At 59.1% G+C, this 41,214-nt stretch carries 38 protein-coding genes and 1 pseudogene; 20 read left to right on the forward strand and 19 right to left on the reverse strand.

The features are described 5' to 3' along the window. Positions 1–294 precede the first annotated feature (294 nt). From AC1DRN_RS23850 to AC1DRN_RS23870, 5 genes are all read left to right on the forward strand, one after another. On the forward strand, positions 295–1,260 hold the full coding sequence (locus AC1DRN_RS23850; protein ID WP_457266141.1) for a Bug family tripartite tricarboxylate transporter substrate binding protein: 966 nt from the start codon (positions 295–297) through the stop codon (positions 1,258–1,260). A gap of 1 nt (position 1,261) precedes the next feature. Beyond that, positions 1,262–1,744 (forward strand): tripartite tricarboxylate transporter TctB family protein, encoded by a 483-nt coding sequence (locus AC1DRN_RS23855; protein WP_223463343.1) that lies wholly within the window; start codon positions 1,262–1,264, stop codon positions 1,742–1,744. A gap of 15 nt (positions 1,745–1,759) precedes the next feature. Beyond that, a complete protein-coding gene (locus tag AC1DRN_RS23860; RefSeq protein WP_223463344.1) occupies positions 1,760–3,268 on the forward strand; it encodes a tripartite tricarboxylate transporter permease in 1,509 nt (502 codons plus the stop codon). A gap of 411 nt (positions 3,269–3,679) precedes the next feature. Further along, positions 3,680–3,928, forward strand: a complete 249-nt coding sequence (locus AC1DRN_RS23865) for a type II toxin-antitoxin system Phd/YefM family antitoxin (protein WP_046037234.1) — start codon at positions 3,680–3,682, stop codon at positions 3,926–3,928. Between the two features lie 14 nt (positions 3,929–3,942). After that, positions 3,943–4,299, forward strand: coding sequence for a type II toxin-antitoxin system RelE/ParE family toxin (locus tag AC1DRN_RS23870; protein ID WP_223463345.1), 357 nt, complete (start codon positions 3,943–3,945; stop codon positions 4,297–4,299). Positions 4,300–4,647: 348 nt separating this feature from the next. Here the strand turns inward: AC1DRN_RS23870 and grxC are convergent, their stop codons facing one another. Next, complete coding sequence (gene grxC / locus AC1DRN_RS23875; RefSeq protein ID WP_223463346.1) at positions 4,648–4,899, reverse strand: glutaredoxin 3; 252 nt, start codon at positions 4,897–4,899, stop codon at positions 4,648–4,650. Between the two features lie 26 nt (positions 4,900–4,925). Further along, positions 4,926–5,444, reverse strand: coding sequence for a carboxymuconolactone decarboxylase family protein (locus AC1DRN_RS23880; RefSeq protein ID WP_223463347.1), 519 nt, complete (start codon positions 5,442–5,444; stop codon positions 4,926–4,928). A gap of 134 nt (positions 5,445–5,578) precedes the next feature. Here AC1DRN_RS23880 and AC1DRN_RS23885 point away from each other — a divergent pair, with 134 nt between their 5' ends. Next, complete coding sequence (locus tag AC1DRN_RS23885) at positions 5,579–6,394, forward strand: AraC family transcriptional regulator (RefSeq protein WP_223463348.1); 816 nt, start codon at positions 5,579–5,581, stop codon at positions 6,392–6,394. A gap of 73 nt (positions 6,395–6,467) precedes the next feature. On the opposite strand, the gene AC1DRN_RS23890 is transcribed toward AC1DRN_RS23885, so the two are convergent. Then, positions 6,468–6,899: a nuclear transport factor 2 family protein gene (locus AC1DRN_RS23890; RefSeq protein ID WP_223463349.1), complete on the reverse strand. Its 432-nt coding sequence runs from the start codon at positions 6,897–6,899 to the stop codon at positions 6,468–6,470. Positions 6,900–7,055: 156 nt separating this feature from the next. Here AC1DRN_RS23890 and AC1DRN_RS23895 point away from each other — a divergent pair, with 156 nt between their 5' ends. After that, the gene (locus AC1DRN_RS23895) at positions 7,056–7,706 is read left to right on the forward strand and encodes a DUF2238 domain-containing protein (RefSeq protein ID WP_223463350.1); all 651 of its coding nucleotides are present in this window, start codon (positions 7,056–7,058) and stop codon (positions 7,704–7,706) included. A 194-nt stretch (positions 7,707–7,900) separates the two neighbouring features. On the opposite strand, the gene ilvD is transcribed toward AC1DRN_RS23895, so the two are convergent. Further along, positions 7,901–9,583, reverse strand: a complete 1,683-nt coding sequence (gene ilvD, locus AC1DRN_RS23900; protein ID WP_223463351.1) for a dihydroxy-acid dehydratase — start codon at positions 9,581–9,583, stop codon at positions 7,901–7,903. A gap of 429 nt (positions 9,584–10,012) precedes the next feature. On the opposite strand from ilvD, the gene mqo reads away from it, so the two are divergent. The 3 genes from mqo (at position 10,013) to sorB (ending at position 13,875) form a co-directional block, all read left to right on the forward strand. Then, the gene (gene mqo, locus AC1DRN_RS23905; RefSeq protein ID WP_223463352.1) at positions 10,013–11,659 is read left to right on the forward strand and encodes a malate dehydrogenase (quinone); all 1,647 of its coding nucleotides are present in this window, start codon (positions 10,013–10,015) and stop codon (positions 11,657–11,659) included. Positions 11,660–11,960: 301 nt separating this feature from the next. After that, positions 11,961–13,220 (forward strand): SorA family sulfite dehydrogenase catalytic subunit, encoded by a 1,260-nt coding sequence (gene sorA, locus AC1DRN_RS23910; protein ID WP_223463353.1) that lies wholly within the window; start codon positions 11,961–11,963, stop codon positions 13,218–13,220. A gap of 10 nt (positions 13,221–13,230) precedes the next feature. Next, the gene (gene sorB / locus AC1DRN_RS23915; RefSeq protein WP_223463354.1) at positions 13,231–13,875 is read left to right on the forward strand and encodes a SorB family sulfite dehydrogenase c-type cytochrome subunit; all 645 of its coding nucleotides are present in this window, start codon (positions 13,231–13,233) and stop codon (positions 13,873–13,875) included. Positions 13,876–13,952: 77 nt separating this feature from the next. Here the strand turns inward: sorB and AC1DRN_RS23920 are convergent, their stop codons facing one another. From AC1DRN_RS23920 to rsxC, 4 genes are all read right to left on the reverse strand, one after another. Further along, a complete protein-coding gene (locus AC1DRN_RS23920; protein ID WP_223463355.1) occupies positions 13,953–14,756 on the reverse strand; it encodes a glycosyltransferase family 2 protein in 804 nt (267 codons plus the stop codon). A gap of 76 nt (positions 14,757–14,832) precedes the next feature. Beyond that, complete coding sequence (locus AC1DRN_RS23925; RefSeq protein WP_223463356.1) at positions 14,833–15,453, reverse strand: dihydrofolate reductase family protein; 621 nt, start codon at positions 15,451–15,453, stop codon at positions 14,833–14,835. A 278-nt stretch (positions 15,454–15,731) separates the two neighbouring features. Further along, a complete protein-coding gene (locus AC1DRN_RS23930) occupies positions 15,732–16,706 on the reverse strand; it encodes an RnfABCDGE type electron transport complex subunit D (RefSeq protein ID WP_223463357.1) in 975 nt (324 codons plus the stop codon). Next, complete coding sequence (gene rsxC, locus AC1DRN_RS23935) at positions 16,703–18,103, reverse strand: electron transport complex subunit RsxC (protein ID WP_223463358.1); 1,401 nt, start codon at positions 18,101–18,103, stop codon at positions 16,703–16,705. The genes AC1DRN_RS23930 and rsxC overlap by 4 nt, the downstream gene beginning before the upstream one ends. Before the next feature lie 208 nt (positions 18,104–18,311). On the opposite strand from rsxC, the gene AC1DRN_RS23940 reads away from it, so the two are divergent. Further along, entirely contained in the window at positions 18,312–19,325 is a 1,014-nt protein-coding gene (locus tag AC1DRN_RS23940; RefSeq protein ID WP_223463359.1) for an FAD:protein FMN transferase, read from the forward strand. 65 nt (positions 19,326–19,390) lie between these two features. On the opposite strand, the gene AC1DRN_RS23945 is transcribed toward AC1DRN_RS23940, so the two are convergent. Continuing rightward, a complete protein-coding gene (locus AC1DRN_RS23945; protein ID WP_223463360.1) occupies positions 19,391–20,473 on the reverse strand; it encodes a 2OG-Fe(II) oxygenase in 1,083 nt (360 codons plus the stop codon). Between the two features lie 270 nt (positions 20,474–20,743). On the opposite strand from AC1DRN_RS23945, the gene AC1DRN_RS23950 reads away from it, so the two are divergent. Both AC1DRN_RS23950 and kynB read left to right on the forward strand, forming a co-directional pair. Continuing rightward, positions 20,744–20,905 carry a DUF2986 domain-containing protein gene (locus tag AC1DRN_RS23950; protein ID WP_223463361.1) on the forward strand — a complete coding sequence of 54 codons (162 nt, stop codon included), beginning with the start codon at positions 20,744–20,746 and terminating at the stop codon, positions 20,903–20,905. Between the two features lie 214 nt (positions 20,906–21,119). Further along, positions 21,120–21,773, forward strand: a complete 654-nt coding sequence (gene kynB / locus AC1DRN_RS23955) for an arylformamidase (protein ID WP_223463362.1) — start codon at positions 21,120–21,122, stop codon at positions 21,771–21,773. Between the two features lie 6 nt (positions 21,774–21,779). Here kynB and AC1DRN_RS23960 read toward each other — a convergent pair. Next, positions 21,780–21,872, reverse strand: a pseudogene (locus AC1DRN_RS23960) (hypothetical protein); the annotation flags it as partial. 409 nt (positions 21,873–22,281) lie between these two features. Here AC1DRN_RS23960 and AC1DRN_RS23965 point away from each other — a divergent pair. Beyond that, positions 22,282–23,295: an AraC family transcriptional regulator gene (locus AC1DRN_RS23965; RefSeq protein WP_223463363.1), complete on the forward strand. Its 1,014-nt coding sequence runs from the start codon at positions 22,282–22,284 to the stop codon at positions 23,293–23,295. A 12-nt stretch (positions 23,296–23,307) separates the two neighbouring features. On the opposite strand, the gene AC1DRN_RS23970 is transcribed toward AC1DRN_RS23965, so the two are convergent. Further along, a complete protein-coding gene (locus AC1DRN_RS23970; protein WP_223463364.1) occupies positions 23,308–23,781 on the reverse strand; it encodes an Lrp/AsnC family transcriptional regulator in 474 nt (157 codons plus the stop codon). A 376-nt stretch (positions 23,782–24,157) separates the two neighbouring features. Here AC1DRN_RS23970 and kynU point away from each other — a divergent pair, with 376 nt between their 5' ends. From kynU to AC1DRN_RS23985, 3 genes are all read left to right on the forward strand, one after another. Continuing rightward, a complete protein-coding gene (gene kynU, locus AC1DRN_RS23975; protein WP_477786820.1) occupies positions 24,158–25,408 on the forward strand; it encodes a kynureninase in 1,251 nt (416 codons plus the stop codon). A gap of 102 nt (positions 25,409–25,510) precedes the next feature. Further along, positions 25,511–26,824 carry an OprD family porin gene (locus tag AC1DRN_RS23980; RefSeq protein WP_223463366.1) on the forward strand — a complete coding sequence of 438 codons (1,314 nt, stop codon included), beginning with the start codon at positions 25,511–25,513 and terminating at the stop codon, positions 26,822–26,824. A gap of 85 nt (positions 26,825–26,909) precedes the next feature. Then, the gene (locus AC1DRN_RS23985) at positions 26,910–28,322 is read left to right on the forward strand and encodes an amino acid permease (RefSeq protein ID WP_223463367.1); all 1,413 of its coding nucleotides are present in this window, start codon (positions 26,910–26,912) and stop codon (positions 28,320–28,322) included. A gap of 124 nt (positions 28,323–28,446) precedes the next feature. Here AC1DRN_RS23985 and AC1DRN_RS23990 read toward each other — a convergent pair whose 3' ends face one another. The 5 genes from AC1DRN_RS23990 to AC1DRN_RS24010 form a co-directional block, all read right to left on the reverse strand. After that, entirely contained in the window at positions 28,447–28,653 is a 207-nt protein-coding gene (locus tag AC1DRN_RS23990) for a co-regulatory protein PtrA N-terminal domain-containing protein (RefSeq protein ID WP_223463368.1), read from the reverse strand. Between the two features lie 81 nt (positions 28,654–28,734). Next, positions 28,735–29,388 (reverse strand): hypothetical protein, encoded by a 654-nt coding sequence (locus AC1DRN_RS23995; RefSeq protein WP_223463369.1) that lies wholly within the window; start codon positions 29,386–29,388, stop codon positions 28,735–28,737. A 237-nt stretch (positions 29,389–29,625) separates the two neighbouring features. Next, entirely contained in the window at positions 29,626–29,904 is a 279-nt protein-coding gene (locus AC1DRN_RS24000) for a DUF2790 domain-containing protein (protein ID WP_223463370.1), read from the reverse strand. Positions 29,905–30,270: 366 nt separating this feature from the next. Continuing rightward, positions 30,271–31,122, reverse strand: coding sequence for an Nmad3 family putative nucleotide modification protein (locus tag AC1DRN_RS24005; protein WP_223463371.1), 852 nt, complete (start codon positions 31,120–31,122; stop codon positions 30,271–30,273). 662 nt (positions 31,123–31,784) lie between these two features. Continuing rightward, positions 31,785–32,354 (reverse strand): DJ-1/PfpI family protein, encoded by a 570-nt coding sequence (locus tag AC1DRN_RS24010; RefSeq protein WP_223463373.1) that lies wholly within the window; start codon positions 32,352–32,354, stop codon positions 31,785–31,787. 197 nt (positions 32,355–32,551) lie between these two features. On the opposite strand from AC1DRN_RS24010, the gene AC1DRN_RS24015 reads away from it, so the two are divergent. Beyond that, positions 32,552–33,583 (forward strand): IS110 family RNA-guided transposase, encoded by a 1,032-nt coding sequence (locus AC1DRN_RS24015; protein ID WP_223463374.1) that lies wholly within the window; start codon positions 32,552–32,554, stop codon positions 33,581–33,583. A 359-nt stretch (positions 33,584–33,942) separates the two neighbouring features. Here the strand turns inward: AC1DRN_RS24015 and AC1DRN_RS24020 are convergent, their stop codons facing one another. The 3 genes from AC1DRN_RS24020 to AC1DRN_RS24030 all read right to left on the reverse strand — a co-directional run bounded on the left by AC1DRN_RS24020 (position 33,943) and on the right by AC1DRN_RS24030 (position 36,232). Next, positions 33,943–34,683 carry an NAD-dependent epimerase/dehydratase family protein gene (locus AC1DRN_RS24020; protein WP_457266142.1) on the reverse strand — a complete coding sequence of 247 codons (741 nt, stop codon included), beginning with the start codon at positions 34,681–34,683 and terminating at the stop codon, positions 33,943–33,945. Between the two features lie 291 nt (positions 34,684–34,974). Continuing rightward, the gene (locus AC1DRN_RS24025; protein WP_223463376.1) at positions 34,975–35,427 is read right to left on the reverse strand and encodes a thiol-disulfide oxidoreductase DCC family protein; all 453 of its coding nucleotides are present in this window, start codon (positions 35,425–35,427) and stop codon (positions 34,975–34,977) included. 139 nt (positions 35,428–35,566) lie between these two features. Then, positions 35,567–36,232 carry a LuxR C-terminal-related transcriptional regulator gene (locus AC1DRN_RS24030; RefSeq protein WP_223463377.1) on the reverse strand — a complete coding sequence of 222 codons (666 nt, stop codon included), beginning with the start codon at positions 36,230–36,232 and terminating at the stop codon, positions 35,567–35,569. Between the two features lie 204 nt (positions 36,233–36,436). Here AC1DRN_RS24030 and AC1DRN_RS24035 point away from each other — a divergent pair, with 204 nt between their 5' ends. Then, positions 36,437–36,724: a PilZ domain-containing protein gene (locus tag AC1DRN_RS24035; RefSeq protein WP_223463378.1), complete on the forward strand. Its 288-nt coding sequence runs from the start codon at positions 36,437–36,439 to the stop codon at positions 36,722–36,724. Between the two features lie 89 nt (positions 36,725–36,813). Beyond that, positions 36,814–41,214, forward strand: a 4,401-nt coding sequence (locus AC1DRN_RS24040) for a beta strand repeat-containing protein (protein WP_477786821.1), incomplete at its 3' end; no start/stop codon positions are given.

The raw sequence follows: 41,214 nt of genomic DNA on the forward strand, positions 1-41,214 counted from the left end.
GATCCGTGGGTTGATCTGTTTTGCTGAAACCACCTGCCAAGGACGCTGCAAACCCCCTGTGGGAGCGAGCTTGCTCGCGATAGCGGAGTGTCAGTCGACATTTTCGGTGTCTGACACACAGCCATCGCGAGCAAGCTCGCTCCCACAGGGGGTTTGCAGCGTCCTTGGCAGGTGGTTTCAGCAAAACAGATCAACCCACGGATCCATGGCCTAAGCTTGTCCGCAGGCCCATGTTCATCGCACACCTCGATGGGCGAACGGCACCTATAAAAACAATGCAATCAGGAGATACCCATGTCCGCTTTGATCCGTCGTTTCAGTCGCTGCATGGCCGCTGGTTTGACCGCTGTCGTGCTGGTCGCCCCCGTCTTCGCGCTGGATACCGTGAAATTCATGGCCCCGGGTTCGGTGGGCGGTGGTTACGACCAGACCGCCAGGGTGCTGGGCAAGGCCATGGTCGAAGCCAATACCGCCAAGGCCGTGACCTTCGAGAACAAGGGCGGGGCGGGCGGGACCCTGGGGCTGGCGCAATTTGCCAACAGCACCAAGGGTGACCCGAACGCCTTGCTGGTGGTCGGCGCGATCATGGTCGCGGGCATCGAACAGAACAAACCGCAGATCAGCCTGAAGGATGTGACGCCGATTGCCCGGCTGTTTACCGAATACAACGTGATCGCCGTGCGCAAGGAGTCCGAATACAAGACCCTCGATGACCTGATCAAGGCCTTCAAGGCCAATCCGACGAGCATCACCTGGGGCGGCGGCTCCAAGGGCTCGGTGGATCACATCGGCATCGCCGAGCTGGCGGGCAAGCTGGACGTGCCGGTCAACAAGGTGAATTACGTGGCATTTGGTGGCGGTGGCGAGGTGGTTGCCCAGGCGCTGGGCGGCCAGCTCAAGGTGATCACCGGCGGTTACGCCGAGCTGGGCCAATACATCAAGACCGGTCAGTTCCGTGTCCTGGCCATCGGTGCGCCGGAGCGCGTTCCCGGCATTGAGGCACCGACCCTCAAGGAGAGCGGCTATGACGTGACGATCGGCAACTGGCGCGGCGTTTACGGTGCAGCGGGCCTCACCCCGCAGCAGCGTAAAGAGGTGATCGACGCGGTCGTGGCCGCCACCAACAGCAAGGTCTGGCAGGACAATATCCAGACCAACGCCTGGACGCCCAGCGTGCTGACCGGCGATGAGTTCGGTAAATTCGTCGAGGAAGAACACGTGAGGTTGCGCGCCATGCTGGTCAAGGTCGGGCTGATTTGAAATGGCCACACTACGTACAGTGGTGCCGACGCAATTGGCCGTCGGCATCGGCCTGATCGCCATCAGTGTCGTGTTGGCGATGGGTGCCTACCGTTTTCCGCCGGAAATGGGTTTCGTCATCCTGCCGGCGTACGTTTATCCCTATGTCGTGGCAGGGTTTCTGGGCGCCGTGGGGCTGCTGCTGGGGTATCAGGCCATCAGTGGCGGCTTTCGCGAACTGGATAACGACACCGCCACGGTGCCCGGTGGAAAAGCCGGTGCGGCCTGGGTGACCGCGGGGCTTGTCGGGGTGGCGCTGCTGATCAACCTCATCGGTTTTGTGCTGGCCGCCGGGTTGCTGTTTGCCTGTTCGGCGCGGGGTTTCGGCAGCCGTCATCCCCTGCGGGACCTGGCCATCGGCATTGCCTTGACCCTGCCGATCTACTGGCTGTTCAACGCCGGGCTGGGGGTTTCCCTGCCGTCGCTGATCAACATCTGGCTTTGAAAGGAGATCGACACTGTGGACATTCTTTCAAGCCTGGCGATGGGTTTTGCCGCGGCGCTGACGCCGATCAATCTGATGTGGGGGTTCATCGGCTGCCTGCTCGGCACCGCCATCGGCGTGTTGCCGGGGATCGGTCCGGCGCTGACGGTGGCCCTGCTGTTGCCGATCACCGCCAAGGTCGACCCCACTGGCGCCTTGATCATGTTCGCCGGTATCTATTACGGCGCGCAGTTCGGCGGCTCCACCACTTCGATTCTGCTCAACACTCCCGGCGAGTCGTCTTCCATGGTCACGGCCCTGGAAGGCAACCTGATGGCGCGCAACGGCCGGGCGGGACCTGCGCTGGCAACGGCGGCGATAGGCTCATTCGTCGCCGGCACCATCGCCACAATTTTGCTGACGTTGTTTGCGCCCATCGTGGCCAGGCTGGCCCTGAATTTCGGTCCGACCGAATACTTCGCGATCCTCGTGCTGTCGTTCACCACCGTGTCGGCGGTGCTCGGCGCTTCGATGCTGCGCGGGTTTGCCTCGCTGGGCGTCGGGCTGACCATCGGTTTGATCGGCCTGGACTCGACCTCGGGTATTGCCCGCTACACATTGGGCGTTCCCGAACTGGTGGACGGTATCGAGGTGGTGCTGGTGGCGGTCGGGTTGTTCGCTGTGGGCGAGGCCTTGTACAGCTTGCTCTATCAGACAGAAGCCAACGAGGGCCGGCATCGCCTCACCTCGTTGTGGATGACCCGCGCCGACTGGAAACGCTCAGTCCCCGCCTGGTTGCGCGGCACGCTGATCGGCTTTCCGTTCGGTTCGATTCCGGCCGGTGGCGCCGAGATTCCGACCTTTTTGTCCTATTCCACCGAACGCAAACTCAGCAAGTATCCCAAGGAGTTTTCCGCCAACAAGGGCGAGGGTGCCATCGAAGGCGTCGCCGGCCCGGAAGCGGCCAACAATGCCAGCGCGACCGGGTCCCTGGTGCCGTTGCTGACCCTGGGCATCCCGACGTCCGCCACCGCTGCGATCCTCTTGGCGGCGTTCCAGAACTACAACCTGCAACCAGGGCCGATGCTGTTCGAAACCTCCGCCGACCTGGTCTGGACACTGGTGGCCTCGCTGTACATCGGCAACGTGATTCTGCTGGTGTTGAACCTGCCGCTGGTGGGGCTGTGGGTCAAGCTGCTGCAAATCCCCCGGCCCTACCTGAATGCCGGCATCCTCGTATTCGCCACCATCGGCGTGTATGGCATGCGCCACTCATCCTTCGACTTGATCCTGATGTTGGCTATTGGCTGGGGCGGGGTGCTGATGCGCCGTTTCGACTTCCCCGTCGCCCCGGTGATTGTCGGTATGCTGCTGGGGCCAATGGCCGAGAAACAACTGCGTAACGCCTTGTCCATCAGCCAGGGCGACTGGACGGTGTTCGTCACGCAACCGATCTCGGCGTTCTTCCTGGCCCTGACGCTGCTGGTGCTGGTGGTGCCCCATGTGCTGCATAAACGCGGCATCAAGTTACATGAGGATGATTGAATCCTGCGATGCGCAACTCCTGCGGTAGCGAGCAGGGCGAGAAATCGATCTGACGCCGTAGGGAATCCCCTTTCTTTCCTCTGGGCGGCGACTAACAGGTCGGGGTGAGGGAGGATGTCAAAGCAAAAACGCCTGCAGTTGCCGGCGATCGATCGGCAGATTGAAAGCAAACCACGATTTTCGGTGTTCAACTTCACCGAAAGTCGGAAGTTTAAAAACAAACATTGACAAAAAATAAATAATAAAGTTCGTTATAGGTCTTGATTTGGTCTAAATATGGTGTATGGTGGCTGTGGATGGTCGATTCGTATTGGTCATCAATTAAGGTTCTGTTCGAGTTCAGTTCAGAGTCTTTCCGTTATCAGGCGCCCGTTACACATCAGGCGTCCCCCAGGATGGAGGTTTCCTCTCATGCGAGTAGAAACAATTAGCTTTTTGAAAAAACACGCATCTGACCTGCCTCTTGATGAGCCAATGGTCGTCACACAGAACGGTGTGCCTGCTTATGTTGTGGAGTCTTACGTTGAGCGTAAGCGCCGTGACGAAGCAATCGCCCTTGTGAAAATGCTCGCAATCAGTTCGCGCGAGTATGCCCAAGGTAAACACTGTTCGACTGATGAACTGAAAGCCCGTTTGAGCAGGAGATTTGCCCACAAATAAAAACAGGAGATTCAATGAATAAGTTCACAGTACGCATCTCCGCAATCGCTGAATACAGCATCGAAGACCAGATTGAACATCTGGCCGCCTATCACGGGTTTTCAACTGCCGAAACGCGGGTTTACTCCGTCATTGACGTCATCGAGCGCAAGCTCTCGGTCACACCCTATGGTTACCCTGTAAGCCCTCAACTTAGCGAACTGGGTGTCATGCAATACCGTGAACTCAACACAGATGGCTATCGCGTCTTCTACGAAATTTTCGAGGCGGATAAGGCTGTTGCCCTCGGTCTGGTTTTGAGAGACAAGCAGAGCGTTCCGGACGCACTCGTTCGTTACTGTTTGCTCAGCATGTACGAGCCTCCGGCATGATATCGCTGGCCAGTTCTGACGCATCACGTCATGAGCGGCCTGTATAAGTCGCTTCTATCCCGGCGCTTGAGTGCTGGGATCGGATCCTGGGGCAGTGCCCCAATTGACGTAATAAAAAAGTACATCGCACAGCAGGATCCCCCCCCCAAAAAAACTTGGGGCCGTCTATACCGGCTCGCTATCCTTCCCCCACCTGAAGGAAGGGGTTTGCCGCTAATTTTGATCAACTGACCCGACGCCTTCGCGAGCAGGCTGAACTGGCCTGATGACTTTGGACACTTGACCAGTTCAGGCTCGCTCCCGCAGGGTCTTGGAGTGGACCAGGTGGAAAACCAATACCTGACTGACTCAGGCCAGCATCGACATCAGCCCACCCTGACGCTCCAGCCTGGCCAAGTCGTCGAAGCCGCCGATGTGGGTGTCGCCGATGAAAATCTGCGGCACACTGCGTCGACCACTGCGGTTGAGCATTTCCTGCATCTTTCCAGGGTCGCGCTCGATATTGATCTCTTTCATCACCGCGCCTTTGCTCGCCAGCAAGGCCTTGGCATTGCGGCAGTAAGGGCAGGTGTCGGTGGTGTACAGGGTCACGGTGTTCATGGAGGGCACTCCGTCGTTCAAGTCATTCAGGCGTCGATGGCCGGGAAGTCGATGTCGGTCAGCGCAGCGTTATTGAGGTAGTTGGTCAGCGTCTGCGAAGCCACGTGGGCGATCACTTCGATGATCTTGCCGTCGTCGATGCCGGCAGCACGGGCCGCTGCGATCTGTTCGATCGTCAGGTGGCCACGGCTTTCGGTGACCTGGCGGGCGAGGGTGGCATAAGCGTTGAGTTCACCCTGACGCGCACTGAGAATGTCCTGACCTGATAGCCCGGCCTTGCCGGCAAACAGCGTGTGGGCCGCCAGGCAGTAGTCGCAGCCGTTGACCTGCGAGGTGGCGAGGAACACCGCTTCTTTTTCCGTGGCGCTCAAGGATGTCTTGCCCAGTGCGGCCGAGTTTTGCAGGTAGGAGGCCAGTACCGCCGGGGCGTGGGCCAATACTTTGAAGATGTTGGGCAGAAAGCCGATTTTCTTCTGCACGCCTTCCAGCAGTGGGCGGGTGGCGTCGGTGGCGTGTTCGATGCTGATCTGGGCAATGCGGGTCATGGTGATACTCCGTGGTGTGAAGCGCGGTATGCGCTGGGTACGGAGCTGATGTTAGGGGGAGTGCCTGGCTTATTGGGTGCAAATCGTCGAGGATATGCGACAGATCGTCCAGATCCGCCTTCGGGAGCCTTGTCATGGATCGCTTGTCCACGTTGCTCACGCACTTCGGCGTCAATGCCGGCACCTTTCACAGCGGCACGTTTTGCGGTACCGCCGCCTACGACGGCCAACAGGCCAGCGGCCACTTGCACCTGCTTCAGGCTGGCGAACTGTTGCTCAAGATGGGCGATCAGCCGGATCTGCAATTGACCGAACCGAGCCTGATCTTTTTCCCCCGGCCCTATCGTCATCGCCTGTTCGCGTCTGAAGCGTCCGGCACGCAACTGGTCTGCGCGACCCTGGATTTCGACGGCGGTGCGGGCAATGCCCTGGCGGCGGCGCTGCCGGATTTTCTGGTGCTCAAGCTCGATGAAATCCCGACCCTGGCCGGGACCCTGGAATGGCTGTTCAACGAGGCGTTTAACGGTACGTGCGGACGCGAAGCGGTGATGGATCGCCTGTTCGAGCTGCTGGTGATTCTGTTGCTGCGGCACATCTTGAGCACCACTGGCCAGCAACCGGGCATGATGGCCGGCCTTGCCGATGCGCGCCTGGCGCGGCCGCTGAGCCTGATGCATCAATCCCCGGCCAAGGCCTGGAGCGTGGCCGAACTCTCGGCCGCCGCCAACATGTCGCGGGCCAGTTTCGCCGAGCACTTTCGCCGGGTGGTCGGGCAGACGCCGGTGGATTACCTGGTGAGCTGGCGCATCAGCCTGGCGCAGAAACGCCTGCGCGAAGGTCGGCCGATTGCGTTGATCGCCGAGGAAGTCGGCTACGAAAGCCCCTCGGCGCTGGCCCGGGCGTTTCGGCGCAAAACCGGGCTCAGTCCCAGGGAGTGGAAAGGTGGTTGATTCACCCGAAAACCCTGTGGGAGCGAGCAAGCTCGCTCCCACAGGTCCGGCGGTGCGGCTTCTTACGTGAGCATCAGAACTTGAACGCCTGCCGTCCCACCAGAAGCCATTTACCGTCCTGTTTTTGCCAGATCTGGAAGTTCTCGATTTCCGTTGGCACCACTTCGGTGCCTTTGAGCGCTTGCGCCGAGAAGTGGTGACGGACCAGCGCGACATCGCCGGAGACGGTAATGGTCTGGTTTTGCATCTCAAGGGTCTTGAACGCGCTTTTGCCGGTTTCGATGTCGGCGATGAAGGCTTTCTTGTCCTGGATCTTGCCGCTGGAATGCCCGTAGGTCAGGTTCTCGGCGGTCAAGGCGTTCAGCTCCGGAATGTCTTTGTGCAGCATGGCCTGGGTCAGGTGGTCGACAGCCTGGGCCACGTCCTTGTCCGCGGCAGCTGGGGTAGCGGCGACGTAGCCGCTGAACAGGCACAGAAAACCTATCAGCACTTTTGCTTTTTTCATGGGTGTTTCCTTGTTGTTATGGGGTAGCGTCATGACTGGACGAATATTTGTCAGTCATCGTACAACTTATCATGCGGTGGAGGAAAAAAGCGAACTTGCCCGGCGGCCTTGCCTCGAAGTTAAAAGGGCCATGTCCTGACTTCGAGGTATTGCGCCATGCAGCCTGACCCGCGTTTACGGCACGACCTGATGTTGCTGATGGTGTTTCTGCTGATTGTCGTGGTGTCGGGTTTTTCTCCCCGCAGCCGGGTGGACTGGGCGCTGGAGAACCTGTTGGTGCTGTTGCTGGTCGGGACGTTGGTGGCGGTTTCTCGCCGGTTCCGCTTGTCGGCGGCGTCCATCACGCTGGTGTTTGCGTTCCTGTGCGTTCATGAATTGGGTGCCCACTACACCTATTCCCTGGTGCCTTACGATCATTGGTCTTTGGCATGGTTCGGCTTCAGTTTCGATCAGGTGTCAGGTGTTCATCGCAATCACTACGACCGACTGGTGCACTTGAGCTACGGACTGCTGCTGGCTTATCCGGTGCGCGAAGTCCTGTGGCGTCTGACTTCGCTGCGCGGGTTCTGGCTGTTTTTCGTGACCCTGAACATCATGCTGTCGACGTCCGCCGTGTACGAACTGGTGGAGTGGATCGGCGGGGCCTTTCTGGGCAATGACACCGCGAACGCCTTCGTCGGCGCGCAAAACGACCCTTGGGACTCGCAAAAGGACATGGCCGTCGCGGTAGTCGGTGCGTTTGCCACTCTGTTGCTGGTGTCCCTGTGCGGCAGGGTGCAAAAACAAGCGATGACGACTGCAAGGTGATCGGGCAGACGGCTTCGGCGGGGTAGCTGTTGAGGTAGAGGTTGCCTGACAGGACGCCATCGCGAGCAAGCTCGCTCCCACAGGGATTGGGATTGTACACAAATGCTGCGTACACCTGATTCACTGTGGGAGCGAGCTTGCTCCGGGCGGCGTTCCGACGATGGCAATAGCCCAGACAACGCTGGACCAGCGCCCTAAAGATATTTATCCGTCACAGCCCCCTCCGAAGCACTGGACACGGTCTTTGCATACTTGGCCAGCACCCCGCGCTTGTATTTCGATTCCGGCCGCACCCAACGGGACTTGCGCTCGGCCAGCACGGCATCGGAGACATCCACTGTGATTTGCCGGGTTTGCGCATCAATGATGATCCTGTCGCCATTCTCGACCAACGCAATCGGCCCGCCCTCAAAGGCTTCCGGCGTGATGTGACCGACCACGAAACCGTGGGAGCCGCCGGAGAAACGGCCATCGGTGATCAGCGCCACCTCCTTGCCGAGGCCTTTGCCCATGACCGCCGACGTCGGCGAGAGCATTTCGCGCATGCCCGGTCCGCCCTTGGGGCCTTCATAGCGGATCACGATCACTTCGCCGGGCTGCACTTCACCATTGAGAATGCCGGCCAGCGCACCTTCCTCACCGTGATAGACCCGGGCCGTGCCTTCGAAGCGCAGCCCCTCCTTGCCGGTGATTTTGGCCACGGAGCCGCCGGGCGAGAGGTTGCCGCGCAGAATGACCAGGTGGGAGTCTTTTTTGATCGGCTGGTCGAAAGGCCGGATCACGTCCTGGCCGGCCGGGTAGTCGGGCACGCTGGCGAGGTTTTCCGCCAGGGTCTGGCCGGTGACGGTCAGCGCATCGCCGTGCAGCATGCCGGCATCGAGCATGCGTTTCATCAGCGGTTGAATGCCGCCGATGGCCACCAGTTCGCTCATCATGTATTGGCCGCTGGGGCGCAGGTCGGCGACCACCGGGGAAACCTTGCCCAGCTCGACGAAGTCATCCAGGGTCAGTTCGACATCCACCGCGTTGGCCATGGCCAGCAGATGCAGCACGGCATTGGTCGAGCCGGCGAGGGCGATCACCACGCGAATGGCGTTCTCGAAGGCTTTACGGGTCATGATGTCGCGAGGCTTGAGGTCGAGCTTGAGCAGTTCCATGACCTGCTGGCCGGCGCGGAAACTGTCCGAGGCCTTGTCGCCGCCAATGGCGTCCTGGGAGCTGGAACCGGGCAGGCTCATGCCCAATGCTTCAATGGCTGAGGCCATGGTGTTGGCGGTGTACATGCCGCCACAGGAACCGGGGCCGGGAATCGCCACTTCCTCGATCTGCTTGACCTGGATCTCGCTGATGTCGCCGCGGGCGTGCTGGCCCACGGCCTCGAACACGGAAATGATGTCGGTATGGCCGGCACCCGGCTGGATGGTGCCGCCATAGACGAAGATCGACGGGCGATTCAGCCGCGCCATGCCGATCAGGCACCCCGGCATGTTCTTGTCGCAGCCGCCAATGGTCACCAGGCCGTCGAATCCCTCGCAACCGGCCACCACTTCAATGGAGTCGGCGATGACCTCGCGGGACACCAGCGAATACTTCATGCCTTCGGTGCCGTTGGCGATGCCGTCGGAAATGGTGATGGTGTTGAAGATCACGCCCTTGGCGCCCGCGGCATTCGCGCCTTTTTCGGCTTCGAGCGCCAGCTTGTCGATGTGCATGTTGCAGGGCGTGACCATGGCCCAGGTCGAGGCGATGCCGACCTGCGGCTTCTGGAAGTCTGCATCGGTAAAGCCCACGGCCCGCAACATGGCGCGTGCCGGTGCAGCCTCTACGCCGTCGATGACGTGGGATGAGTATTTGCGCAGATCGTCTTTATCGCTCATGACTTCTCCTGTCGCTCATGGCTGTTCTTATCGCTCATGGCTGTTTCTATCGCTCATGGCTGTTCCTCACACACTCGTTGAGAAAAACAGGATGAGTATAGAAGGCCGGGCGCCCGGGCCCGGACTAACCGGTCGGCAACAGACGCGCGGGTAAGCCTTGTCGTGATATTCTGCGCGCCAACTTGGTTTGACCTATTCAGTTTGCATGTCCGCAAGACGTGCCGACGGAATCACTGTCGCTCAAGTAGCTGAAGCCAATAAAGATAAAAAGTCAGTTCAGAAGGGACATTAAACTGGGGTCGACGCGGTTCGTCGGCCTTGTGTGCCCACCCTGCAATCCTTGAGTGCCGCATCCGTGACTGCCGTGAAACATGGGGCTGTGCGCGTGAGGATGGAAGGGCGGATGGCGTTTTATCATAGGTGCTACAGATGTTTAAGAAAGTGAACACGGCCCTGCTGGGGCTGGCTTTGTCGATGGGGATGTCTTGCGTCCACGCGCAAGAGGCAAAGAAAGTCGATGTATTGCTGATTGGCGGCGGCATCATGAGCGCGACCCTGGGTGTCTGGCTCAATGAGCTGGAACCTGGCATGTCGATGGAAATGGTCGAGCGCCTCGACGGCGTCGCCCAGGAAAGCTCCAACGGCTGGAACAACGCCGGTACCGGTCACTCCGCCCTGGCCGAGCTGAACTACACCCCGGAAGACGACAAGGGCAACGTCCAGATCGCGAAAGCCGTTGAAATCAACGAAGCCTTCCAGATCTCGCGTCAGTTCTGGGCCTGGCAAGTTCAGCAAGGCGTGCTGAAGAACCCGCGTTCGTTCATCAACTCCACTCCGCACATGAGCTTTGTGTGGGGCGATGACAACATCAAGTTCCTGAAGAAGCGCTACGAAGCCCTGCAAGCGAGTCCGCTGTTCGCCGGCATGCAGTACTCCGAAGACCCGGCTGTGATCAAGCAGTGGGTGCCGCTGATGATGGAAGGGCGTGACCCGAACCAGAAAGTCGCGGCCACCTGGAGCCAGCTCGGCAACGATATGAACTTTGGCGAGATCACCCGCCAGTTCGTCGCGCACCTGCAAACTACGCCGAAGTTCGATTTGAAGCTGTCCAGCGAAGTGCAGGACATCACCAGGAACGAAGACGGCAGCTGGCGCGTCAGCTACAAGAACCTGAAAGACGGCAGCAAGACCGAAACCGACGCCAAGTTCGTGTTCATCGGCGCCGGCGGCGGTGCCCTGCACCTGCTGCAAAAGTCCGGCATTCCTGAAGCCCGTGAATACGCAGGCTTCCCGGTGGGCGGCTCGTTCCTGGTAACCGATAACCCGACCATCGCCGAACAACATCTGGCCAAGGCCTATGGCAAAGCCTCCGTTGGTGCACCGCCGATGTCGGTTCCACACCTGGACACCCGCGTGCTGGACGGCAAGCGCGTGATCCTGTTTGGCCCATTCGCGACCTTCAGCACCAAGTTCCTGAAAGAAGGTTCGTACCTGGACCTGCTGACCACCACGACCACCCACAACGTGTGGCCAATGACCAAGGTCGGCATCAAGGAATACCCGCTGGTCGAGTACCTGGCAGGCCAGCTTATGCTGTCTGACGAAGACCGCATGAACGCCCTGAAAGAATACTTCCCGAACGCCAAGGCTGAAGACTGGCGCCTGTGGCAAGCCGGCCAGCGCGTGCAGATCATCAAGCGTGATGAAGCCGCCGGTGGCGTGCTGAAACTGGGCACCGAAATCGTCGCTTCGCAAGACGGCAGCATCGCCGGCCTGCTGGGCGCCTCCCCTGGCGCATCGACCGCCGCACCGATCATGCTGACCGTGCTGCAGAAAGTGTTCAAGGACAAGGTCGCGACCCCTGAGTGGCAGGCAAAACTGCACCAGATCGTACCGAGCTACGGCACCCAGCTGAACGCCAGCCCTGAGAAGGTCGCTGAAGAGTGGGCCTACACCGCCAGGGTGCTGCAGCTGACTCCGCCACCAGCGGTGATCGCGCCGGCTGTGAAGCCAGTGACTGTCGATACTGCTGTGAAGGCTCCGAAGGCTAATGCTGCGAGTGATATGGCTCTGTAATTAGAGACCGGATCAAAAAAAGCCCATTGAACCGGCGACGGTCAGTGGGTTTTTTTGTGGGCGATAGCGAAGACATTGTTTGAAGACGGGCGCTCTAATCCACACGTATCGGCCGCGCTGTCATCAATTGCCAAGTCTCTGACGCTCAATGTGAAGCAGACAGTTTGCACGTGACGATACTGGGCGGTTTACCGATCTCGAACAGTAAAGCGAAACCGCATTGGCACATGAAGTCCTGCCCCACTATTCTGATGAAGGACTGTCAGTTGCATCTCAATAAAACAATCAGAGAGAGCGCAAAATGAAGTTCAGTTTTGTAGACAGCAGCCAGCTGAGCCGCCGGCGGGTTTTACGCGATGCTTTCACTCTGGCTGTGGCGGCCTCGCCGTTGGCAAGCCTCGCCAGGGCAGCCGAGGAAACCGGGGAGGCCAGCGAAAGCGCTGAAGAAGTGACCTTTGCCGCTGGCCCACGACCGCTGGTGCAATTCCCGCAAAAACGCCCGTTGACCCTGGTGACCACGCGTCCGCCGCATCTGGAGACGCCATTCCCGGTGTTCAACGAAGGGCCGATCACGCCCAATGACGCCTTTTTCGTGCGTTATCACCTGGCCAATTTCCCGACCAGCATCGATCCCGACAGCTACCGCCTGACGATCAAGGGCACGGTCGACACGCCGCTGTCACTGTCCCTCGCCGAGCTCAAGGCCCTCGCCGAACCGGTGGAAGTGGTGGCCGTCAATCAGTGTTCGGGTAACAGCCGTGGCTTTTCGATGCCGCGGGTGTTCGGCGCTCAGTTGGGCAATGGCTCCATGGGCAATGCGCGCTGGGTGGGGGTGCCGCTCAAGGCAGTATTGGAAAAGGCCGGTGTGAAAACCAGTGCCGCGCAAGTGACCTTCCGTGGGCTGGATAAACCCGTGCTGCCGAGCACGCCGGAGTTCATCAAGGCGCTGGACATCAGCCATGCCATGGACGGTGAGCCGATGATTGCCTGGTCGATGAATGGCACCGACCTGCCATTTCTCAACGGTTACCCGATTCGTCTGGTGGTGCCGGGCTATTTCGGCACGTATTGGGTCAAGCACCTGAGTGAGATCGAGGTCATCGACCATACCTATGACGGTTTCTTCATGGCCAAGGCGTACCGGGTTCCGGATAACGATTGCTTCTGCATTGCCCCCGGCACCACGGCGGCGAAAACCCTGCCGATTTCCAAATTACCGGTGCGCAGTTTCATCACCAGCGTTAAACACGGCGATGTATTGCCGCTGAACAAAAGCGTGGTACTCAAGGGCATCGCGTTCGACGGTGGCGTTGGGGTCAACAAGGTGGAGGTGTCGATCGACGGCGGAAAAACCTGGCGCGAATCCAAGCTCGGGCAGGACCTTGGCCGTTTCTCCTTCCGGGAGTGGACACTGCCGATCAGCTTTACCGGCAAGGGCGCCACGCAGTTGATGGTGCGGGCCAGCAACAGTGCGGGCGAGACGCAGCCGCTGCAAGCCGACTGGAACCCCGCTGGCTACCGCCGCCATGTCGTCGAAACCACCCACGTGACCGTCGCCTGAGGAGGACTGCATGAAACTTGTGAAACTCATGAGCGCCGTGCTGTGCGCGGCTCAGGTTGGTCTGGCCAGCCTGGCTGGTGCAGCGCCACTGTCGATCACCTTGCCGCCCGAAACGGTGGCGCTCAAGCCCAGTACGTTGCCGGGCTACCCATTGGCGCAGCAGAAGTGTTCGATCTGTCATTCGGCCGATTACATCAACTTCCAGCCGCCCGGCATGAGCCTGACGCAATGGACCGCTGAAGCAGGCAAGATGCAGCAGGTGTACGGTGCGCCGATCAGCGACCAGGAGGTGAAAGTGATCGGCGCCTATCTGGCAGTGACCTACGGTAGTGCCCAAGCGAGCGATGCCGGTGTTCAGGCGGCCTCGACCCCGCCGACGGATCAGCCACCGACGGTGTCGGTAGCGAAAGTCGCCTCGGCCTTGCTTCAGGACAACGCCTGCCTGTCCTGTCACGCGGTCGACCACAAGGTCGTCGGCCCGGCCTATCACGATGTGGCGGTCAAGTATGCCAATGACCCGCAGGCACTGGCCCGGGTAATGTCGGGCATTCAGCACGGCGGTAGCGGCAAGTGGGGGGATGTGCCCATGCCACCGTTCGCGCAGTTGAGTTCGGACGACCTGAAGAGCCTGGCGACGTTCATCATGAAGCAATGAATCAGCGTTAGCCTGATGCGAAAAAGCCCATTGAACCGGCAACGGTCAGTGGGCTTTTTTGGGGGGCGCAGGTTTGTTCAAGGCATCCAGGTGTTGGCACTGAAGCGCTTGAGAATGTCCTGGTACATCTTGGTCCGTCGATGGTTCTGGCCATAACCGCCAGCAGCGGCAACGGTGCCGGCCTGGACGTGGTCCAGGTACTTGAAGATTTTGCCGGGCGACAGAAACACGACCTTGTAGCCAAGCCCGATCACCCGGTCTTGCAACTCATAACCGGGCACACGGTCGTCGATCTGAAAGTGCAGACCCTGCTGCTTCATCAGCCTGCAATTCCATAGTGTGCAAAAGCTTTTCAAGTAAGTTTCCCTGTAGGGTTTCGGCTCTTTTGATCGTAGGCCGAGCGATTGCTTGAGGCGCCGGTAATGGTGCTTGAGCAGGCGCGAAGTGAAGCGCCACAGGGTCCTTGGCAGTCCGCGGTTGAGTTGTTCCGTGCAACCGACCGCTGCGACGTTTCGATCTTTTGTGCAGTGGTCCATCATCATCGCAAAGACGTTTGCATCGAAGACGAACGTGTCGGTGTGCATCAGGAACAGATAGTCGGTATCAACCCTGGCCAGCGCCATGTCCAGCGCCTTGCCATGGGCGATGTGGCCCGGCTCTTTGGTGGGGGCATCCCGTTCGATCAGATTGATCCAGTCGAGTGAGCGCAAATACTCGACGCTGGCGTCCGCCGAACCGTTATCCACCACCCAGACCGGGATTGCGGCTTTGCGTACAGGCTCGCGCAACAGGTCCAGGCAGATCCTGGTCAAATCAAGGGTTTTGTAATTAACCAGAACGATGCTGAACGGTGGCTTGGCGTTTGTATCGACACTACCCATCTTCGAAATGCTCTATGACGCAAAAGCGGCGAAGACTAACAGAGGCAACCTTAGCCCAGGCTTAATTTCACCCGGGCTATTGCTCGAATGTGCCTGTGCGCACCTCGCCGCTGCGGATGTAACGGGCGATCAGCACACCGCCGGGCGAGCTGATCGAGTTCAACAAGGTGAAGGCCGACGCTTGTGCATTGTCGTCGAACAAACGCTTGCCGCGCCCCAGCAGGATGGGATGAATCATCAGCCGCAACTCGTCCACCAAGCCGGCGGCAAGCAGTTGGCGCACCAGTTCGCCGCTGCCTTGGGTCAGTAGCTGAGGACCGTCCTGGCGCTTGAGCGCGCTGATCGCTTCGACCAGGTTGCCCTGCAGCGCATGACTGTTCTGCCAGGCCAGCGAATCGGCGCGATGGGTGGCCACGTGCTTGGGTACGCCGTTGAACAGATCAGCAATGGTGTGGTGGGTGGAGTCGGCCTGAATGTGGGGCCAATAGGCGGCGAAGATGTCGTAGGTACGACGTCCCAGCAGCAACTCGAAAGGCTGGGAGAACATGTCCTGTACGGCTTGGCCGGTGGTTTTGTCGGCGTAGGGGACGATCCAGCCACCGAAGCGGAATCCGCCACTGGTGTCCTCCTCAGGCCCGCCGGGCGCTTGCATGACGCCGTCCAGACTCACGAACGCGGCAACGGTGAGTGTGCGCATGTTCTTCTCCTGATTCATCCGGGTGAAAGAGTTCAGGCAGGGAAGTCTGCGATCCCTTGAGACCATTGCCTGAAAGATAGTCGAACCGGACGCTGTGAAATCGACAACAGGCTGCGCAGTTTTTATTTCTCGTGGGAATGCATTGCGATAAGCCCCTGTTTTCCAGTGGCCGCTGGTGGACGCACGACGTAATGCGGTAGCCGGTCAACTGCTGCCGCATACGTGAGCGCGAATCTAACCACGCAAGGTGTGTCGGGTACCCGCCGAAGAGGCGCGGGCTACCCGCTGCACAGGCTCTGAGTGCCAGGTGTTCGTGTGTACCAGGGGCTCTGTAAGCGCAGCACCAACTGGTCGATCTGCGGCACCAGCAGATTGGCGGTTAGCACGGCGAAGCACAGACCATCGGCATAAAGCCCGAATTCGCGAATCAATTCAGTCACCGCTCCAATGGCCACGCCGAAGAGGATGCGACCGGCGCGTGTATCGGGACTGGTGACCGGATCGGTGGCGATGAAGAAGGCGGTGAAGAGATAGCCACCGAGACTGAGGTTGTACAGGCTTTCCTGTAGGTTATGACCGGCTGCCATACACAGCAATACTGTGCTTGCGAGCATCGCCAGCGGAATCTCGATTCGGATCACCCGCAGGACTGCCAGCATCAAACCGCCGGCAATGTAGCCGTACCCCGACAGATTGGGGGTGATCAGTGTGAACTGGTTCTTGGCCAACTGAGTGGCGCCGGCGAACGCATCGAGGTTAAGGCGTGGCGCCAGCTGCAACTGTTGTAGAAGAACCGCCTTGGCGTCCAGGGCGAGAGTCCAGGGGGCATAGTTCGAAGGCGCAGGGTACAGTTGCTGGTAGAAGCAGATAGCGATGATCCCCAGGCCAACCATGGCGGGGTTGAGGCGGTTGCGACCCAGGCCTCCACTGCCGTGTTTACACAGTGCGAGCGCGGCAAAACTGGCCAGGGCGATCATCCACAGCGGCACCAGCAGCGGCAATGCCCGAGCCAGTATCAGGCCTAGCACCAGCCAGCTCAGGTCGCTCAAACCCTCACGGACATTACGTCCGCGCAGGCGCAGCAGGCCTGCTTCGAAGCCCAGGGCGAGCAGCACGCACCAGAAGGTCTGCAACCAGACCACGATGCCAAATTGCCAGGCGTACAGGGTGGTGCCCGGCAGGAGACACAGGCTGACCAGCAGCATTATTGTGCGCAGTTGTCGGTGCGCGGTAGAACGAAGTATCAGGCTCATGCACGTAGCTCCGTCTTGCTCTGGCGGAAACGTTCGCGCAGCGGCAGATTGCTCGGGCAGGTGCTGCTGCAGCTGCCGCATTCGATACAGGCATCCAATCGCAGTTCCTGCAGGCTGGCCTTGTCAAGGCGCTCGGCCGCAGCGTAGAGATCCAGCGGTCTGAGCGACATCGGGCAGACATCCACGCAGCGCGTACAGCGAATGCAACTGCTTGCGGGCTGAGGTGCCGGCAAGTAGCGCTCGGCGCCGAATATCAGGCAACTACTGGTCTTGCTGATGACGGCAGTGGGGTCCGGTAACGGCTGTCCCATCATCGGCCCGCCGACCTGAGTCAACTGGCCTTCGGGGGCTGCGCCAGCAAGTGCGCGCAGTGCGCTGACCGGGTAACCCACCGGCACCAGGACATTCCCGGGGCGCTTGCAGTCCCCGGTCAGCGTCAGCACGCGTCTTACCAGTGGTTCGCCGTGGAAGATGGCCCGGCCCAGTGCGTAGAGCGTCGCGACATTCAGCGCCAGTACGCCGATATCGGCGGGCAGGGTCCCTGGCGCCAGACTGCGGCCACTAAGGGCCTTGATCATCAACGGCTGCCCTCCTGCCGGGTAACGCGCCGGTAGCGGCCATATCTCGACCCGGGTGCGCGCCTGGCGAGCGGCGGCGCGTAACGCGGTAATCGCCTCAGGTTTGTTGGTTTCGATACCGAAGCGGGTCAGGGTTATTCCCATCAGGGTGGCGACATAGTCGGCGTACTCGATCAGCGCCTCGGCACGTTCGCGCATGAGACGGTCATCGCAGGTAAGGAAGGGCTCGCATTCGGCACCGTTGATCAGCAGAAGATCGGGCTGCCGGGCGCCGGCCAGCTTGAGGGCCGTCGGGAAACCCGCCCCGCCAAGACCGACTATGCCCATCTGCAATGCTCGTTCGACCAGCGCCTCGGGCGTTTGCGGCAGCCCCGGCACCGGGCGTTCGATCCACTCATCCAGACCATCTGCGTTCAGAATGACGGCCATGACCGGCCCGGCTGAGTCGGCCGCGAAGGCGAGATCAATCCGTTCCACGATGCCGGAGGTGCTGGCATGCACCCAAGGGGTGTTGTCATCGCCAATACCGATCACCTCGCCCTTGCGCACATGCTGTCCCGGCTGCACGCAAGGCTGGACGGACCGGCGACCGCGCTCGAGCGGAATCGCCAGCTGTATGTTTGCAATCGGGACCGAGGCAACCGGCGTGGCGTTGGATAATTCTTTGTAGCCCCTGAGCTCGATCCCTCCGTGCCAACTAAGCTGTGAGGGTGAGGCGATGGCCAGCAGGCTGCGCCAGAAGGGTTTCTGTTGCGGCTGGCGCTGGGCGCGGACGCGGCTCTGCATGCGCTCGACGCTCTGCAACGAATGGTTAGACATTTTCTGTCCTCCAATTTTTGGGCAAAAAACACCCCTATGCGCTAATGCATATGATGGTTTTTTTGCTTCCAGGACGTTGAGCGAAAAGGGAGGGGGACAATTGATCACCCCGCAACTCAGAGTGCCGAGTAGAGGTTTTGTTCATTTTTTGATCAGGCTTGCTGATGAGCGGTAGTCATCCCACACGGGATCACAGAGGTGTTGATTGATGCGCGTAAGCCTGCTGGTGATGCTGTTGACGTTGCTGTATGGCTGTGGCGAACGGATCGAGCGCGTTTCCGGACCGACCATGGGGAGCACTTATTCGATCCAGTACGTACCCGCCGCGCAGACGCCCGACTCGCAGCGAGTAAAGGCCGAAGTCGAGACGATACTCGCGGCGCTCGACCAGCAGTTTTCCAACTGGCGCAGCGACTCCGTGGTTTCCCGCTTCAACGATCTACCGGCCGGCGCCTGTCAGGCGTTGCCGGAAGAAATGCGTCGCTTGCTGGCGTACGGTGAGTTTCTGTTCCGCGAGAGTGGCGGGGCTTTCGACCTGACGGTGCAGCCATTGATGAACCTCTGGGGATTCGGTCCGCAGTCACGGGGGGAGCGCTTGCCGGATGCTGGCGCGCTGGCACGGGAGCGAGCACGGGTAGGGCATCAGCACTTGCGCATGGAGGGCGAAAAGCTGTGCAAGGATGTGGCGGCGCAACTGGATTTTGACAGCATTGTCGCCGGCTATGCGGTGGATCAGGTCGGCGATAGGCTTTCGGCCCTGGGCATCCAGGCCTATCTGGTCGAGATCACCGGTGAACTCAAGGCGGTCGGCCGCAAGCCGGATGGCTCGCCCTGGCGCATCGCCCTGGAGGTGCCGAGCGGCGCAAGCGAGCGGCAAGTGGAGCGCACCATTGCACTGGATGGCTACAGCGTTTCCACCTCCGGCGATTATCGCAACTATTTCGAGGAAGGTGGCCAGCGCTATTCGCACACCTTCGATCCACGTGTCGGTACGCCGGTGAAGCACGCGCTGGCGGCAGTGACGGTGGTCGACCCTTCGGCGCTGCATGCCGATGGCTTGTCTACGCTGTTGATGGTGCTCGGCCCGGAGGAAGGCTATGCCTTCGCCGAGCGGCATGATCTCGCTGCCTATTTCATCGTGCGCCAGGGGCAGGGTTTCGTTGCCCGGGCGACGCCGCGATTCGAGTCGTTGTTTCCCGAGCAGAGCAAGACGAAGCAGTAGTTGAAGGAAGCCTTGCCTACCGGTCGACCAAGCGCTAATGACAGCTGAGTTGTGTTGCACACGAGTCAGCGTCCAATAAATGGAAGATTCTCTTCTCGAATGACGCGAGCGGCATCATCGTATAGAAACGGGAGAAACATATAGCGGCAACCTTGGGTCACAGGCGTGGCTTCGTGCAAAAGTGAACACGAAAACACCACGGCCCCTCCTGTTGGTGCGCTGTAAAGTCCTTTTCCAAACTCTGGAAAATGCAGAAAACCGCCTTCGTACTCTCCCGTATTAAGAAACAGGGAAACTGCAAAACGGCGATGCGCTGTACCCTTGGTGGTGTTGTCCCTGTGGGGCCGGAAGTGCCCGCCTTCGTCGCTGTTGTAGCAGGCCACCAGATAGCGCTCCATTCGAGTGGCATTGAACTGGAACGCTTTGTGTAACTCTGGAAGCAAACGGTTGGCTATACGCAGCGAGCATGCCTTGGATAGCGCTTTGTCTTCAATAACGCAGTCACGACGTTGCTTGTGGCCATGGTCGGTGACGTGGACGGTTTTACCCGACCGCTCCGTCATGAATCCGGATTCCTCTCCGCCACGTTCGTCGTAATAACGGATGAGTGCTTTACACAGCCTGGGCTCGAATATACGGGGAATCACCAGGACGGGGGCGTGAGGAGTGGCGGCATGTGGCGCAGCCAGTGCGGGTAATCTATCCAGAAAGCGCATTAACGAGGGTATATGGTTATCGACCGGTGCCTCTATCGGGACGATGGCCAGGACACGCAGCGCAGGATCGAGCACATAGGTCATTTGCCTGAGGCTGCCGTCTGGCTGCAATGTACCGTAGAGCTGACTGACTGACCGATCGAAGTCCCAGATGAAGCGCATGCCAGGTATCGCACTTTCTACCCGCTTGAGCTTTTCGTCCTCGGGATCTACGGAAACACCGAAGAAGCAGACGTGATCGTCATTGAACCGTTGGCGATGGGCCCGAGCACCTTCCAGAACTTTAATTGATGCGGGATCAGCCGCGGAACCAAAAAAACAAAGCACGACATACCGACCGGCGATAGTGTCGAAACAAAAGCGCTCTCTTTGTTGAGTGCGGCAATGGAACCAAGGGGCAGGTCCACCGATTGAAAAGGCTGTGGCGCGCATCACAACTCCTTGCAGGTAGGCAGTGGATCGCTATCAGGAAAAACGCCAGGCACTCCAAGCGTGAAGGTAAAACTAGTTCAGTCTTGTTGAAGCTGCCCAGAACGCAGATCGTGATTGCTCGGCTGCCTGACCAAACGCTGGCAGATTTCATGTAGCAACGCAGACTTTAAAACCGTGCATGCGTTTTCCCACAGCCTGGACCTGAACAGGGAACTGGCCAGGCTCTTTAAGCTGATATCATTCAAACACTTGCAAAAGGAGTAGGAAAATATGAATCGTCGTAAAAAAATAAACCAGTTGTTAAAGGCTAACGCTAAAAAGGCCAGTGCCAAATTGGCACCGAAAAACAAGTCAAAATACATCAGTAAAGCGGACCGGTTGAAACTGGCTGCTGAATCCAGTCAGGACTCCAGCATTTGCGCTGAGAGCTGATCCATATTGTCGTTCGCCACAAGAAGGGCGGCATGGCGTTTGAGTGAGTCCCGTACCGGACTTTGTGAAGCGACACGCTTTGAAATTTCCTGCCGAAATCGCGCTCATCCACGGCGGATTGTGCGAAAACCCGCACGGTTACCCAAGGTTTTTGCACGAATCTTCACCGCTGTCGCTCGTATCATTTCACTCGGAAAATCCGGTGAGCATTGCGATGACAAAAAACATCACGTTGTGGGACATCAGTCCACCCTTGAGTACCGAAACGCCGACCTGGCCGGGTGACACGCCGTTCCAGGAGGAGCGCGTCTGGACCTACGGTCCCGAGTGTCCGGTGAATGTCGGACGCATCACCCTGTCGCCGCATACCGGCGCCCACGTCGATGCGCCGCTGCATTACAGCGCTGACGGTGCGCCGATTGGCGAGGTGGCGTTGGACGTCTATATCGGGCCTTGCCGCGTGTTGCATTGTCTGGACAGCGGCGAACTGGTGCGGCCCGGGCAACTGCAAGGACGTTTGCACTACGTGCCCGAGCGCGTGCTGCTGCGCACCTGGCGACAAGCGCCGCTGACAGCCTGGGATTCAGGGTTCACGGCCGTTGCCAGGGAGACCATCGACTTGCTGGCAAGCCTGGGTGTGCGTTTGATTGGCATCGATACGCCGTCACTGGACCCCCAGCAATCCAGGACCATGGATTCACACGGTGCCGTGGCCCGCCATCACATGGCGATTCTTGAAGGCATCGTGCTGGACGCTGTCCCGGAAGGCGATTATGAACTGATCGCCTTGCCGCTGCGCTTTGCTCATCTGGACGCCAGTCCGGTCAGGGCGATTCTGCGGCCGCTGAGTACGTCGCAACGCGGGTGATGATCATCGGCCGGCGCGCAGGGTCACGAAGTCGTGGTTGTTGGCCAGCCAGCTTTCTTGGCAGGTGTAGATCCAGTTCTTTTCGAAGATCAGTTCCATCGCCGGCAAGCCGGCTCCTGGAGTTCCCCGGGATTGCGTGAAGAATCTTTTTTATTGGGCTAATCGGTGCGCTCGTTAGAGGAGCGGGGCGGGTGGCGGTCTTTCCGATCAGTTGGCGAAGGCAGTCCGTAAATTGGCGGCAGGTAACAGTTGGTTGGGCAGCGATGACACAAATCCCGCACCAGGTGATAAACGGCTGCACCTGTTTGCGCCAATCAGATAATGTTTTGCGCTACATCAAGTGCTGGTCGAGTGCTTTTGCGGCTTTGTCAGCCATGCCTTATCCGCTTGGTTGCCGATCACTGTCCGTTAAGTGGGCGCCGACGATTTGTGGCGTGGAAGTTGCTCCTTTCCAGCCTGGTACGCGCCGTCAGAGCGCGCCGAAAATATTGCCTGTGAGTGCACCGTGATGAGCAGCAAAGTGGATCCGCAGTTTCGCGACATTCGTGTCGACAGCGATGACCTCGAGGCCGCCAGAAGCTGGATGTCCGGTATCTGCGGCCCCCATCGGCTGGTGAGCGCGAACCCCGAGCGGATCCGCTTTCATCACAACGCCAACATGTTCAAGTCGATGGCCACCACCCTGGGTACTATCGAATACGGCACCGATGTCACCATCGATATCGAAGACGCCGAGCACTTCAGCAGCTACAGCCTGAGCTTGCCGCTGGTGGGCCAACAGGAGCTGAGCAAGGACGGCAGCGTGCTCAGGTCCGACCGCGATCAAGGGGTCATCGTTTCGCCCAATGAAAACCAGCTGCTGGCGATCTCCGGTGACTGTCGCAAGGTTCAGGTGGTGATTACGCGTATCGCGATGAGCGAAGCGCTGGAGGGGATGTTGCAACGGCCTCTGGACGCGCCGCTGCGCTTCGAGCCGGTGATGGATGCGATCGATGGCGCATCGGCGTCGTGGTGGCGCATGGCGCGTTACTTCATCGATGAGCTTGCGCGCAGCAGCGAACTCTTCGAACAGGTGGCCTTCACCCGGGACATTGAAAGCTCGCTGATCAAAGGCTTGATCCTGGCCCAGCCCAACAACTATTCGCAGGCGCTGCGGGACGTGCTGGGCGTGAAGTTGCCGCACTACCTGATCAGGGCTCGACAGCACATCCACGACAATGCCCGCGAAGCGTTGCACCTGGAGGACATAGAGGCCGCTGCCGGCGTTTCGCGCTTCAAGTTGTTCGATGCGTTCAAGAAGCACTTCGCCATGTCGCCGATGGCCTACCTGAAAAAGTACCGCTTGAACGCCGTGCGCCAGGAGATTCTTGAGCACGGTTCGGCACGCAATATTTCCGCGATCGCCATGGGCTGGGGGTTCATGCACCTGGGGCGTTTTTCCACCGAGTACCGCAAGCTGTTCGACGAAACCCCCAGCATGACCCTGCAGCGCAACGAAGCCCGGCGCCTGCACGGGCTTTGAAGGTCGGCGTCCTTATTTGCGTACCACCAGATCCAGCAATTGCTCGCGCTCCTTGATTTTTTGCAGGACGATTTCCGAACGTATATCGGTGACGCCGGCGGTACGGTTGAGGTGGTTGACGATGAAATCCGAGAAGTGTTTGAGGTTGCGGGTCTGGACCCGCAACACATAGTTGCTCGCCCCGGTAACGACATAGGCAGTGACCACCTCCGGCCACTGCTGAACCTTCTTGATGAAGGTCTCGTGCCAGTCCTCGACGTCCTGTCGCAGCGACACATGAACGATGGCTTCCAGTTCAATGCCCAGCCGCTCGGCATTCAGCACCGCGCGATAGCCGGTGATGATTCCTTCGCTTTCCAGCAGGCGCAAACGACGCAGGCAAGCCGACGGTGACAAGGCGACTTTCTCCGCCAATTCCTGATTGCTGATACGGCCATCCTGTTGCAATTGATGCAGGATTCGCAGGTCTGTCGAGTCAAGATTCATGGTTTGAATAAATCCGCGGTTATTGGGCATTGATTCGAATATTCTGCGAAATAACTACTATATGACCGGTTACTTTGCACGAAAATTCTTCAAAGGTTCGTTCATTATCTCTCCATCGAAAGGCAAGCGAATCACCTGGTTCCGGTCAGTTAGGTTTCTGAACACTGCAGTCCTTGTGGGAGCGAGCTTGCTCGCGATGGGGGCCGAATGTTCAACATCAATGTTGACTGACCTGTCGCAATCGCGAGCAAGCTCGCTCCCACAGATTTCGAGTGTTAACTGATCAGTATCAGGTGAATTGCCTTTATTCAGGGCGCCTGAACCGGCTGCTGCAACCTGCCCGGATGGCGTCGCATAACAAAAAACAGGACACCCAATGACGACAAGAAACAGTTGCCTGGCGCTTGATGCCCAGGACGCGCTGGCGCCCCTGCGCCAGCAGTTTGCGCTCCCCGAGGGCGTTATTTATCTCGATGGCAATTCCTTGGGGGCGCGGCCGGTCGCTGCATTGGCCCGGGCGCAAGCGGTGGTCGCCGAGGAGTGGGGCAACGGCTTGATCCGCAGCTGGAACAGCGCAGGCTGGCGCGAGCTGTCGGAGCGTCTGGGCAACCGCCTGGCGGGCTTGATCGGTGCGGGGGAGGGGGAAGTCGTGGTGACCGATACCACTTCGATCAACCTGTTCAAAGTGCTGGGCGCCGCTTTGCGCGTTCAGGCCACCAGGTCGCCGCAGCGACGGGTGATCGTCAGCGAATCGAGCAATTTCCCCACCGACCTGTACATCGCCGAAGGCCTCGCGCAGATGCTGCAACAGGGTTACACCCTGCGTCTGGTAGACAGTCCTGAAGCGTTACCGCAAGCGATTGACCAGGACACGGCGGTGGTCATGCTCACCCACGTCAATTACAAGACCGGCTACATGCACGACATGCAGGCTCTGACCGCGCTGACCCACGAATGTGGCGCGCTGGCCATCTGGGACCTGGCACATTCCGCTGGCGCCGTGCCGGTCGACCTGCACCAGGCGGGTGCCGATTACGCCATCGGCTGCACCTACAAGTACCTCAATGGCGGGCCGGGTTCGCAGGCCTTTGTCTGGGTTTCGCCACAGTTGTGCGATCTGGTGCCGCAGCCGTTGTCCGGCTGGTTCGGCCACTCGCGGCAGTTCGCCATGGAGTCGCATTACGAGCCGAGCAGCGGCATCGCGCGCTACCTGTGCGGTACCCAGCCGATTACCTCTTTGGCGATGGTTGAGTGCGGCCTGGACGTGTTCGCCCAGACCGACATGGCCAGCTTGCGCCGCAAATCCCTGGCTCTGACGGACCTGTTCATCGAATTGGTCGAGCAGCGTTGCGCGGCTCAYGAACTGAAGCTGATCACACCCCGTGAGCACGCCAGACGAGGCAGTCACGTCAGCTTCGAACACCCGGAAGGTTATGCGGTGATCCAGGCCCYGATCGAGCGTGGCGTGATTGGTGACTACCGCGAGCCACACATCATGCGTTTCGGCTTCACCCCGCTGTACACGACCTTCACCGAAGTCTGGGATGCGGTACAGATCCTCGGCGAGATCCTCGACCGGAACACCTGGTCGCAAGCGCAATTCCAGGTTCGCCACAGCGTGACCTGAACCCTGAGGCGTCCGTGTCCTGCTGCGGGAACTTCCCTGCGGCAGGGCTTCGGCCGCCGGCAATAACCAGTTCTGCAATCACAATAATAAGGAGCACGCAGAATGAAACTGTCCCTCTGGCCTGCCTTGCCGCTCGCCATCTCCAGTTGCCTTGGCCAAATGGCCTGTGCCGCCTCTGACAACGGATTTGTCGAAGACAGCAGCCTGACCCTGACCAACCGTAACTTCTATTTCTATCGCAATAACCTCAACAACCCGGGTGGTCAGAACTATCGGGACGAGTGGGCCCACGGGATCATGCTCGATTACCGCTCCGGCTACACCCAGGGAACGGTAGGGTTCGGGGTCGATGCCTATGCGCAGTTGGGCCTCAAGCTCGACAGTGGCAAGGGACGCACGGGCACGGGTCTGCTGCCGGTCGATGCCGATGGTCGTCCCGAGGATGAATATTCCGAAGCGGGCGGTGCGGTGAAGGCGCGGATTTCGCAGACCGAATTCAAGTACGGCAACCTGACTCCGCTCAATCCGGTGTTCGGCACTGGCAATGCGCGTCTGTTCACCAGTGTTGCCACCGGCTTTCAGTTGACCAGCAATGAACTCAAGGCATTGCAACTGGACATCGGTCACTTCACTGCTGGCAACGACAGTAATTCGACCAATGCCAATGGCGCGCTCAAAGCGCTGTACGCCGGCGTGGAAACCCGCAGCGTCGATTATCTGGGCGGTAGCTATGCGCTGAGCGATCAACTGAGTGTCAGCCTCTACGGTTCGCAGTTCACCGACATCTGGCGCCAGTACTACGCCAATACCAACTACACCTTTGCCCTTGGCGAAGGCCAGTCGCTGAACCTGGATTTCAATCTCTATCGCACCAACGACAGTGGCCAGAGCCTGGCTGGCAAGATCGACAACACCACCTGGTCGCTGTCCACCGCGTACAAGTTCGGTGCCCATCGGTTGACCCTGGCGTACCAGCGGGTCGATGGCGACGAGCCGTTCGATTACCTGGGCTTCGACCAGCAGCCAGGCACGTCGATCTTCCTCGCCAACTCGATTCAGGTTCTCGATTTCAACGCCCCCAACGAACGCTCCTGGCAACTGCGTTATGACCTGGACATGGCGCCTTTCGGCGTGCCGGGCCTGAGTTTCATGTCGCGTTACGTCAGTGGCGACCACATCGATGACAGCCATTACGACGGCGGACCCAATGGCGCCTATGGACGTTACGGCGATGACGGCAAACGCTGGGAGCGCGACATCGAGGCGCGCTATGTCGTGCAGTCGGGCAAGGCCAGGGATCTTTCAATACGCGTGCGTCAGGCCAGTGTGCGTTCCACTGCGCAGGTCGCCCGTGCCGACACCACGGACAACAACGAGGTCCGGGTGATCATCGAATATCCGCTGAGTATTTTCTGATCCGTGTCCTGCTGTGCGTGGCTGATCCCCACCGTTAAATCCACGACGTGCTCTTCAAGAAAGACAAAATCCAGAGGACATAAAAATGACCGATAACTCCGGTTTCGAAACGATATCCAACCGTGAACACGGTTTGCGGCGTCAGCTGACGTCGGGGCAGATGAGCATGATCGCCATTGGCGGTGCAATTGGTACCGGGCTGTTCATGGGCAGTGCCTATGCCATCGGTTATGCCGGGCCGAGCGTACTACTCAGCTATGCCATCGGCGCAATCATCACCTTGCTGTTGATGGGCTGCCTGGCCGAAATGACCGTGGCCCATTCGACCTCGGGTTCGTTCGGTGCCTACGCCGAATTTTATGTCAGTCCCTTGGCCGGGTTCCTGGTGCGCTATGCCTACTGGGCGGCGATTGTGCTGGCGGTCGGCACGGAAGTGACGGCGGTGGCGATGTACATGAAGTACTGGTTTGCCAACGTGCCGGAGTGGATATGGATCGTCTCTTTCTCCAGTGTGTTGATCGTGCTCAATGCCATCAGCGTGAAGACTTTCGGCACCTTCGAGTACTGGTTCTCGACCATCAAGATCGGTGCGATTGTCGGCTTCATCATCCTGGCGGTGTATGTGGTGTTCGGTTCCGGTAATCCGGACTACGGCGTGCACAATTACACCGCTCACGGCGGTTTCTTCCCCAATGGTCTGCAAGGGATGTGGATTGCAGTGATCGTGTCGATCTTCAGCTACCTGAGCGTGGAGATGATCGCGGTGGCTGCCGGTGAGGCAAAAGACCCGGAGCAAGCGGTAAAGAAAGCCTTTCGCGGGACTATCGTGCGCCTGGTGGTGTTCTACCTGCTGACCCTGGCGTTGATGCTGGCAATCGTGCCTTGGGTCCAGGCTGGCCATGCGCAGAGTCCGTTCGTCACGGTGATGCAAGCCATCGGCATTCCCGGCGCCACCGGCGTGATGAACTTCGTGATCCTGATTGCGGCGTTGTCGGCGATGAACAGCCAGTTGTACATCACTACGCGCATGATGTTCAGCCTGTCCCGTGCCGGCTACGCGCCAAAATCCATGGGTGTGTTGAGCAAGACCGGGATCCCGTTGAACGCGTTGTTGCTCTCGAGCTCGGGGATCGCCCTGGCGACCTTGCTCAACATCCTGTACCCGGAAAGTTCGTTCACCCTGATGATGGCGATCTCGATGTTCGGCGCGATCTTTACCTGGTTCATGATCTTCCTCACGCACTTCTGTTTCCGTCGTTTTCACGAGCGCAATGGCAACCGCAAACTGTCGTTCCGGATGCGTCTGTTTCCCTACAGCACATTGCTGGGGTTGGTGCTGATGGGGGCGGTGATGATCACGACCTATTTCACTGAGGCCTTCAAGATGACCCTGGTGTTCGGTGTGCCGTTTCTGCTGGTGCTGTCGATTGTCTACGGTATCTTCTTCAGGAAAACCCGGGCGGTCACGCGTCAAGAGCGAAAAATACTGGCCCCATAAAAAATGCCCGTATCTCACGATACGGGCATTCTTCAACCTGCAAAGCTTGCCTTGCCGTCATGACTCTGTCGTAAAGGTCAGCTGGCTTGGGTGCTGCATTCGAGGCTTGAGGCCGCACCACAGATCAGCTGTTGGTGCGGTCGGCTGCCTTGGCTTTGCTTTGAGCTACGGAGGCTTCAGCCTTGTGTTTCTGGGCAACCTGGTAGGTTTCCATCGAGACTTTCCGGGCCGACTCCATGCGTGCGACGGTCCGGTCACCGCCACCTGTGGCCATCGCCAGAGAAGAAGCGGTCAGGGTGGCGACTACGAAGAGAACTTTCATGGATTTCATTTGGGGATCCTCAAGTGAAATTTGTTAACGGTTAAAGCGCGATTCATTGGCGAGCGCTGAACGTCCTTGTTCAACCGGACTTCACCAGCCCGCCAGGGCGGCGTTGCCAGGTGTCGCGGTGCCTTGCTCCAGGCGCGCTTGGGCGTCTCTGTCTTTGGCCCAGACGGTGAGCAGTACCATCATTCCGAAACCGCCGACGATGAGCACCGGATAGGCGGCCAGCAACTCCAGCAGGGAGTACTTCCAGGCCAGCGGACGACCCACACCCAGCAGGGCGGCATAGAACCACGACACGCCAGAGAACGCCCCCGAGAACAGCGCCAGCATGCGCAGGCTGAAGGAGAGCTTCAGTAACGAGCCGGCTTTTTTCAGCGCCGGCAATACAGCGCGATGCAACACGAAGCCGTTAATGGTCAACAGCACAACGATGCCGATCTTGGCTTGTATTTTTGGATTGAGGAAATACTCCATTCCCTTGCCGGAATAATCGATCCCGACAATAGCAATGCCTGTAATCCAGAGCCAGACAAGTGCAATCGATACGGTTTTTTGAAGACTGTCCATGTGCGCGTCATCATGGTGACCCGACACATCGCCCTTCAAGAGTTGCTGGACCATTGCAATGTCACTGGTCAACACCAACCCGATTGCCACGCAGCAGGCGATAAGATGGAAATATACAACGCCCAAGCGCAAATATTCCACGGTGGACGAAGAAAACATACTAAGTTCCATGGTTACCTCTTGGATTCAATAGTGAATCGACTTGGCTCTCGGCACGGCATAATTAAAGTTTACCGTTGCTGATTTCAGTTAAGACTCGGCCATTACGATTAGTTAATCTTGCGGCATGATGCTGCGAAGATAAGAGTGACGCTCGCGAATGAACTTTCAGTCATTCGAATGTTTTCACTTTCAGGTAACAATAAATATCATCCGCACTGGGTGCCAATGAGGTTTAACTTGCGCGGATCAGGCAATGCTGGTGGGGTCGGCAGGGCTTCCACCCCATTCGAGGAAACGAAGCTTGTGAATCTCGCCCTCGCTGTCTTCGTAGACCAGGGTCACCGGCACCATGCCGGTCTTGTCGGAGGTATCGGTGCGCTGCAGTACCCGTTTCACATCGATTTCCATTCCGTAGTGGTAGTCGACGGCGGAGAGATGCGCGCCGGGTTCTTGCAGGCTGTTCTGGTCGAAGACACTGGGTGCGAGACTGGAAATCACGGCACTGACAATTGTGGCGATGCTCATAAGGCTTTACCTCTTCTGTAGTTCACTTGACAAGGACCTAATGTGACACGTGATGAGAGTGAAGTTCACCTCACCGCGACGAACGTGCCTGCCTGAAAAGCCTGTAGTGGCTGCAATCTCCCGGCAATTCCCCGCGCTTGACGCCTCTCGACCGTTCGTCCTTTAAACCCCGTATTTGCTGGGCAAAGTCCGTTTTTTAAGGAGGTCATGACATGTCATGACGGATTTTTCGTGCGGTGGTTGTGACAGTACGTGGACCGAAAATGCCAGCTATCGAGCCCGGGGGAAATGTCGGGTATTGGCCGATTACAGACAGCGTAACGGCCGGCGGATCGTAGTTTGGCGCGGAACCCGCGTCCGCGGCGATCACATAGGTGTGGACTCGCATCGACATGCCTCCTGCGCAAAGAGCTGATCGAGCCACGCGAGCGCATCGGCACGATTCGTGATGTCTGCGACGAATTCCTGACCACGTGCGGTGGCTTCCAGAGTCCCGGACGACGACCAGCGCTGCGATGGGTGATAGGTCAGGCCGACTCCGCCGCGCGCTGAGTTCAACCAGTCAGGTACCGACCAAATGGACGGGCGCAGCGCATGACTCTCGGTCAGTCGAAAGCCTGTCTTGAACAGGCCGAAGCCCGGCTGCCGGGCTATGCGACCGTCCAGCATCAGACGGTCGGCAGCAATGTAAAGCGTGTTGTTTTCCTTCCAGCCGGCCCTGGTGTGTGGGTGTTCTTCGAGCCAAGGGTAGCGTTCAGCCGCGTGCGTTCCATCGACACCCAGAGATAAGACCTCCCCGATTTGCAGCCACCCATATACGCGATGTTCGCGTTGCCCCTCGTATGACCAGCGGCCCTGGATTTGCGTCACCGGCCGGAACAGACCCCAGAAGAGGAACAAATCGCCGACGCCGACACCTTGCCCGGCGAGATGACTTTGAGCTGCGGCAAGCTGACCGAGTGCGCCGCGCCATCCAGGCGCGCGAGGGCGCACGCGGGGATCAAGATCTGGATCGAGGTGGCAAGGTGTTGCTCTCGTGTATCGGCCTCGGGTGAGCTGTTCGATAAGTGTCGGGATCGGTTCGGTCAGGTCGCCGAAGGTGATGGGCGTCGGCATACGTGTGGGGATGGGGAGCGAGATTGGTCGCCCCTCCAGTAGCGGGCTAGGGACTCCGCCGGCGGAGGAGTCGAAACCTTTGCGGGAGAGTACGAGTTTCATAAGCCGCCAGTGGTGAGGAGCCGCTTGAAGTTGTGGTCCGAGGTGATTGGTTCACCGTCGATGCTGAGCGCCGCCAAGGGTTTGAGCGTAGTCCTTCTCTAAGCGGCTATTGCCGATTCAGTGATTGCACCTATTGCTTGGATGACCGCTATAGCTCACCTGGGTGCGCCACGAGTCTCGATATTCATGAACCTCATCCCAGTCCTGACTGTACTCGCAGCGGTGGCATTTCCGGGTAAATTCTTGCACTACTACCATCTGATAAGAAGCGCCTTGAACTGGGGTGCATTTACATGAGTCAGCGAAAATCTTCGAAGAAAGTCCTGGCAGAAGAAATCATACCGGTCGAGCGATAAGAGCCGCACCGCCGCTAATACGCTGATCGTGCTCATCTCTGAATTAGCCAGTCAACCGTCAGAAATCGGCCGATTCTGCTGAAAAAGTCGCTCTGCCCAAACGGCCTGATCATTGACTGGTGATAACGCCTTTTTTGCACGCTGCTACGTGAAATCCGAGTCCGGAAGTCTCTGCCAAAAGTAAAGATTTCAACCTCGGACGCGTACTTTTCCAATACGCAAACCATGGCCGACTTTTCAATAGAATCGGCCAAAGGCTTCCACTCGAACGCATTACCTGATCGGCTGTTTTGTGGGACGAAGCGGTCACCGATGTTCCGCTGCCAACATTGACCTGAACTGAGAAATGATCTCTGAAGATAGCCCGGCAGCTTCGAACACTGCGCAGGTGAAGCTAACGGGTGCAGGGCCTGGAGCGGTTATGATGCGGTCTGCAACCACAGCTACTGGACTGCTTCGATAAAGAGTGCGCCCTTCATAACCTACGGCATTTTGTTGTAAGAAGTCAGCGCTGTTCGAGGTATGAGCAACCGTGTCGAGAAGCCCGGCCCTCGCAAGTGCCAGCGTTCCCCCGCAGATACCGGCAATTGTCGCTCCACTTGAACGACTAGCATGAAGAAAGTCTCGAATATCCGGTGCTTCTGCACGTTCCCAGACCATTCCTCCAATGACGACAACAACGTCCGGTTTCCAGTCCAGACATTGTTGCAAACTGCTATCGACAGTTACAGCCAATCCACCCTGCGAGCGGAACTGCCCCGTAGCAGAAGCGAAAAACCTCACGTCGATCCCGTAAAACGGGGACGCAGTTCCAGCAATGAAAGCATATTCCCAGTCCGCAAAACCGGGTGTCAGTATCAATCCCACGCGTGCCATCAGTCCGAATCCTCCATGAATGCCAATAACACATGGCGACAACAAACATACATCAAGGGCTGCTTTGGGTCGAAATCTGCCCTGCTCGACAGGCATAAATCGGCCAGAAGCGGTGGGATGGACTCCTCCTCACTTCGGCATCTTGAGTGCCAGACTGAAAGTGCGAACCACAGTCAACGGTGAGAAGGAGTCCACACATGAAGCTTATGCGCATTGGGGTCGACCTGGCCAAGAACGTGTTTCAGATCCACGGCGTGGATTGTCATGAGCTACCCATCTGGCGGCAGCGTTTACCTCGTGATCGCTGGCTGCAAACGGTGCTGGAAAAGATCGAACCCGGCTGTGAGATCGGCATGGAAAGTTGTGGCGGTGCACATCATTGGGCGCGGCAACTACAAGCACGCGGATTTCGGGTGAAGCTGATCGCGCCGCAGTTCGTCAAACCGTACGTCAAGAGCAACAAGAACGACGCCAACGATGCCGAGGCGATCTGCGAAGCCATGAGCCGCCCCAGCATGCGCTTCGTCGCCGTCAAGACCATCGAACAACAGGATATCCAGGCGACGCATCGCATCCGGGCCAGCTTAATCGAACAGCGGACGGCCAAAGCCAATCAGATTCGTGGGTTGATCGCCGAGTACGGCCTCGTTGCTCCGAAGGAATTACTGATGCTGCGTCGCGCAATACCGTGCTGGCTAGAAGATGCAGATAACGGTTTGACGGCACGCTTTCGTCGTCTGCTGAATGGCTTGTGGGATGACCTTCGCGCATTGGATGAACGTGTTGGCCAACTCGACAGCGAAATATCTGCAATCGCGGCAAGCGAGCCGACTGCCATCCGTTTGCAGCAACTGCGCGGCGTCGGCCCGATGATCGCCACCGCACTTATTGCTGCCATCGGTGATGCCCGACAGTTTGCCAATGGCCGACAGTTGGCCGCCTCGCTAGGGCTGACGCCAAAGCAACACAGTTCTGGCGGCAAGGATCGACTGCTTGGCATCAGCAAACGTGGGGATGCTTATCTCCGAACGTTGATGGTCCACGGTGCGCGGTCGGCACTGCGCACAGCCAAGTCCAAAGACGATCGACTTAGCCAGTGGGTCGTCCGCTTAGCCGAGCGCTCACATCCCAATGTGGCCGCTATCGCACTCGCGAACAAAACCGCACGCATGGCTTGGGCGATGTTGCGCAACGACACTGATTACCAACCGGATCGGGCTGCGGCCTGATCTACCAAACCGACAAGTCTAACGAGTAAACAAACCGTCTACCCAGATTGCGAAGCAACCCGAACGATGGCAAACCGGTCGAACCGGCGTTGGCAAAACCCTCAAGTGTCCAGGTGCGTAAAGCACGTAGAAGCGATTGGGAGCCGGCGCGCGAATAGCCCATCATGGCCCTGCATCGAAACGATGCTGTATCCAGAGGCCGAATATACGTGTGCAGTCGGCACGGGCGCCAAAGCGAAGGAAGCTTCCCAACGAGGAGGAGTCCATATACGGTCTCTCGAAAATCATCAGAGTGGCTCCGACAAAATACGGCCAACTTCTGTCGGATCAGTTAGTCGTTCTTAACGTATTACTCATGTTCAATTAGATTGAGCGTTTCCTTCCAGAATCTCAAACCCATCATCAAGGGGGGCGTATCCAACAACTTTTCTGGTCTTATCAATAGAAAGGCGCTTATACCTGTTGTTTGAGACCCCATGGATAACGTGGAATCCGCTCAGTTCGGCCTCAACGCAATTTCTAAGTAGTGCGACAACATCCTTAAAACTGATAAAAGCAGCTACGTCCCTGGGACTGTGGCTCTCCCCTTGGTGAAACTTGGCTACGTTTGCAATACGGACTGCGATTGTTGTCATGTGACCATCGTTTGCATACATCGAAGCGAGAGCTTCCCCAAACACTTTGCTGACCCCGTAAAGATTGCCTGGTTTAGGTGCCATACATTCATGTATCTGGACATCTTTTGGATAACCTTCAATAGTCTGGGCACTGCTCGCAAATATGAAGCGCTTGCAGCCTTGAGCCCTTGCGGCGAATAGCATGTTGTAGGTCCCCACAATATTCACAGGAAGCAGGGAGGTCATGAAATCGGCGTCTGGGTTAGGGTCAGCAGCTAGATGAATCACGGTATGTATGCCTTCGCAAGCTTCAAGGCAACTGGCTTGATCCCTGATGTCGAGAGAGAAACGTTGTGCCGAGTCCGGAAGTTTTGAAACGTCTATATCGGCTAAACGCAAATCTGACTTATCGCCTTGCGCTGTCCAAAAAGCGCTGCCGATCTGGCCCGCAGCACCGGTGACTAAAATTTTTCGTGTTCTCATTTCAGCATGTCCTTATGGTAAACCTCACTATAGCCTCCCAGCCTTGTGGACCGTTTACAACCTCCAATAAGGGTGACAAGCATCAATTCTAAAGTCCGCTGCTGGCCGATTGTTGCCTTTCACCACCGGTTGAATCCACAGCCGAAAGCAGCCGGTCAGTCAGGGGATAGTTGAAGGGTATTCAGGGTGATGGTGGTAGCTGGCCAGGCAAACTTCGCTAGCATCGTTTGCAGCCATTTGGCGGTGATGCCAGATTGGAACGGGTGATCCGGTTAATGCGTGTGAGGGCGTTCATAGGGGCGCTTTCAAAAAGCGCTGTTCATGATCAGGCTCCGGCAACAGGCACGTGTCGTATTTCCCGAAGAGCCGATAACGATTAAGCGCAATGCGGTCGTACGCCCAATTTCGAAGTTTGCGAGGGAAGATGCGCAACAGGTTCACGGGGCGCCAGAGTGCGGAAAACTGGGCGATGACTTCGAAAAATGCATCCGAACGGTCCCAGTAGTGTCGGTCGCGGATCACCGCCATGGTGTCGAATTGATCCATGGGCAAACCTGCCCACGCGAGCAGAGCCTGCCCCTCGGGTGACTGAACCGCCGCCAACCGCACTCGACGCTGGCGGTCATGGCGAATCAAGAACCTCACCCAGCCATTGCACAGCTTGCAGACGCCGTCGAACAGGACCACCGTCTCTCCTGGTTTGAGCAGTGGCGCGGGTGAGGGGCGGATTTGTGAGGCTGGCATAAGCGTAGGTCCAAGGGAGCCTGGTTATCCCGGATCATAACCGCGTGCCAGCGTTAAAGTCTGCATTTGGCTGTGGATTCAACCGGTCGATGCGACACAACTGAATTCTGTGTAAGCAGAAGGCGTATTGCCGCAGTCCTCAATCGACTGTGGAAAGGCCATGCTTGTGTGCGTAGGCGTACAGATCTACGCGGTTCGTCAGGCCCAGCTTGCTGTAGATCGATGTTAAATGGTTGCGCAGCGTGTGCTCGCTGATGTGCAACTTCTCGGCCACCAACTTGCCAGGGGCTGAGGGGTCGCTGGCCAGCGAGGCGATGGTTTGCTGCTCGCGGCGCGTCAGCTTGGCGATTTTGTGTTGCTCCGGGTCTATATCGCGCTCGGCTTTCTTGCGCGCCAGTTCAAGGAAGATACGGCTGGTCGCATTGCGGTCAATCCAGAGTTCGCCGTCATGCACTTTTTCTATGGCTTTGAGCAATGTCGATGCGGAGGCCGACTCCCGCTTGTCCACCACGCCACGTGCGCCCGCCAGCACCGCACTGTCATGCAGCGCCACGTCGCTCGATCCTGTCACTACCAGAATCCTGGCTTTGGTCTGGCTGTGCAAGTCGGCCAGCGACTCGATACAGTCCTCGCTGTCCAGGTCCAGTACCACCACATCTGGTGTGTATTGGTGCAGCGAAAGCAGGTATTCCGCCACCGACGACACCGAACCCGCCAGCATCAATCTCGGTTGAGCGCTTTCCACCAGACGCTCAAGACCCCAGGCCACGAGCGGTAGTGCTACTAACAGGACTTGAATTGGCATGCGGGTCGCTGCCTCTTTAGACGGGTTGTGTTAGCTGATCATGATAGCAATCGTTGCAGCCTGTAGCTTTTTTCTATAGCGCTTCAGGCACCCCCTCCCATGACATTTGTCCCGTAAAGCCCTGTTTTCATGGCTGATTGACTCCCAGAAAAAAAGGGATAGCGCGCTCATGTAGAAAGCAGCGGTCGTTTTTAGACTGCAACCATGAAAGGCACATACCGAGTTGAGCCCCGTGAACAAGTCACCCTGTCGCTGCAACTGACCGACGGGAGCCACGGTGTCACCCGTGACATCAGCGCCTCCGGTTTGTATTTCGAAACCGATAGTGAGCTGCAGGTGGGTAGCTTGATTGACTTCGAGATCGAACTCGACACTCCCGGCGGCCCCATGAAGTTCAAGGCTCAAGGACAAATTGTGCGCATTGAGCCACAAGGCGGCAGGACCGGGGCGGGCGTGAAGCTGCTGGCCAGCCGGCTGGTGCCGGTGGAATGAGGTTTTCGTGGGTTGAGGAAGAAACGGCTAGTGGCTGTTAGCGGCCCACGGCGTTTTTTTGCTCAGGGTGACATTCTTGGGAGAAAGACATGGCGAGCACTACAACTACAAGCGGCGGAACCGTTACCTCGTTTTCCAACACGCCGCAGGCGAAGGATGACATCTTCAGCACCACTGAAAATCTGCTGGGGGTCGTGTATTGGGACGTCATGTCCAATGACCTCGGTGGCAACGCGAAGACACTCTGGTCACTCGACAACGCGGACAGTCTTTCTACTGTCACCAAGGTTTATGCTCCGGCCGACCTCCTGACCCAGGATACGGCGAGGGCTGAGGCGACGAGTTCTGACACCAGTTTGAATGGTGCAAGGATCTGGATCACCTCGGACGGCAAGGTCGGCTACGACGCCGCTACTTTCTCGTCTGCGTTCAAGGAACAACTCCAGGCGCTCGCCACTGGTGAACTCCTGACGGACAGCTTTACCTATGCGATTCGTCTTGGCAACGGAACGCTCAGTTGGGCCACTGCTACCGTGCAGTTTTCGGGCGTGAATGATGGTGTGATGCTCAGCATCGGAGGGCAGGCCGGCACGGTGACCGAAGACGCCGACACCACGGCGAGCGCGACCGACTCGCTGACGGCCAGCGGCACGATTGTCTTTAACGACGTCGACCTGAGTGACACGCACATGGCGACGTTCGCGCCGGCGGGGGGCAACGCTACTCATCTTGGTACGTTCGTGCTCTCGCCGGTAAGCGAAGCCGCGAACGCGGCCAACGGTTCGGTGCAATGGACGTACAACCTGAGCAATGCGGCGGCGCAGTACCTGGCCCAGGGACAGACAGTCACTGAAACTTACCTTGTCACCATCAGCGACGGTCATGGTTCGTCGGTAACGCAGAATGTGACCATCACCATCACCGGCACCAACGACCAGCCGACGGTGACGGCGGCCGAGGTCGAAAGCGGGGCGGTGACCGAAGACGGCACCACGATGACCAGCGGCAGCTTCGCCTTCGGCGACGTGGACCTGGCCGATCACACCCATGTGGCCAGCGTGAGCGCGCCGGCCAATGCGCTGGGTACGCTGGTGGCCAGTGTGAGCGATGAGAGCACCGGCGACGCGGTGGGCAGCGTGGGCTGGAGCTATACGCTGAACAACAGCGCGGCGCAGAACCTGGCCGAGGGCCAGACCAAGACCGAAGTGTTCACGGTGACGCTGACCGATGACTTTGGGGCGACGGTGAGCAAGGCCGTGACCATCACCCTGACCGGGACCAATGATGCGCCGACGGTGACGGCGGCAGAAATCGAAAGCGGGGCGGTGATCGAAGACGGCACCACGGTGGCCGGCGGCAGCTTCGCCTTCGGCGACGTGGACCTGGCCGATCACGCCCATGTGGCCAGTGTCAGCGCGCCGGCCGGGGCGCTGGGGACGCTGGTGGCCAGTGTCAGCGACGAGAGCACCGGCGACGCGGTGGGCAGCGTGGGCTGGAGCTATACGCTGAACAACAGCGCGGCGCAGTACCTGGCCGAAGGCCAGACCAAGACCGAAGTGTTCACGGTGACGCTGACCGACGACTTCGGGGCGGCGGTGACCAAGGCCGTGACAATCACCCTGACCGGCACCAATGACGCGCCGACGGTGACGGCGGCAGAAATCGAAAGCGGGGCGGTGATCGAAGACGGTACCACGGTGGCCAGCGGCAGCTTCGCCTTCGGCGACGTGGACCTGGCCGATCACGCCCATGTGGCCAGTGTCAGCGCGCCGGCCGGGGCGCTGGGGACGCTGGTGGCCAGTGTCAGCGACGAGAGCACCGGCGACGCAGTGGGCAGCGTGGGCTGGACCTATACGCTGAACAACAGCGCGGCGCAGTACCTGGCCGAGGGCCAGACCAAGACCGAAGTGTTCACTGTGACGCTGACCGATGACTTCGGGGCGACGGTGAGCAAAAACGTGACCATCACCCTGACCGGGACCAATGATGCGCCGACGGTGACGGCGGCCGAGGTTGAAAGCGGGGCGGTGACCGAAGACGGCACAACGGTGGCCAGCGGCAGCTTCGCCTTCGGCGACGTGGACCTGGCCGATCACGCCCACGTGGCCAGCGTGAGCGTACCGGCCGGTGCGCTGGGGACGCTGGTGGCCAGTGTGAGCGATGAGAGCACCGGCGACACGGTGGGCAGCGTGGGCTGGACCTATACGCTGAACAACAGCGCGGCGCAGTACCTGGCCGAGGGCCAGACCAAGACCGAAGTGTTCACGGTGACGCTGACCGACGACGTCGGGGCGACGGTGACCAAGGCCGTGACCATCACCATCACCGGCACCAACGACCAGCCGACGGTGACGGCGGCCGAGGTCGAAAGCGGGGCGCTGACCGAAGACGGCACCACGGTGACCAGCGGCAGCTTCGCCTTCGGCGACGTGGACCTGGCCGATCACGCCCATGTGGCCAGCGTGAGCGCGCCGGCCAATGCGCTGGGGACGCTGGTGGCCAGTGTGAGCGACGAGAGTACCGGCGACGCGGTGGGCAGCGTGGGCTGGAGCTATACGCTGAACAACAGCGCGGCGCAGTACCTGTCCGAAGGTCAGACCAAGACCGAAGTGTTCACGGTGACGCTGACCGACGACTTTGGGGCGACGGTGAGCAAGGACGTGACCATCACCCTGACCGGCAGCAACGACGCGCCGACGGTGACGGCGGCAGAAATCGAAAGCGGGGCGGTGACCGAAGACGGCACCACGGTGACCAGCGGTAGCTTCGCCTTCGGCGACGTGGACCTGGCCGATCACGCCCATGTGGCCAGCGTGAGCGCGCCGTCCGGGGCGCTGGGGACGCTGGTGGCCAGTGTGAGCGATGAGAGCACCGGCGACGCGGTGGGCAGCGTGGGCTGGAGCTATACGCTGAACAACAGCGCGGCGCAGTACCTGGCCGAGGGCCAGACCAAGACCGAAGTGTTCACGGTGACGCTGACCGACGACGTCGGGGCGACGGTGACCAAGGACGTGACCATCACCCTGACTGGTAGCAACGACGCGCCAGCGCTCAGCTTCGCGACGGGCAACGAGGCCGGCGCGGTGCAGGAAGACACCAAGCTCAGCGTCAGCGGCCAGTTCAGCTCGACCGACATCGATCACAATGCCACCGCCAGTTGGACCATCAATGGCCCATCCACCGGCACCTACGGTTCGATCGCCGTCGACAGCACCGGCCAGTGGACCTACACGCTGGCCAACGGCACCGATGGCGTTGCCAGTGCGGTGCAGGCGCTGCAGGCGGGCGAGAGTCACAACGAAGTGTTCAGCGTGCAGGTCAGCGACGGCCTCGGCGGTGTCGCCACCCAACTGGTGACCGTCACCATCACCGGCAGCAACGACGCGCCAGTGCTCAGCTTCGCGACSGGCAATGAGGCCGGCGCGGTGCAGGAAGACACCACGCTCAGCGTCAGCGGCCAGTTCAGCTCGACCGACATCGATCACAATGCCACCGCCAGTTGGACCATCAATGGTTCGCCAACTGGAACCTATGGCTCGATCGCCGTCGACAGCACCGGCCAATGGACCTACACGCTGGCCAATGGCACTGATGGGGTCGCCAGTGCGGTGCAGTCACTGCAGGCCGGCGAGAGCCACAACGAAGTATTCAGCGTACAGGTCAGCGATGGCCTCGGCGGTGTCGACACCCAACTGGTGACCGTCACCGTCACCGGCAGCAACGAYGCGCCSGTGCTCAGCTTCGCGACSGGCRATGAGGCCGGCGCGGTGCAGGAAGACAGCACGCTCAGCGTCAGCGGCCAGTTCAGTTCGGCCGACATCGATMACGATGCCACGGCGACCTGGAGCATTGCGGGTACGGACACGGGCACCTTTGGCTCGATCGCCGTGGACCCCACCGGCCAGTGGACCTACACGCTGGCCAATGGCACCGATGGCGTTGCCAGTGCGGTGCAATCACTGCAGGCGGGCGAGAGCCACAACGAAGTGTTCAGCGTGCAGGTCAGTGATGGCCTGGGCGGCGTCGCCACCCAACTGGTGACCGTCACCATCACCGGCAGCAACGACGCGCCAGTGCTCAGCTTCGCGACCGGCAATGCTGCCGGCGCGGTGCAGGAAGACACCACGCTCAGCGTSARYGGYCAGTTCAGYKCGGCCGACATCGATCACGATGCCACGGCGAGCTGGAGCATTGTCGGGTCAAATACCGGCACCTTTGGCTCAATCGCCGTGGACCACACCGGCCAGTGGACTTATACGCTGGCCAATGGCACCAATGGGGTTGCCAGTGCCGTGCAATCGCTGCAGGCCGGCGAGAGTCACAACGAAGTGTTCACGGTGCAGGTCAGCGACGGCCTCGGCGGCGTCGACACACAGCTGGTGACCGTCACCATCACCGGCAGCAACGACGCGCCGGTGCTCGGTTTCGTGGCGGGCAACGAGGCCGGCGCGGTGCAGGAAGACACCACGCTCAGCGTCAGCGGCCAGTTC

The organism is Pseudomonas sp. P5_B3 (assembly GCF_056400405.1).

Excerpts from the sequence above, each read along its gene's own strand:
- AC1DRN_RS23850 (WP_457266141.1), top strand. The coding sequence starts at position 295 with ATGTCCGCTTTGATCCGTCGTTTCAGTCGCTGCATGGCCGCTGGTTTG.
- AC1DRN_RS23855 (WP_223463343.1), top strand. The coding sequence starts at position 1,262 with ATGGCCACACTACGTACAGTGGTGCCGACGCAATTGGCCGTCGGCATC.
- AC1DRN_RS23865 (WP_046037234.1), top strand. The coding sequence starts at position 3,680 with ATGCGAGTAGAAACAATTAGCTTTTTGAAAAAACACGCATCTGACCTG.
- AC1DRN_RS23870 (WP_223463345.1), top strand. The coding sequence starts at position 3,943 with ATGAATAAGTTCACAGTACGCATCTCCGCAATCGCTGAATACAGCATC.
- grxC (WP_223463346.1), bottom strand. The coding sequence starts at position 4,899 with ATGAACACCGTGACCCTGTACACCACCGACACCTGCCCTTACTGCCGC.
- AC1DRN_RS23880 (WP_223463347.1), bottom strand. The coding sequence starts at position 5,444 with ATGACCCGCATTGCCCAGATCAGCATCGAACACGCCACCGACGCCACC.
- AC1DRN_RS23885 (WP_223463348.1), top strand. The coding sequence starts at position 5,579 with ATGGATCGCTTGTCCACGTTGCTCACGCACTTCGGCGTCAATGCCGGC.
- AC1DRN_RS23890 (WP_223463349.1), bottom strand. The coding sequence starts at position 6,899 with ATGAAAAAAGCAAAAGTGCTGATAGGTTTTCTGTGCCTGTTCAGCGGC.
- AC1DRN_RS23895 (WP_223463350.1), top strand. The coding sequence starts at position 7,056 with ATGCAGCCTGACCCGCGTTTACGGCACGACCTGATGTTGCTGATGGTG.
- ilvD (WP_223463351.1), bottom strand. The coding sequence starts at position 9,583 with ATGAGCGATAAAGACGATCTGCGCAAATACTCATCCCACGTCATCGAC.
- mqo (WP_223463352.1), top strand. The coding sequence starts at position 10,013 with ATGTTTAAGAAAGTGAACACGGCCCTGCTGGGGCTGGCTTTGTCGATG.
- sorA (WP_223463353.1), top strand. The coding sequence starts at position 11,961 with ATGAAGTTCAGTTTTGTAGACAGCAGCCAGCTGAGCCGCCGGCGGGTT.
- sorB (WP_223463354.1), top strand. The coding sequence starts at position 13,231 with ATGAAACTTGTGAAACTCATGAGCGCCGTGCTGTGCGCGGCTCAGGTT.
- AC1DRN_RS23920 (WP_223463355.1), bottom strand. The coding sequence starts at position 14,756 with ATGGGTAGTGTCGATACAAACGCCAAGCCACCGTTCAGCATCGTTCTG.
- AC1DRN_RS23925 (WP_223463356.1), bottom strand. The coding sequence starts at position 15,453 with ATGCGCACACTCACCGTTGCCGCGTTCGTGAGTCTGGACGGCGTCATG.
- AC1DRN_RS23930 (WP_223463357.1), bottom strand. The coding sequence starts at position 16,706 with ATGAGCCTGATACTTCGTTCTACCGCGCACCGACAACTGCGCACAATA.
- rsxC (WP_223463358.1), bottom strand. The coding sequence starts at position 18,103 with ATGTCTAACCATTCGTTGCAGAGCGTCGAGCGCATGCAGAGCCGCGTC.
- AC1DRN_RS23940 (WP_223463359.1), top strand. The coding sequence starts at position 18,312 with ATGCGCGTAAGCCTGCTGGTGATGCTGTTGACGTTGCTGTATGGCTGT.
- AC1DRN_RS23945 (WP_223463360.1), bottom strand. The coding sequence starts at position 20,473 with ATGCGCGCCACAGCCTTTTCAATCGGTGGACCTGCCCCTTGGTTCCAT.
- AC1DRN_RS23950 (WP_223463361.1), top strand. The coding sequence starts at position 20,744 with ATGAATCGTCGTAAAAAAATAAACCAGTTGTTAAAGGCTAACGCTAAA.
- kynB (WP_223463362.1), top strand. The coding sequence starts at position 21,120 with ATGACAAAAAACATCACGTTGTGGGACATCAGTCCACCCTTGAGTACC.
- AC1DRN_RS23965 (WP_223463363.1), top strand. The coding sequence starts at position 22,282 with ATGAGCAGCAAAGTGGATCCGCAGTTTCGCGACATTCGTGTCGACAGC.
- AC1DRN_RS23970 (WP_223463364.1), bottom strand. The coding sequence starts at position 23,781 with ATGAATCTTGACTCGACAGACCTGCGAATCCTGCATCAATTGCAACAG.
- AC1DRN_RS23980 (WP_223463366.1), top strand. The coding sequence starts at position 25,511 with ATGAAACTGTCCCTCTGGCCTGCCTTGCCGCTCGCCATCTCCAGTTGC.
- AC1DRN_RS23985 (WP_223463367.1), top strand. The coding sequence starts at position 26,910 with ATGACCGATAACTCCGGTTTCGAAACGATATCCAACCGTGAACACGGT.
- AC1DRN_RS23990 (WP_223463368.1), bottom strand. The coding sequence starts at position 28,653 with ATGAAATCCATGAAAGTTCTCTTCGTAGTCGCCACCCTGACCGCTTCT.
- AC1DRN_RS23995 (WP_223463369.1), bottom strand. The coding sequence starts at position 29,388 with ATGGAACTTAGTATGTTTTCTTCGTCCACCGTGGAATATTTGCGCTTG.
- AC1DRN_RS24000 (WP_223463370.1), bottom strand. The coding sequence starts at position 29,904 with ATGAGCATCGCCACAATTGTCAGTGCCGTGATTTCCAGTCTCGCACCC.
- AC1DRN_RS24005 (WP_223463371.1), bottom strand. The coding sequence starts at position 31,122 with ATGAAACTCGTACTCTCCCGCAAAGGTTTCGACTCCTCCGCCGGCGGA.
- AC1DRN_RS24010 (WP_223463373.1), bottom strand. The coding sequence starts at position 32,354 with ATGGCACGCGTGGGATTGATACTGACACCCGGTTTTGCGGACTGGGAA.
- AC1DRN_RS24015 (WP_223463374.1), top strand. The coding sequence starts at position 32,552 with ATGAAGCTTATGCGCATTGGGGTCGACCTGGCCAAGAACGTGTTTCAG.
- AC1DRN_RS24020 (WP_457266142.1), bottom strand. The coding sequence starts at position 34,683 with ATGAGAACACGAAAAATTTTAGTCACCGGTGCTGCGGGCCAGATCGGC.
- AC1DRN_RS24025 (WP_223463376.1), bottom strand. The coding sequence starts at position 35,427 with ATGCCAGCCTCACAAATCCGCCCCTCACCCGCGCCACTGCTCAAACCA.
- AC1DRN_RS24030 (WP_223463377.1), bottom strand. The coding sequence starts at position 36,232 with ATGCCAATTCAAGTCCTGTTAGTAGCACTACCGCTCGTGGCCTGGGGT.
- AC1DRN_RS24035 (WP_223463378.1), top strand. The coding sequence starts at position 36,437 with ATGAAAGGCACATACCGAGTTGAGCCCCGTGAACAAGTCACCCTGTCG.